Origin of the sequence: Kineococcus rhizosphaerae (assembly GCF_003002055.1) — a bacterium.
GTDB lineage: Bacteria > Actinomycetota > Actinomycetes > Actinomycetales > Kineococcaceae > Kineococcus > Kineococcus rhizosphaerae.
Window position 1 is genome coordinate 1 of the sequence record NZ_PVZF01000004.1, and the last position, 56,711, is coordinate 56,711.

A 56,711-nucleotide genomic window follows, 5' to 3' on the forward strand; every position below is an offset into this window, starting at 1 on the left:
TTCAGCACTGGACCCGGCTCCGCAACCAGCAGCATCGACCCGTCACCTTCACCTGGCAACGCCCCGGGGCACCAACTTCAGCCGCAGATCACTAGGGGTCGACGTCCTGCAGGGGTACCACTTCGCCCACCCGGTCCCGGCGGTCGAGGTGTTCGCCCCCGCGGCGACGGCTCCCGTCCCCGCCTGAGCGCCTCCGGGGTGGCCTGCGCGGTCGGCACCGGGTACCGGATCGTGACCCGGATCCCCTCAGGAAGACCCGCTCGACAGCCGATTGCTAGAAGGTGACGGACACGACGCTCCCCTCCGTCGGCGAGTCCAGCAGGTGGCTCGCCGAGTACGGCCTGCCCGAGGGCGCTCCCGCCGAGCAGCTGCGGGCGGTCACCCGGGTGGCGGCCACCGTGACCGGAGCGGCCTCGGCCGTGGTCAACCTGCTCGACGACTGCTTCCAGCACCAGGTGGGTGAGGTCGGCTTCAGCGGCGGACGGTCCCCGGTGTCGGACTCCATGTGCGCCGTGTCCCTGCGGGACGAGCGGCTGCGGTACCTGCCCGACGCCCGTCTGGAGCCGGCCTTCGCCCGCAACCCCTGGGTCGACGGCCGGCTGGCCAGCGTCGGCCTCTACGCCTCCGCCCCGCTGGTCCTGCCCGACGGGCGGGTGCTGGGCTCCCTGTGCGTCTTCTCCGAGGAGGCCGGGACCCTCGGCCCCGCCCAGCTCGACGCCCTGCGCGACCTGGCCGCGCAGGCGGTGGCGCTGTTCGAGCACGCCCGGCTGGCGCGCGAACGGACCGAGCAGGCCGTCCGCTACCGGCAGGCGCGGGACGAGGCCGAGCGGCGGGGTGCGCTGACGGCCGCCGTGACCGAGACCCTCGACGCCGGCGTCGTCGCCTGCGACGCCGACGGGCACCTCACGCTGTTCAACCCCGCGGCGCGCGCGTTCCACGGCCTGCTGGAGGACCCCACCGTCGCGACCGCCGACTGGGCCGGGACGTACTCGCTGTTCCACGAGGACGGCACGACGCCGCTGGCCGAGCAGGAGATCCCCCTCTTCCGCGCCCTGGTGGACGGCGCCGTGCACGACCAGACCATCGTGATCGCCCCCGCCCACCGCGAGCCGCTCACCGTGCGCTGCGACGGGCGGGCCATGCGCGACTCCGCCGGGCGGCTGCTCGGGGCGGTCGTGGCGATGACCGACGTCACCCAGGCCCGGGCCCAGGCGCGGGCGCTGGCCGAGGCGCGTGACGAGGCCCTGGCCGCCACCCGGGCCAAGACCGCGTTCCTGGCCGCGGCCAGCCACGAGATCCGGACCCCGCTGAACGGGGTGCTGGGGATGCTGGAGGTGCTCTCCCTGGAGTCCCTCACCGAGCGCCAGCACGGGCACGTGCAGGTGGCCCGCGACGCCGGCAACGCCCTCCTGGCCCTGCTCAACGACGTCCTGGACCTGTCCAAGGCCGAGACGGCCGCCGTCGTCCTGGCCGAGGAGGACTTCCGGCCCGGCGACGTCGCCGACGACGTCGTCACCGCCCTGGGCCCGATCGCCCGGCGCAAGGGCCTGGAGCTGCAGGTGCGCACCGGCGCGGCCGAGACCCTGGTGGGCGATCCGCGCCGCCTGCGGCAGGTGCTGATGAACCTCGTCGGCAACGCGATCAAGTTCACCGACCACGGCCGGGTGAGCCTCGACGTCAGCGGCACCCCCGCCGGGGCGGGCACCACCCTGCGCCTGGCCGTGGCCGACACCGGGGCGGGGATGAGCGCCGAGGAGCAGGACCGGCTCTTCGAGCCCTTCACCCAGGGCAGCGCCGGCGAGCGGCACGGCGGCACCGGGCTGGGCCTGGCCCTGAGCCGGCAGATCGTCGAGCTGATGGGGGGCCGCATCGAGGTGGACAGCCACCCCGGTCGCGGGTCCACGTTCACCGTCGTCGTCGACCTGCCCCGGGCCGTCCCGTCGTCCGCGGCCCCGGCGGTCGCGGACGACGACACCCGGAGCCTGCCCGCGCCCGGCGGGCCCGTCACCGGCTCCCGCCCCCGGGTGCTGATCGCGGACGACAACGACATCAACCTCATGGTCGCGGGAGGCCTGTTCGGCGCCGAGGGCGCGGACGTGACGACCGTCGGCGACGGCGACGCGGCCGTGCGCGCCGCCGCCGACGGCGCCTTCGACCTCGTCCTGCTCGACCTGCAGATGCCGGGGACGTCCGGGCTGGGAGCGGTGGCCGCGATCCGCGCGCTGCCGGGCCGCGCCGGCCGCGGCCGCGTCCTGGCCCTCACCGGTGACACGCTCGAGACCACGGCGGCCGCCTGCCGGGCGGCGGGCATGGACGGGGTGCTGGTGAAACCGGTCCGCGGGGCCGACGTGCGGCGGGTGCTCGCCGAACTGGACCGCGAGGGCTGAGACCGGCCCGCCGCGAGCGGTCCACCGGCGGGTCGCCCGCGGTGGGCCGAGGGCTGTCCTGCGGATCGTGAGGGGTGCCTGACACGTCCGGTCATGTCGATGGCCGAGCGCTTGAGTCATGTCGTAAGGCCCCGTCCGGTCGTCGCTTCCTGCGATGGTGAGCTTGTGGAAGATGACGCTGCGCAGGCTCCTCGGACAGTCCGAGGATGGGTCGCCTTAGGAACCAGCAACCTCTTCGGCTACATCGTGACCGTACTGGTACTGCGCATCTGGGTGCCGTGGTCGGATGCGTTTCTATGGGCCCTCGTAGGCATCGGAAGCGTGATGGGTGCAGCCACCTTCAACTACATCGACCGTCGCCGTCGACGGCGTGCGAACTGAGCTGAGGCCTGCAGCTAGCAGCGGACGGAACGTTCGGTCATGGCGTGGTGCGTGCGATGTGGACGTCAGACGACCCGGGCGGTCCTTGCAGTAGGACAGCGCGCCAGTGACCATGGATCATGCGATCGACGATGCGGGAGCTGGGGACAGAGTTGGCGTTCAGCCTGATCCTGGTTCTCATCGCGGAAGCGGTGATCCGTCTGCTCGGATGGGACCGCTTCTGGACCCTCGTCGTGGTCTTCACCATCGGACACGGCACCAGAGCAGGACTGACACGTCGACGGCGCGCGATCCTTGCCCGCGAAGACGAGAGTCGATCCGTGCTGCGTTAGCCGCAGCGTCGCGCATACCCCGCGTGGTTGGCGGAGTGGGCCTACGACCGCCCGATCGGTCAGATCACCGACGCGGCCTCGGTGCACCACGCGCGACGTCACGGTCATCCCGCGATACGGGCGGTCCCGACCGGCCTAGCGACGTCGCGGTCCTGTAGAGGAGCGGGACGCTCGGTCATGGCGATCTGCGCGAAATCCACCTGCAGACGTCGGAGTCGGCGTGACAGCCTCAACCAACTCCGGCCGGCAGGATGAAGCAACCAGGAGGGGTGCATGGACCTGCAACTGCCAGACCACCTCACCGACGACCACCGACGGCTCATCGCCGACCTGGCCGAGCGCAACGACACCGAGCACGGCGACGGTCTGCTCGGTCTGGTCCTTTCCGGCTCCGCCGGCCGGGGCGTGGCCACCGACCGCTCCGACCTCGACGTCTACGTCGTCCTCAGCGACGACGCAGCCCAGCGCCGGTCGGCCACCCGTTCCACCACCATCGACGAGCTGCCGGTGACCTTGACCGACCTGGAACAGGTACCTGCCTTCGGGTCAGGAGGATGGTGGTTCCGCTGGTCCTTCGCTTGGGCCCCGACGCTGCTGGACCGCACCGATGGCCGCATCCCCGCCGCCCTGCACCGCCAGGCCACCTTGACCCCTGATGAGGTTGAGGCCGTCCTGATGGAGCACAGCCGCCTGGACGGCTGGCTCAACTACGTCTATCGGGCGTTGAAGTCCGACCGTGACGGTCGCCGGCTGGAGTGCCGCCTGGATGCGGCGGAGTCGATGCCGTGGCTGCTCGACGTGATCTTCGCCCTCGCCGGACGGGTGCGGCCGTACCACAAGTACCTGCCGTGGGAGCTGCGCGAGCACCCGCTGCCGGACTGGCCCGCCGACGTGCTGCTGCCCTTGCTGCAACGGACCCTGGACGGCGATCCTGCCGCGCTGCGGGAGACCTTCGTGCGCGTCGAAGCCGGGTGCGCGGCCCACGACGCAGCCAGGGGCGATCAACTCACGCGGGAGATCATCGACGGCTGGGGCGACGGGCTCTTACTGATGCGGCCCTGACGACCGCCTGCTCCCCTAGGCCGGAGCACACCGCGCGGTCATCCCGCGGTGCGGGGCAAGTCAGGCCAAAGGTCGCCACTGCCAGGCGCGCTCGATCATGGCGCCGACGAAGGGCGGCTTGGCGTCGACGTAGCGGTCTCGCTCGTGGGCGTGCTCGACGGCGAGGTCCTGCTTGAACGTGGCGTAGCGCAGTGCCTCGTCCGGGTGGGCCCGCAAGTAGTCGCGGAAGACGAGGTACCGGGCCACCAAGGGCGAGGAGGCCGCCACGACGTGCAGGTGGTGGGTCCGCTTACCTGCCCGCAGACGGTGGAAGAACAGGTGCTGCGGGTCGTCCGCGAAGGACTCCGGGACATGCAGGTAGCCGATCCCGCAGAAGGCGGGGACTGCGGTGTGTAGTTGCTCATCGGATACGACGGTCAGCAGGTCGATGGTGGGCTTGGCCGGGAGGCCGGGGACGGCCGTCGAGCCGATGTGCTCGACGGCTTCCAGCGACGGGAGGGCGGCCAGAATCCGTGCCCGCTCGTTGGCGAATGCCTGCGGCCAGGACTCGTCGTAGGCGATGACCTCGACAGTGGCGTCCGGGCGTTCTTCGAGCATCAGCGTGGTCTCCGTCTCGTTGCGGCGACTCTCGAACGTACCCCGTGCCGTCGTCTCCACCTGCCGACCAAGCGCACGGTCATCCGCGACGGCGCGACGTCACGGTCATCCCGCGGTGCGCGCGGTCATCTCGCGAGCCAGGACGTCGTCGACCTCGCGGTCGTGCCGATGAGCAGGACACCGACCAAGCGGGGTGAGGACATCAGCTGGCCGCGGTCAGCGGCTCCCAACGGGCCGCGCCAGCAGCCACGTCGATCACGACCCGACCGAGCGGCTGCGTCGCTGCCTCCACCACGAAGTCCGGTCCACCACGACCGGCATCCGCACCCGGACGCCGGTCCAGGTACGGAGTGAGGGTGAAGACCACCTCACGCGCACCACTGGGCAACGGGTACGGCCCGTAGCTGCCCCGGGAGTACGGCTGCCCCGGCTCACCGGTGATGCTGCCGCCACCGATGTTCCCCGCCTCCTGGACCTCCCGCGGCAGGGGCGGGTTGACCTCGTACTCCACGTCGGCGACCGGGCTGATGAACCACTGACCGGCGTCGGGATCGTCCTCGTGGACCGCCGGGGCGATCTCGTAGTCCAGCGACACCATCTGCCAAGGCCCACCTGCTTGCTCAGGTAGCCGGTTGCCTGCGGCGTCGGGCCAGTGGCCTTCGTCGCGCAGGCCCCGTAGGTGCAGGTGACGACCCGGGACGACCTCACCGCAGTCCACGTCGAAGGCCACCAGCAGCGTGCCCTGCTCGTTATCGCTCATGTCGTGAGCGTCGTGGATCGCCGCGACCGGGCGCATCAGGGAACCCCCTGAGCGCACCCCGGGATCAAGGTCCCCAACCGCACGGTCATCCCGCGGCGCGCGCGTGGTCCGACCGGGCGGCGCCTTGAGTGCGGGCTAGTCTCACTCCCGCACACTGGTGGGCATGCAGGACTGGGGCGGCTACTCGCTCAAAGACGGAGAGCCGGACTACACCCCGGACGATCAGTTCTGGGACGGCACACGCGTGTACTCCCTAACCCACGACGACGTCCGCAAGCGACAGGGCCGACTGCTCCACGAAGCCGAGGTCATGGTCCTGAACCTCCTCGACTGCACTCCCCACAGTCCCCGACTGGGCTCCAAGCACCTGCTCACCCAGTCCCAACGTCGCCAGATCGCCGAGGCCGGAACGGTGCGCTTCGTCGAACCGGAAGGATGCCTGCAGCGCTGGCAGAGCAGCGACGGCACAGTGCTGGCGCTGCTGGTCGGCGAGGTCCGCAGCCCCCGCCTGCACTGACTCCAGCCACCCCATACAGGCGGGGCCAACAGTCACGACGTCACGGTCATCCCGCGGTGCGCGCTCGACGACCCCACGGCCTCGCCGAAGTGCGGGTGATCAAGGTGCTGGACCAGAACGCCGCTCATGTCCGGGACGGCGCCGTCCAACTCCAGACCGGCGGCGCTGGGACCGGCTGCCCATCCAGACGGGCCTGCAACTGCGGCAGCACCACTTCGGCAACGATGTCGATCACCTCCGCAGCGACAGCATCGACACCCACGACCTCGCCGCCATCAACAGCGCTGCCGCCGCCGGCGCCCCCTCCCTCCCCGTCGTCGCAGGCCTGCACGAGCCACCAGTGGTCGTGTCCGTCGGCGACCAGGGAGCCGACCCGCTGCCACCACCCCACCCCCGGAGTGTGCGCGTTGGCGTTGGGCGCATCGCCAATCCACGGTTGCACCACCTGCGCAGCCGCCCACTCCTGGGCACTGGTGAAGGAGACGTTGAGCGTGAAGGCGCAGCGTTGCGCGGTGTTCCACTTGTCGCGCTGGACCCCGATCAAGGCGTAGTGACCGGCGTCATTGGGGAGTCGGAAAGCGTTGCCGGATCCGCGCAGGCCCATCCGCCGCCAGGCCGGGGCTACGTGCGCCTTCATCAGGTGCGCGAACAACGCTTGTGCATCCACCGAGCCATCATCTGATCATCGATTAGGCCCAGCAGGGCTTTTGCGCTCATCGAAGATCCAGGACGCGGCTGGCCACCTGCCTTCACTACCCGGTCGCCGTCCACCGGGTGCCTCCGCGACATCGCGGTCACGGCGCCCGCAGGCAACGTCACGGTCATGCCGCGGGCCGCGTGATGCGGCTTCCCGAGCTGGGACCCTTTTCGGTGACGGTCGGGGCAGGCCGTCCCCACCTTGGACGGAGAGCGAGCAGTGTCCAACTGGTCCTGGATTGAGTACCTAGACCGTCTATCAGACGGCGCCGTCGAGTACACCTACGACGGCTGGGCCAAGGCCAAGGACATGAAGGCGGCCGAGCATCACCAGCTCGTCGAGCTCGAAGAGGAGCACGCCGAACGGGACGTCCACGTGACCGACCGACTGGACGACCTCATCGACGCCCGCGTCTTCCAGTACGGGGCCGACGAGCCCGTCGATCCTGCCAACGGCGCCAGCGGCATCATCCACCGGTACATCCCGATGACGGGTGACGAGCCGCCCGTCGTGCTCATCAGCTGGAGGTGCTGAAGGACGTCTACAGACGTCACGGTCATCCCGCGGTGCGCGCGAAGCGCACGGTCATCCCGCGCTCAGTGCGCTTCCTCCGGTCGGTCAATGCGGCGCAGCGTCCGGATCAACGCGGGGTCCAAAGCAGCCGTCGCGCCCAGCACCTCAACTCCCAGCAGACGCCCGGCGGCGCTGAAGTCGAGAATCACCTCGTACTCCTTCGACCCGGTGTCCACGATGACTTGCTCCCAGGCCAGGTCGGTGCAGTCACCCCGAAGGTTGATGTAGGCCGCGTCAACCTCCGCGTCCCAGGTGCCGTCCATGGCCCTAGCTTGCCGCCACCGACCTTCCGGTCATCCCGCGCACCGCGCCACCGCGGGCAGAGACAGCACCGCTGGGTCGTCCTAGGTATCTCTTCCAGCACGGGGCCCTCACCAGTCGGTAGGCCGCGCTGCCTCAGCCCCCGCTTGTCACGATGGCGTAGATCCCAAAGGCCCACAGCCCCACAAACGCGGGGATGGCGACCTTCAACAGGACACGTCCTCGACGAGACACTGACGCCTCCTGCTCATCACCTCAATGATTCAGCTTGACCTGTCCATCCTGCCTAGACCTCCCGCCATCTCACGCGCGATCAGCCAATCTGCATGACGTCGCGGTCATACCGCGGTGCGCAGGCGCACGGTCATCCCGCGATGTGTGTGATCAGCAGCAGCTGGCGACTTCGCGGTCTTGCCGAGTTGCGCGATGTCCAGCCAGCCCGTGGGCCGAACCGACAGAAGGTCTGGACCGTACGTTGAAGGGGTGTTCAGTCCTTGGGGCAACCTCGTCCTGATCGCCGTCACGGTGGGTCTGATGGCTTTCTGGGTCCGTGATGCTCGACGTCGGCAACGGCGTGGCGAGAAGGGCTGGACCGCCGCCCACAAACTGGGTATCGCCGCGATGGTGCTGCTCGTGCTGAGCCAAGCCCTCTTGCTGATCTGACGTCACGGTCATCCCGCGATCCGAGCGGTCGCGGCTGCCGATGATCTCGCGATCTTGTCGATGTCCGGATGAAAGCCGAGCACGACGATCACCCGCACATCGCCGATGAGCGGTCGAAGCCGCCCGGGCCGGGGAGGCCGGGCGGGGGTTCGCGGTGGTGGCTGGGCAGGTGAAGGAGTTGGCGATGCTGGCGGCGCGGGCGATGGAGGAGATCACCTCCCGGGCGGCGGCGACGCAGTCCGACGCGGTGGCCGCGACCGCGGCGATCTCGCAGCTCTCCGAGGTCACTGCCATACACCCAGGGCCCGGCAAGTACCCGACCGGACTCCTGATCGCTCACGGGGACGTTGATCGCTGCGTTCAGCGCAGGAAGCGCTCCGAGACCGCCAGCATGGTGACGGCGTGACCGGCCCGGTCGAGGAGTTCCGCGAAGGCGGCCCGGTCGGCGTCCACGCCGTCCTGGAACGCCGTCAGGGTCGGCCACCACAGCTGACGGACGCCGAGGAACGGGGCGCCGTCGCTGTGCACCTGCGCGCTCGGCCGGTTCACCGCATGGCGCAGCGCACCGATCCGCAAGCCCAGCTCGGCGTCGTCTGCGCCGGTCCAGTCGGGGTTGCCGTCCTGGTGCACGAACTGCAGGAGGTGGATGCTCGTCGGCCGTTCCAGCACGTCCCACTGCCGATCAGCTGGGGTGAGGGCTCCGATAGCGGGCCGGGAGACGATCACTTCCTCTTCGGTGATGAAGAAGATGACCCTCGACAGGTCTTGGAACAGCGGCTCGTCGGGGCGGATGGTATCGACGAACAGGGGCTCGTCGACCAGCGTGGCGGCGTCGGCCGCGGAGTCGAACGAGGGCATGGCGACCCCGTCGTACTCGTCCTGGCCCGGGCCGAGGCGGTCGGTGTCGAACTGGTGCGCCTGGACGTAGGTGAGCATGCCCGGGATCTGGCGACCCAAGGTGCCGTGCGGGTGGCGCCAGTGGTCGTGGAAGCGCTGGCGGTCGATGTCGGGGCGACGGGGGATGAGGGAGAAGAAGCGGATCACGAAATGTCCTCGGTCGGGTTGATCGGACAGATGCTGGGCAGCGTCAGGGCGGGCGGGGTCCGCTTGTGGGCGCGGTGGTGCATGCACCAGCCGAAGGCTGGGTGGATGACGTCCGGCGCGCCGTAGTCCGGTGGAGCCGTCCAGCCGGGGCTGTTGTCGCGCGGGGCAGTTAGAGGCTCAGGGTCGTCGGAGGGCCGGACAGTGCGGCCTTGGCGCGGCGGGCGAAGTCGTCGGCCACGACCTCGATCTCCCCAGCCGCCAGGCCGTCGAGCACGGTGGTCACGAACTCTCGAGCGCTGATCTTGGGGAAGTCCCATCCCGCGCTCATGTCGGTGTCGACCAGGCCCACGTGGGCGCCTAGGACTTGGGTGCCCTGCTCGGCGAGCTCGACCCGGAAGGCATTGTTGAGGTTCCAGGCGGCGGCCTTGCTCACCGAGTAGGCGGCGTTGCCGGGCACCGCGTACCAGGAGGCGGCGGACAGCACCGTGACGATGGCGCCGCCCCCGTTGCGGCCCAGCGCCGGGGCGAGAGCGCGGGTCACCTGGAGCATGCCGAAGACGTTGGTCTCGACGTCCTGCCGGATGGTGTCGAGGTCTCCGGTGAGCACCGGCGTCACCGTGGCGATACCGGCGTTGTTGATCAGCAGGTCGACATCGGGAGCCGCCTGGACCGCGGCCTGGATGCTGGCGGCATCGGTGACGTCCAACGCGAGCGGTACGGCTGCCTCGACGTCGACAGAGTGGGGATTGCGGGCGGTGGCGTAGACCCGGCGGGCACCGCGGTCCAGCAACTGGCGGGTGAACTCCCGGCCCAGGCCACGGTTGGCGCCAGTGACGAGTGCAGTGGCGTTTTCGATCTCCATGGCACGAACGTAGGATCTGACACACATGTCAATTTCAACTGCCGCACGTGAGACGTGCGTCACGAAGGCGGTGGGTATGCGGATCGGCGAACTGTCTCGGCTGACCGGGGTGAGCCCCAGGTCGCTGCGCTGGTACGGCGAGCAGTCGCTGCTGAGCGAAACGCGCACCAGTGGGGGGCACCGGGAGTACGACGAGGACGCGGTGGAGCGGGTCCGAACCATCCAGGTGCTGTTCGCCGCCGGCGTCCCCGCCCGGCACATGGCGGGGATGCTGCCATGCATCTACACCGGGACGACATGCCCCGCCACGCTCGAGCGGCTGGAGGAGGAGCGGATCCGGCTGCGGGCGCAGGCCGCAGGGCTCGCCGCCACCCTCGAGCGCCTCGATGAGGTGGTCGTGCAGGCACGCGCCCTGCTCACAACGGTCTGAGGCCCGGAGCCGCAACCGTCCATCGTGTCGTCGACGGGGATGCGGCTGTGCACAGTCCCGCTGGTCATCGCCGTGAGCGCGGTTAGCAGACCGGCGCGATCACCCTCCTGCTCCTGCTGGATGAGACCCCCCGCGCCAGCTGCAGGATCAGCCACTCCAGGCCAGTCGAACGCGTTTTACGGTTCCTGGTTTCACTATGGCTTCGCCGGGGTACCTCAAACCTGCGGAAGCCACAGCTCAAGCCACGGCTCAAGCTGCGGCGTCCGTAGGCTGGTCCGCTCAAACAGAGAGGTGGACTGGCTGCACATCGCGATGGGGCGGCTGGGGCACACCCTCAAGGGGTGCGGTCAAGGTCCCCCGTCGCAGGAGCTTGCCCGTCTTACGCCGGTAGCGGGTGGCGCGACCTCCCCTCCACCGGGTCCTTGCTCACTTTCGGGACCCTGTCCGCCGTCGGCGCTGATCAGCGTTGCCCGCTGTCGGTACCGACCAGCACTGCTCGCAGCCGCTGCTCATCGACGCTGCCCACCGCCGCGGAGAAGACGGCGATGTGCAGGTCCGAGTCGCGCGTGGACAACACATCGATGTCGAGACTGACCTGCCCCTAGGGGCGTCGACGACAACGACTCCCCCACCCACCTGCCCCACAACAGCAGGACCGCCCCACAAGCGCGCGAACCGATCGCTCACCCAGCTCAGCTGCTCGATCATCGACGCCAAGTCCACATCGTGCGGATAGCGCGTCAGCGCCCGTTTGAGGTCTGCGACCAAGAACGCGTCGCTGTAGTCGAAGCGCACGGTCATCCCGCGGACCGGCGACTGTCACTCCCGCCAAAGTCGCGTCAAAGAGCGACGCGGTGCCGCGCATGGTCATCCCCCCGCCCGCGCGCTCACCCCGCCGATCTCGCGCATCTGACGATGGCCGCGCAGTACGCGCTGCCATCGCCGAGCCGTTGTCGTAGGCGAGCGGATGAGCAGCGGAAGAGCGAGCGAACCAGCGGAGCGCGACCTCGACACCGACACCCTGACCGAAGACTCGTCAACCGGCGGACTCGTCCAGCAGTCGCAGCGTGTGAGCCGCCTCCTCACGGGCGCGACGCAGTGCGGGGTCGTCCAGCAGCTGCTCCACAGGCGCACGTTGATCGATCGCAGCAGTGATCGAATCCAGGCGTCGCAAGCTGGCGGCCAGGTCGTCGTCAGAACCGACGTCGCCTTTGTCCAATGCGTACGTGAGCCCGCTGTCGTCGAAGATGGAACACAAGCACTCCTCCAGCGACGACATGACGTCATCGCCACCTGAGTTGGTCCACACCCGACGTTGGAAGGCTTCATCGCTGAGTTCAAGCAGTCCCTCTCGGAGCACTTCGATGTTCACTCTCAGCATGGACTCACAGTGCCGTGTGTCTGTGGCGGTCGCTCGAGAACGGAGATCCAGCTCGGCACAGTGCGCGATAGCACTGACCGGCCGAAACGTCCGGTCATCCCGCACTCAGTGCGCGATCGCGCTCCGTACGTCCCGACGTGCCGAGAAGCGGCCGCAGTTGCAGCCTCGAGGGGCACCCTTGCCAGGTGAGGCAAGAGCCAGGACCGAGGGACACGCGGCTGATGCTGCTCGCCCTGGTGCCCGTCGTGGGGGCGGTCGTCCTGATGTTCTTGACCCACGGCGATCCGACAGGCTGGCGAACGGTGGTCCTCTGCCTGCTGGCGGTGGCAGCGGTAGGAGTGCTCCTGGTCGACGACTTCCGGCGACGCCCGGAGCAGGGCTGAACCGCACCGGCCACCACCGCGCGTCACGTGCATCCGGTCATCCCGCGATCCGGGCCGTCGTGAGCAGTCAGTGGTGCCCTCCCCTCGAGGTGAGCACGTTCACGGCCGGGACAGACCGCACCAGCCGGAGAAGCCGATGACGTCGGCGGCCACCTCGACGACGCTGCGCCCGTCGGTGTGGACGCGGTAGGTGCCGGCGGGTGCCCGCTGTTCAAGCAGGGTGGCCATGCTCCGGCTGCGCTCGAGGTGGGCCTGCAGCCCGGAGCCGACCTCGCGAACACCGAGGCGGGTGCGGGTCGTCTCGTCGCTGGCGGTGAGCAGGACACCTGTCACCTCCGCCCGGCCGCCGACGGCGCGGACGATGAGGTCGGGTTCGAGGACGCTGACGGTGTTGACGTAGACGAGGCGGTGGTGGCCGCTGGCGGCGTAGTTCGCCCACAGTGCGGCGAGGTTGGCTTCGGTGAGTCGAGTGCCGGCCGGGTCGTCGTCGGCTTTGGGGTAGGCGGCGTCGAGGTTGTCCCCTTCGACGTGACAGTGCGCGATGCCCAGGGTCTGCAGCTGAGCGGAGACCTCGTAGGCGGTGCTGGTCTTGCCCACACCTGCCCGGCCACCGATGAGCAGCACCTGCACTGCCTCGCCGTTCGCTTCCGCCACGACGCACAGTCGGCCATGGACTGCTGGCGCTGTCCACCACTCCCTGCGGCGAGGACTTCACGGTCATCCCGTGAACCAGGACGTTGAAGGAGTGCGGCAGGTGAGTCCCTGCCAGGGTGCGAGCATGACGCGGCGGCCCCTCAACCCCCTCTTCTGGACCCTGGCCCAGATCGGCTCCCGGGTACGCTCCTCAGCTCCTGCCGGGGTGGAAGACCCACCCCTGCAGCTACCGGACCCCACGACGCTGCGCGTACCGACCCGCCACGGCGACGTCGATGTGCTGGTCCAACGCCCGGCCCAGCCTCAGAGCTGGACGTCGAAGCACCCGCCGGTCGTCGTGCACCTGCACGGCGGTGGGTTCGTCAACCGCAACCCCGCCCAAGACCGCCACATCGCCCGACACCTGGCCGCCCACCTGGGCGCCGTCGTACTCCTGCCGGACTACGACACCGCCCCCACCGTGCACTACCCCGTCGCCGAGGAAGAAGCCGTCGACGTCGTCGACTGGGCCACGGCCGCAGGCGAGGAGCACGGCTGGGACGGGCAGCGTCTGGTCCTGTCCGGGGTCAGCGCCGGCGCCAAGCTGAGCCTCAACACCTGCCAGCAACTGCACCAGGCCGGACGACCACGTCCACTGGCCGCCGTCCTGGTCGTACCGGTGACCGACGCGGTGCGCACCGACCGGACCTCACCCACTGCGCGCCCAGCGATCAGCCCCCTGGTCCAGCGCTTCGTCGGCTGGGCCTACTTCCCCGACACCGCACGACGGCGCGAACCCCTGGCCTCACCGCGACTGGATCCCTCCCTGAGCGAGGCCATGCCCCCCACCTTGGTGCTCACCGCCGAACACGACACCTTGGCCACCGAAGGAGGCGAACTGGCCGACGTGCTGCGCGCCGGCGACGTCGAGGTGGTCCACCACCAGTACCCCGGCGTCGACCACGGCTTCATCGGCGACGACACAGCGTTGGCGACGGTCCGCGATGCCTTGGAACGGATGGTCACGTTCTTTCGGCCCCACCTGGGCGAGCCGGACGCCGGCGAGAACACCACGACCAGGCAGACACCGCCCGCTGCCGCCAGCGACAGCTGAGCAGGAGCCCGTTCTGGCTCGACCCCAAACCAGTCCTCTCGGGACAGGTCAGCCACAGCCCGACAGTGATCACCAAGGGCGACGTCACGCTCACGGCGATGTCGTGGTGTCGACCCGTTCGCCCCTCGAGCACCGTCAGCCGTCGCGCTGTGCAGGAACTCTGCACAGCTCGTCCGATGGCACAGTCATCCCGCTGGTCGCGTGCGTGGGGTCGTGCCGCCGGCCCGATGCCGAGAGCGACCTCGGATCACCCGCTCGGTCGGAAGTCGCTGGCGGGGCTGAGGAACCACAGGACATGCTGCTGCGGTGAAGGACTGGAGCGGGTACCCCCTGCAGCCGGGGGAACCGGAGTACACCGACGACGACCGCTTCTGGGACGGCACCCGCGCCTACCACCTGACCAGCGACCGGCTGTGGAAGCGCGAGAGCGACCTGCTCGGCGCCGCCGACGTCATGGTCTTCAACCTCCTCGACTGCAGCCCCAACCCCCGCGTGGGGTCCAAGCGCGTGGCCACCGACGCCGAGCGGCGCAAGATCGTCACAGCCGGTCTGGTCCGCTTCGTGGACGACGAGGGCGGGTTGCAGCGCTGGGAGAGCGAGGACGGCACGGTGCTCGCCCTGCTCATCGGCGAGCTGCGCAGTCCACGCATCCCCTTCTAGCACCAGCGCTCCGTCGCCACCCGCAGCCGACGATCCGCAGGGCAGGCCCTCGGCGCGGCCGGACCCTCAGGCCCCGACCGGGACCTCGGCCAGCAGGGCGCGGACCGCACCCCGCACCCGCGCCGCCTCCCGCGGCAGCTCCTCGAGCAGGCTCGTCCGCTCGGCGGGCGGCAGGGCGTCGACGCCCTCGACCCGCCGGCACAGCTCCGCCAGCCCCGCCGCTCCCAGGGAGGCGCTGCTGCCCTTGAGCCGGTGCGCCAGCCCGGCCGCGGTGGCGACCTCCTCCACGACCACGTCCGGGGCCGCGTCCACGGCGGCCAGCAGTTCCGCGACCCAGTCGTCGAGCTGGTCGGCGAAGCGCGTGTAGACCTGGGCGAAACCGTCCGGCCCGAGGTCGCGCAGCTCGTCGACCACCTCCGCGTCGAGGACCTCGCCCCCCACCTCGTCCACCGCTTCATCCGCCGCGTCGGCGTCCTGCGTCGCCGCGGAGGGCGGCTCCAGGACGTCCGCGCCGGCCCGGTCCGCGGTGACGGCGGCCAGGGCGGTCCGCAGGACCGCCAGCCGCACCGGCTTGGACAGGAAGTCGTCGGCGCCGGCCGCCGCGAAGGCGGCGCGGTCGCTGGCCAGCACGCTGGCCGTCACCGCGATGACCGCCGGCTGGCGCACCGGCAGGGCCCGGATCTCGGCGGTCGCGGCGGCGCCGCCCATGACGGGCATCTGGGCGTCCATCAGGACGACGTCGTAGTCCCGCGCGCGGACGGCCTCGACCCCGGCCCGGCCGTCGGCCACCCGGTCGCTGCGGTGGCCGAGCTGGCCCAGGTACAGCTGCATCAGCTGGGCGTTGACGTCGTGGTCCTCGACGATCAGCACGCGCAGCCCCGCGCCGGCCGGGGCCTGCGCCACGGGCGCCGGCGCGACGTCGCGCGGTCCCCCCACCGCTGCGGCCGGGGGCGACAGCAGCACCGCGTGGACGGTGCGCAGCAACCGGTCCGGGTGCACCGGCTTGTGCAGGCGGGCGGCGAAGAGACCCTCCGCCGAGGCGGGGACCGTGGCCAGGCTGCTCAGGAGCACGACGGGCAGCGCGGCGGCCCCGGGCAGGGCCCGCACCCGCCGGGCCAGCTCGACGCCGCTCATCACCGGCATGTGCTGGTCGCTCAGGCACAGGTCGAAGACCTCCCCCGCCTCCAGCAGCCGCAGGGCCTGGTGCGGGGAGTCGACGAGGGCGACCGAGGCGCCGGCCCGTCCGAGCTGGTGCTCCAGGATGTCCAGGTTGGTCCGGTTGTCGTCGACGACGAGCACGCGGCGGCCGGCCAGCGAGGTGGGGCGGGCCCCGTCCACCGGCAGCGGCTGCAGGCCCAGGGGGAAGGCGACGGTGAAGGTCGAGCCCACCCCGACCTCGCTGTCCACGGTGATGGCCCCGCCCATGGCCTGGACCAGGCGCTGGCTGATGGCCAGCCCCAGCCCGGAGCCGCCGTAGACGCGCGTCGCGGAGTCGTCGACCTGGCTGAAGGAGCGGAAGATCCGCTGGCGCTGCTCGGCGGGGATGCCGATGCCGGTGTCGCCCACGGCCATCCGCACGCCCAGGCGCCCGTCCGCCCGGACGTCGCCGGAGACCCGGACGATCACGTGGCCGCGGGAGGTGAACTTGATCGCGTTGGCCAGCAGGTTGCTCAGCACCTGACGCACGCGCAGGCTGTCGCCGACGACCTCCTGCCCCTGTCCGGTGCGCAGGTCCACGAGCAGGTCGAGGCCCTTGGCGGCGGCCTGGCCGGTGAAGAGCTGGGCCACGTCGTAGACGAGCGCCTCGAGGTCGAAGGGGGCCTCGTCGAGGTCCAGCTCCCCGGACTCGATCTTGGAGAAGTCCAGCACGTCGTTGATGAGCGTCAGCAGGCTGTCACCGCTGCGCGAGACCGTCTCCAGGTGGCCGCGCTGCTGCTCGGTGAGCTCGGTGGTCAGCAGCAGGTCGGTCAGCCCCAGGACCGCGTTGAGCGGGGTGCGGATCTCGTGGCTCATGGTGGCCAGGAACGCCGTCTTGGCCTGCCCGGCCAGCTCGGCCTCGTCCCGGGCGGCGACCAGCTCCGCCTCGCGCGCGGCGACCAGTTCCCCCCGCGTGCGCAGCGCCTCCCCGAGGGTGTTGACGTCCTCGACCATCGTGCGCAGCTCCAGCGGGCCCGTGGGCACCCCGCGCCGCTCGACGTCGCCGGCGGCCAGGTCGGACAGCTGCTCCCGCAGTCCCTCGAAGGCCGGCCGGAGCTGGCCGTCGACCTGGCGGTCGACCGTCCGCACCCGCAGCGTCGCGGCGGCGGCGACGAGCAGACCCCCCAGGGTTCCGAGCACCAGGACCAGCCGCGTGCGGGCGTCGGCGACCTCTCGCCGGTGGACCAGCGCGCGCTCGAGACCCGCCTCGACCGTGCGGTAGCGGTCGAAGAGGCGCTTGCCCTGCAGCAGCGACACCACCAGGGAGGTGGGGTCGTCCACGGCCGGCTGCACGCGCAGGGTGGGCTCGGCCCACTGCCGGACCCAGTCCTGCTGGGCGGCCTCCACCCGGCGCGTCCAGCCCGCCAGCTCGGGGTCGTCGTGCGCCGCCGCGGTCAGCTGGGCGTTCAGCGCCCGCAGCGAGGAGACCCCGTCCTCGTAGGGGGCGAGGAACGCGCGGTCGCGGGTGACGAGGAAGCCGCGCAGCCCCGTCTCCTGGTTGACCATCGCGACTTCGCTCTCCTGCAAGGTGTTCAGCATCGTCGCCGACCGCGTCACCTCGGGCTGCAGGACGCCCAGGACAGCGAGGTTCGTGGCCACGATCGTCGCGGTGACCACCAGCAGCGCGGCCACGCCGATCCGCACCGGCCGGCGCATCGACGCGCGCACGGTGCGGGGACGGCCCGAGCGGCGGGCCTTCGAGCGGAGTGCCGACCAGTGGAGCACCGACCAGCGGCTGCGCGTCATGCAGGTCGTGTCGGCCGTCGTCCGCACCGCCTTGAGCACGAGGCGCTTCAGGTGGGGACCGCTCCGGCCGATCGACAGAACCGGAACCGGTACCCCCAACGATCGGAGCGCCATGACCCACGTCCTCGTCGTCGACGACGACCCCGTCATCGCCGACCTCGTCGCCTTCCGGCTGGGCCGACTCGGTTTCACCGTCTCGGTCGAGACCGACGGCCAGGCCGGCCTGGCCGCGGCCCGGCAGCTGCGCCCCGACCTCGTGGTCCTGGACTGGATGATGCCGCGGATGAACGGGCTGGAGGTGTGCGCGGCGCTGCGGGCCGACCCCGACGAGCGGCTGGCCCGCACCCCCGTGCTGCTGCTCACGTCCAAGGCGCAGGAGCCCGACCTCGAACGCGGTTTCGCCGCGGGCGCGACCGACTACGTCGTCAAGCCCTTCAGCCCCCGCGAGCTCACCACCCGGGTCACCGCCGTGCTGCGCGTCTCGGCGTGAGCCGGTTCGCCGCGGGCGTCCTCGTCCTCTCGGGCGTCCTGGCCTCCCTGGTGGTCGTGCTGGCGGTCGTCACGGCCGCCGCCCACGTCCTGCGCGCGCGGCACGCGGCGCGCACCGCCCGGCGCCGGGCGGAACTGGTCCCCCTCGTGCACGCCCTGCTGGACGGTGACGACGACCCCGCCGACGACGCCCACGCCGGGTCCTCCTCGCCCGGTGCCGCGGACACCGACCCGCTGCTCGACGACCTGGTGCTGGAACTGCTGCCCCGGCTGCGCGGCGCGGACCAGAAGGCCCTGCAGGACGTCCTCACCGCCCGGGGCGTGGTGGGGCGGGCCGCCGCCCAGCTCACCAGCCGCGAGGCCTGGCGGCGCGGGCGCGCCGCCGAGCTGCTCGGCAACACCGGCAGCAGCCTGTACGTCCCGCGCCTGGTGGCGCTGCTGGCCGACCCGGTCGCCGAGGTGCGCAACGCCGCCGCCCGCGCCCTGGGACGCATCGGGGACACCGCCGCCGTGACGCCGCTGCTCACCGGGTTGCAGCGCCGGCCGGGTCTGCCCCCCGGCATCGTCGGCATGGCGCTGCTCGACCTGGGCACCCCCGCCCTGCCGTTCCTGCGCGAGGCGGTCCGGGGCCCCGCGGTCCCGGTCCGCGCCCTGGCGATCGACCTGCTGGGTCACCACAACGACACCGGCGCCCTCGACGTCCTCCTGCCGGTGCTCGCCGCCGAGGCGGACCCTGCCGCCCTGCGCCTCAGCGCCGCGACCGCCCTGGGCCGCATCGGCTCCCCGCGGGCCACCACCGCCCTCGTCGCGGTGCTGACCTCCTCGGGCCCGTTCGACCTGCGGGTCGCAGCGGCCGAGGCGCTGGGCCGCATCGCCGACCCCGCGGCCTGCGACGCGCTGCTCGTCGGCATGTACGCCCGTCAACCGGCCCTGGCGGTGGCCTGCGCCGAGGCGCTGGCCCGCGTGGGCGGCGCGGGACGGACCCAGCTGAGCGCGCACGCGACGGCTCTGGGCCCGGCCGGTGCCGCGGCCCGCGCGGCGCTCGACACCCTCACCGTCCGCGCTCCCCGGCGCCCCCGCGCGGCGCGGGTCGCGCTGTGAGCGGCGTGGTCGCCGACGTCCTCGGCGCCCTGAACTGGACGGTGCTCGGCTACGTCGTGGTCCTGGACGCCGTCGTGCTGCTGCTCGTGGTCGCCGCCGCGCGCCGCGTCCTGGCCCACCGCCGCTGGAGCGGCACCGAGGGGCACGACCAGCTCTTCGCCAGCCCCCTGACCCCGGCCGTCTCGGTGCTCGTCACCGCGCACGACGAGGAGGCCCGCGTGCTGGACACGCTGGCGGCCGCCCTCGCCCAGCGCTACCCCGCCTTCGAGGTCGTGCTCGTCGACGACGGCAGCACCGACGGCACGTTCGACCTGGTCGCACGGACCTACGGCCTGGTGCCGGTGACGGCCCGGTGGAGCGCGGACCTGCCCGTCGAGGGCGAGGTCCTGTCGGTGCACCGGGCGACGACGGGCGACCCGCTGACCGTCGTCCGCAAGGTCGGCGTCGGCCGGCCCGCCGACGCCGTCAACGCGGCGCTGAACCTGGCCCGCCACCGGCTGGTCTGCACCCTGGACGCCGGCGCGGTCCTGGAACCGGACGCGCTGCTGACGGTGGTCCGGCCGTTCGTCGAGGACCCGCTCGACGTGGTCGCCGCCGGTGGGGTCGTCCGCACGCTCAACGGCTCCCGCCTCGAGCGGGGGTCGGTGCTGGAGCCGGGGCTGCCGAAGCGCTGGCTGGCGCGCGTCCAGGTCCTGGAGCAGCTGCGCTCGGCCCTGCTCAGCCGGGCCGGCCGGACGGGTGCGCACGCCCTGCTGGCCGACTCCGGCGCGTTCGGCCTCTTCCGCCGCGACCTGCTGCTGGAGCTGGGCGGCGTGGACCCGCGCTCGGCGACCGGGACCGCCGACCTCGTGGTCGCCCTGCACGGGCTGCTGCGTCGCACGGGCCGGCCCCACCGGATGGTCTTCGTCCCCGAGCCCGTCTGCTGGACGACGGTGCCCGAGACGTGGGAGGGGCTGGGCCGTCGGCACCGGCGCCGGTCCCAGGGTCTGGGGCAGCTGCTGTGGAAGCACCGGCGGATGATCGCCAACCCGCGCTACGGCGCCGTCGGGGTGCTCACCCTGCCCGCCCTGGTGCTGCTCGAGGTGCTCGGGCCGGCGGTGGAGGTCCTCGGGCTGGTGTCGGTGGCCGTGGCCGCCGCGACCGGCGCGCTGGACCGCGACCTCGCCGTGGTGCTGGCCGGGTTCGCGCTGCTGGTGGGGATCTCGCTGTCCACCACCGTCGTCGCGGTGGAGGAGTTCACCTCCCCCCGGCGCTCCGGACGCCGGGACCTGCCGGCCCTCCTGGTCGCCGGGCTGCTGCGCAACGTCGGCTTCCGCCAGGTGCACGCCTGGTACCGGTTCCAGGGCCTGCTGCTGGCCCTGACCCGTCGCGACGGGCGTGCGGAGCGACGGGGTCTGCGGGCCGAACCCCCGCGGCCGGTGGGCGCGGGGACCGTGCACGGCGGCCACCCGTCGTCGCGTCCGGCGCCCCGCAGGACCTGAGCGGGCGTCCCCCGGGTCAGGGCACGAGGACGACCTTGCCGCCCGCGTGCCCGTCCCGGACGAACTCCAGCGCCTCGCGCACCTGCGCCAGCGGGTACGTCCGCGCCACGGGCAGCGTCAGCTCCCCGCGACCGAGCAGGTCCAGCAGCCCGGAGCGCGCCCGGGCCCGGTACTCCGTGCCGGGGTCGGCGCCCGGGCCGCTGCCGACGAGGCGGATCCCGTCCCCGCCGCGGGCGAAGGCGGCGGCGCTGACGAGGTCGGCGGGGGCGGGCAGCAGGGCGAGGGACACGTCGACGGCCTCGTCCGTGCCGACCGTGTCGAGGGCGACGTCGACCCCCTGCGGCGCGGCGGCCCGGACCCGCTCGAGCAACCCCTCGCCGTAGGCGACGGGCACGATCCCGAGCCTGCGCAGGGCGTCGTGCCGGTGCTCGGCGGCGGTGCCGACGACGATCGCCCCCGTCCGCAGCGCGAGCTGGGCCGCCACCAGGCCGACCGATCCCGCGACGCCGTGCACCAGGACGGTCTGCCCCTCGTGGACGTCGGCGAGGTGCACGAGGTGAGCGGCCGTGGCGCCGACGAGCAGCAGACCGGCGGACTGCTCGAAGGAGGCGCCCGCGGGTTTGGGCAGCACCGCCTCCGCCGGGACGGTGACCGCCGAGGCGTACGCACCCCGCACCGGGTAGGCCACGACCTCGTCGCCGACGGCGAACCCCGCGCCCTGACCCACGGCCGAGACGACGCCGGACAGCTCCGACCCGACGGGCAGCGGCAGCCGCGACCCGTCCCGGCCGAAGTTCCCGGCGACGACCTTCCAGTCGACGGGGTTCACGCCGATCGCCCGGACGTCGACGCTCACCTCCCCCGGACCGGGGGGCGCGACCTCGCGGTCCACGAGTTCGAGGACCTCCGGTCCTCCGAAGGCGGTGGCGAGGACGACGCGAGCGCTCACGCAGGGCGCAAGCCGGGCCGGGCCCCCGGCATTCCCCCGCCCTCCCGGGGGGCAGGACGCGCCGGGAGGTCTCAGCGCCGGCCCCCGGCGGACTCGGCGACCTGCTTGACGTGCGCCGCGCGCCGTCGCAGCAGGCGCCGCAGGTAGGGCGCCAGGACCAGGTGCGCGACGACCGCGCCGAGCGGCCCGGCGGGGGCGGTGACGCTCATCCGGTCGGTCATCCGGGTCCCCCCGGGCAGGGCCGCGAACAGGTGCTCGTGGTGCAGGCTGCGGAACGGGCCGCGGGTCTGCTCGTCGACGAAGCGGTGCGGCCGGTCGTACGCGGTGACGCGGCTGGTCATGCGCCACGGCAGGCCGAGGTGGCGGGCGTGGAAGGTGACCTCGTCCCCGAGCTGCAGGCGGCGCCGGCCGCTGCCGGTGGTGGCGCGTTCGCCGCTGCCGCGCAGGGAGGCGGTGTGCATGTCGACGTCGAGCTCCAGGTCGAAGACCACGCCGGGGTCGGCGGCGACGTCGGTCACCACCTCGATGAGCACGCTCACCGGGGCCGGCCCAGGTCGCGTTCGGCCCAGGCCCCGACGTCCCCGCCCTCCAGGGCGACGGCGAGCAGGTCGGGGAACGCGTCGGGCGTGCAGGCGAACGCGGGGACCCCGAGCTCGGCCAGGGCCGCCGCGTTCGCGGCGTCGTAGGCGGGCGCGCCGGAGTCGGACAGGGCCAGCAGCACCACGACCTGCACCCCCGCCGCGACGAGGGACCCGACGCGGCGCAGCATCTCCTCCTGCACCCCGCCCTCGTAGAGGTCGCTGATGAGCACGAACGTCGTGTCGGCCGGCCGGGTCACGAGGGACTGCCCGTAGGCGATGGCCCGGTTGATGTCGGTGCCGCCGCCGAGCTGGGTCCCGAACAGCACGTCGACGGGGTCGGCGAGCTGGTCGGTGAGGTCGACGACGGCGGTGTCGAACACGACCATCGACGTCTTCAGCGTCGACAGCGACGCCAGGACCGCCCCGAACACCCCCGCGTGCACGACGGACTCGGCCATCGACCCGGACTGGTCGACGAGCAGGACGACGTCGCGGGCGACGCTGCGCTGGCGGCGGGCGTACCCGACGAGGCGTTCGGGCACGACCGTGCGGTGCTCGGGCAGGTAGTGGGCGAGGTTCGCGGCGATGGTCCGCCCGAGGTCGACGTCGCGGGGCCGGGGCCGGCGGGTGCGGTTGGCCCGGTCCAGGGCCCCTGCGACGGCGGTGCGGGTGCGTTGCGCGACACGGCGTTCGATCTCCTCGACGACGGTGCGCACGACCTGGCGCGCCGTGGCCCGCACCTCCGTCGGCATGACGTCGCGCAGGCTCAGGAGGGTGCCGACGAGGTGGACGTCCGGTTCGACGGCCCGCAGGAGCTCGGGTTCGAGCAGCAACCGCTGCAGCCCGAGCCGGTCGACGGCGTCGCGCTGCACGACCTGGACGACCGACGTCGGGAAGTACGTGCGGATGTCGCCGAGCCAGCGCGCGACCCGCGGGGCCGAACCGCCCAGCCCGGCACCGCGCGGGCCGGAGCCGGCGTCGTACAGCTCCCCGAGGGCGCGGTCGACCGTGCGGTCCTCGCCCGCGAGGTCGGCCCCCGCGCCGAGCCCCTCGCCCCCGGCCTCGCCCAGCACCAGCCGCCAGCGGCGGGACCGCTCGGTCACGACGCGCTCCCCAGGAACCGGGCGACGGCGCGCACCGCGGCCTGCGCGGCCGCGGAGGACAGGTCGACGTCCACCGCCGCGCGCGGCGAGGCGTCGCGGGACAGGGCGGCCCCGATCTGCCGCCGCTCCCCCACGGCGAACGTCGAGAACGTCCGGCGGACCAGCGGCAGCACCGCGAGGAACTCCTCGTCCGCCAGCGCCGTGAGCCAGCCGTCGAGCAGGTCCAGCAGGTCGCGGTCGTGGACGAGCAGCACCCCGCCGCCGGACAGGAAACCCTCCACCCACGGCGCCACCTGCGCCGGTGGCCGCGACAGCGCCCGGGACAGCCGGCGCGACGTCTCCCCGGCCGCCAGGGCTCCCGCGTCCTGCAGCAGCCGCACGATCCGCCCCGCCAGCAGCGGGTGCAGGTCGGGGCGGTCGAGGAGGGCGGCGAGCGCCGTGCGCCACCGGGTGAGGAGGTCGGCGTCGGCGAGCAGGTCGACGGCGTCGTCGACGGCGTCGACGCGCCGCTGCACCGCGGCCGCGGCGTCGTCGTCCAGGGAGTTCGTGGCCGGTCCCAGGCCGGTGCACACCCGGACGAGCAGGGCGGTCGTGACCGGTTGCAGCGCAGCGGCTCCCGTCCCGCGGACGTCGCCGTAGCGCAGGGCACGGACCAGCGGGGGGACGGCGTCCATGAGGTGGGCGAGGTCGTGGTCGTGGGCGGCGCGCTCGTCGAGGGCCGCGAGCACCTGCGGCAGCGCGGCGGGCAGGTCGGCGCGCAGGCAGTCCTCGACGGCGGCGGTGACGGCGGGCAGGTCCCCGTCGACGGCGCGGGCGACGACCCGGGTGGTGGCGGCGCCGGCGACGGTCGTGCCCCAGCGGGACGCGGTGACGAGGTCGACGGCGAGCTCGGGACGCCACTGCAGCGCCCAGGGTTCGCGGAAGGTCCCCGTCGAGCGGACCGCCGGGGTGGCGGGGGTCCCCCAGTCGATCCCGAGCAGCCGCAGCCGGTGCAGCAGCACCGACCGGGCGCGGCCGCTGTCCTCGCGCAGGTCGAGGTCGAGCTCGCGCACGGCCGCGTCGGGCTTGAGCCGCACCGCCTTCTGCTGCAGGCGCAGGTCGGCCTCCAGCGGCATCGTCGGCGCGGAGGCGGGGACCTCGCCGAGCAGTTCGCCGACGACGAGCCGGCGGGTCACGACGCCGAGCAGGGTCTCGTTGCCCTCGCAGAGGACGGCGGCGGTCGCCTCGGTGACCTCGGCGAGCCCGGCCAGCGGGCGCCCGCGCAGCACGGCGAGGGTCTCGGCGAGCCGGACGGCCTCGATGACCGAGGCGCTGGAGACGGGCAGGTCCTCCTCGCGCAGGACCCGGGCGACGGCGGTGAGCCAGCGCACGACCGGGGCGTCGGGGGCGGCGAAGAGGTGGTGGTACCAGCCGGGGCTCGTGATGCCGGCGCCGTACCCGGAGGCGGCGGCGAGCCGGCCGTGCGTCCACGGCACCCACGTCAGGGCGACCTTGACCTTCGCGGCGCCCCTGAGCACGGCGGTGTCCTCGGCCACCTTCGGCAGCGGCGCGGTGAGCGCGGGGGCGTGCCAGGCGCCGCACACGACGGCGACCCGCTCGTGCTCCTTGACGGCCCGGCGCAGGACCTGGCGCATGTGGGCCTCGCGGCGGCGCTCGTGGTCGGTCTCAGCCTCGGGTCCGGTGTCCTCGCGCAGCGCCCCCATGGCCTCGGTGAGCCCGTCGAAGACGTCGTCGCCCGCGGGGGACGTCGGCCGGTTCTCGACGAGGTCCTCCCACCAGCGTTCGGGGTCGTCGTACCCGGCGGTCGCGGCGAGGGTCCCGATCGGGTCGAGGCGGGCGCCGCGCAGGGGTTCGTCCTCGTCGGTGCGGGTCAGCAGCTGCGCGGCGGGCAGGTCGCAGAACCGCACGGGAACCCCCCGCTCGCACGCCCAGGTCATCGCCTGCCACTCGGGGGAGAACACCGCGAACGGCCAGAAGACGGCGCGGTCGGGGGCGTCGACCGGGTGCGCGAGCAGCGCGACGGGCGGCTGCATGTCCGCCGCCCCGACGAACTCGACCAGCGCGTCGGCGTCGGCCGGTCCCTCGACGAGGACGACCCCCGGGTCGAACTCCTCCAGCGCCGCCCGCACCGACCGGGCCGAGCCGGGCCCGTGGTGGCGGACCCCGAGGACCCGCACGGTGGGGACCCGGACCGTCACCCGGTGACCTCGCGGCAGGCGCGGTAGAACTCCGCCCAGCCGTCGCGCTCGCGCACGACGGCCTCGAGGTACTCCGTCCACGCCACCCGGTCGGACACGGGGTCGCGCACGACGGCCCCGACGATGCCCGCGGCGACGTCGGCCGGGCGCAGCACGCCGTCGCCGAAGTGCGCGGCGAGGGCGATCCCGGCGGTGACGACGCTGATCGCCTCGGCGGTGGACAGCGTCGCGGTCGGGGACTTCAGGCTCGTGCGGCCGTCGGTGGTCGTCCCGGAGCGCAGTTCCCGGAACACCGTGACGACCCGGCGGATCTCCTCCAGCGCCGCGGGCAGTTCGGGCAGGTCCAGGGAGCGGCCGAGCTGGGTGACCCGGCGGGCCACGATCCCGACCTCCTCCTCGGCGTCGGCGGGCAGGGGCAGGACGACGGTGTTGAACCGGCGGCGCAGGGCGCTGGACAGGTCGTTGACGCCGCGGTCGCGGTCGTTCGCGGTGGCGATGACGGTGAACCCCTTCTGCGCCTGGACCTCGGAGGCGAGTTCGGGGATCGGCAGGGTCTTCTCGGACAGGACGGTGATGAGCGCGTCCTGCACGTCGGCGGGGATGCGGGTGAGTTCCTCGACGCGGGCGACGCGGCCCTCCCGCATGGCCGTCATGACCGGGGAGGGCACCAGGGCCGCGGGCGTGGGGCCCTCGGCGAGCAACCGCGCGTAGTTCCAGCCGTACCGGATGGCCTCCTCGGCCGTCCCCGACGTCCCCTGCACGAGCAGCGTCGAGTCGCCGCTGACGGCGGCCGCGAGGTGCTCACCGACCCACGTCTTCGCCGTCCCGGGGACCCCGAGCAGCAGCAGCGCGCGGTCGGTCGCGAGGGTGGCGACGGCGACCTCGACGAGCCGGCGCGGCCCGACGTACTTGGGGGTGACGACCGTCCCGTCGGGCAGTTCCCCGCCCAGCAGGTACGTGACCACCGCCCACGGCGACAGCTTCCAGTTCGGCGGTCGCTGCCGGTCGTCGGCGCGCGCGAGCGCGGCGAGCTCGTCGGCGAACTGCTGTTCGGCGTGCGGGCGGAGCAGGTCGGTCACGGGGCCTCCAACGGCAGCGACAGGGCGTGGTGGAACTCGCGGCGGACGGTCAGGACCTCCAGGGCCCGGACCGCGAACGCGCGGGCTGCGTCGGTCAGCGCGGGCTGCAGCGCGAAGGCCTCCAGCGCCGCGGACTGCGCCGGCGGCAGCCGGTGCCCGAGCAGGTCGAGGCGCTCGCGGACCCGCACCCCGGCGGAGGCGGGCCAGCTGCGGCGCACGGTGTCCGCGAGCGCCGCCGTCCCCAGTTCCGGGGTCCAGGGCGCGGGGCAGTCGCGCAGCAGCGCCGTGGCGGCCGCGGCGTCGGGGGTCCCGCGGACGAGCAGGTCCGCGACGAGCCGGGCGCGGGTGGCGGGGTCGAGGACGGCGAGGAGTTCGGCCCGCACGTGCTCGGAGGCCGTGGGGACGAGGGCGCGCGCCCACGCCGGGTCCGCCTGGCGCACCGCGGCCTCGGCCCAGGCCTCGCGCAGCACGGGGGCCCAGCCGCCGTCGACCGGGACGGCGAGGACGTCGGCGGCGGACCCTGCGACGAGCGCGGTCCAGTGCCCCAGCGGGGTGGCGGCCACGACCTGCCGCAGCCAGTGCGCCCGGACGCCTTCGCTGCGCGGTTCCACCCCCGGCGCGACCCCGGCCTCGACGACGTCGCGGCGCGCGGCCTCGTCGAGGCCGGCGGGCGGTTCGACGTGGAAACCCGCCGGGCCGTGCTGGACGCAGGCCTGCGCGCGCTGCGCCGTGCGGTGGGCGAACGCGGAGGCGGGCAGCCGGGCCAGCAGCGCCGCGGCCCTGTCGCGGGTGGCGCGGCGGCGGTCGGCGAGGGCGGGTTCGAGCAGGTCCTCGTCCTCGGGCCCCAGCCCCACCGCGAGTTCGGCGACGAACTGCTCGCGCTCCTCGCCGGTGAACCCGGACCAGCTGCCGCGCAACAGGTCGCGCGAGGCGGCCGGGTCCTCGCGCCGCAGCGCGCGCAGGAGGTCGACCCGGTCTCGCGTCGACCCGAACTCCCAGCCGCCGTCCCCGGTCGCCACCCGCGCGGCCTGCGGGCGCCAGTCCTCGCGCTGCGCGGCCAGCCAGCGGCCCCGGTTCCCGAGCACCCCGGCGGCGGCGTCGGCGACGGCGCGGTTCGTCGCGCCGACGTCGAGCAGGGCGGGCAGCGCCTCGGGGGCCACGACCCGCCCGGCGCGGGCGGCGACGTCGAGGAACTCCAGCAGCAGCGGGGAGTCCTTCGTGCGCAGCAGGTCGGCGAGGACCGCGGTGGCGACCGGCCCGGTCACCGGGGCCCGGTCGGGCGCGGCGGGCTCGGGCGCCGCGACCGGGTCCCCCAGGGGGTCGCGGACGCGGCGGGCGACGGCGAGCAGCGCCGCGGCGTCCAGGAGCCGGGCGGGGTCCTGCCCCGCCGGGACCAGCGGGCGCAGGGACCCCGGCAGCAGGGTGTCGTCGAAGGGGCGCCGGGCGGTCCCGAGCAGCGCGGTGGTCACGAGGTCGTCCCAGCTCACAGCGTCACCCACCGCCGGTCGCCGGGCCCGCCCCCCAGGACGCCCGTGGGCCGCAGGCCCCGGTCGCCGAGTTCCCCGGCGACGGTGACGGGGTGCCCCCCGGAGACGGCGAGCAACCGCCACACGTCCGCCCCGCCGACGTCGACGGGCAGGGTCCCGTCCGGACCCGTCAGCGCGAACCCCGGCCCGGCGGCGGCGGGGACGGCGACGGGCACGAGCCCGGAGACGACGACGGGCCAGTGCCGGGTCCACGGGTCGAGGCTCACGGCGCGCTGGAACTCCCCGACGGCGTCGCGGGCGGAGCCGGGGGCGAGGTCGGTCAGGGCGACGGGGGCGGCGTACCGGGTCCCGACGACCGCCCGCAGCTCGGGGGTGCCGGGGTGGAAGTGCAGGTCGGCGTCGACGACCGTGCCGGCGGGCAGGGAGGTGTCGGGCGACTGACCGCTCGGGGTGAACGTGAGCACGAGCGCGGCGTGCCCGGTCCGCCTGCCGCGCAACCAGACCCGTCGCGCGGTGAGGTTGTCGGCGACGACGTCGCGGACCCCCGTGACGGCCCAGTGGTCGCGCAGGGGTTCGCTGGCCAGGACGTCCTCGGCCCGGACGGGGTACCCGACGTGGGCGCGCACGACGGCGGCCTCGTCCTCGGTGAGGTCCTCGAGCCGGGCGTGCGCGGCGACGAGCAGGCGCAGCAGGGCGAGGTCGGTGAGCAGCCGCCCGGTCCAGCCCTCCCCCGAGACGACGGCGCGCGGCAGCCGCCGCAGGGCGGACGCGACCCCGGGGGCCTGCGCGTCGACCATCCGGGCGGCCGTCGCCGCCCCGTAGGCGTACCCGGCCTGCGCGGCCCCGGCCAGCCCGGTGCGGACCTGGTCGGTGAGCCAGACGTCGAGCTCACCCAGCCCGGTACCGACGCGCTCGGCGCGCCGTTCGGAGCGCTTCGCCGCGGCGGCCGGGTCGGGGGTCCGCTCGGCCGGGGCCGGGGTCTCCTTCTTCGCAGCCCGGCCCTCGAGCCACGTCGTCGTGAAGTCGGCCCGCTCGGCGACCGGGACGTCCCCGGCCGACCAGCGCAGCAGCAGCGCGAGCGCGTGCTTGCACGGGAACTTCCGCGAGGGGCACGAGCACTTGTACGCCGGGCCCGTCAGGTCCACCACCGTCTGGTACGGGGTCTTCCCGCTGCCCGCGCACAACCCCCAGACGGCACCGTCGTCGCAGCCGTCGGCGGAGACGGACCCGACCAGCTTGGCGGCGGCGCTCACCGACCCGGCGTCGGGCGCCAGGGCCAGCACGGCGTCTCGGGTCCACACACCGACGACTCTACGGACCGCCTCCGACACCGGTCCCCGGCACGAGGACGCCCCCGCCGGAACGGGTCCGGCGGGGGCGTCGACGTCATCGTCGTGGGGGGCGGCGGGAGCCGGTCACTCCCACTCGATGGTGCCCGGCGGCTTGCTCGTGACGTCGAGCACGACGCGGTTGACCTCGGGCACCTCGTTGGTGATGCGGGTGGAGATCTTCGCCAGGACGTCGTACGGCAGGCGCGTCCAGTCCGCCGTCATGGCGTCCTCCGACGACACCGGGCGCAGCACGACCGGGTGGCCGTAGGTCCGGCCGTCGCCCTGGACCCCGACGCTGCGGACATCGGCCAGGAGCACGACGGGGCACTGCCAGATGTCGCGGTCCAGGCCGGCGGCGGTGAGCTCGGCGCGGGCGATGGCGTCGGCCGCGCGCAGGATCTCCAGGCGCTGCGGGGTGACCGCACCGACGATGCGGATCGCCAGGCCCGGGCCCGGGAACGGCTGGCGGTAGACCATGGCCTCGGGCAGCCCGAGCTGGACGCCGACGGCGCGGACCTCGTCCTTGAACAGCGCGCGCAGCGGTTCGACGAGCTCGAAGGCGAGGTCGTCGGGCAGGCCGCCGACGTTGTGGTGGCTCTTGATGGTCGCCGCGCCGGTGCCGCCGCCGGACTCCACGACGTCCGGGTACAGCGTCCCCTGCACGAGGAACTTGACCTCGTCCGAACCTTCCTTGGCGACCACGTCGCGCGCGGCCTGCTCGAAGACGCGGATGAACTCCCGGCCGATGATCTTGCGCTTCTGCTCGGGGTCGCTGACCCCGTCGAGGGCGTCGGCGAACCGCTGGACGGCGTCGACGACGTGCAGCTTCACGCCCGTCGCGGCGACGAAGTCCTTCTCGACCTGCTCGGCCTCCCCGGCGCGCAGCAGGCCGTGGTCGACGAACACGCACGTGAGCTGGTCGCCGACGGCGCGCTGCACGAGCGCGCCCGCGACGGCGGAGTCCACCCCGCCGGACAGGGCGCAGATGACCTTGCCGTCACCGATCTGCGCGCGGATCCGCGCGACCTGCTCCTCGATGACGTTGCCGGTCGTCCAGTCCGGGTCGATCTTCGCGCCGTGGCGCAGGAAGTTCACCAGCACGTCCTGGCCGTGCTCGGAGTGCTTGACCTCGGGGTGCCACTGCACGCCGTAGAGGCTGCGCTCGTCGTCCTCGAAGGCCGCCACGGGCGTACCGGGCGTGGAGGCGGTGACGCGGAAACCCTCGGGGGCCTGGGACACGCTGTCCCCGTGGGACATCCAGACGTTCTGCGTCGCAGGCTGGTCCTTCAGCAGCGTCGAGCTCGCGCTGTCGGGCAGGTCGGCGGGCGTGCCGCCGTACTCGCGCTGACCCGTCTGCGCGACCTCGCCGCCGAGGGCCTTGGCCATGGCCTGGAAGCCGTAGCAGATGCCCAGGACGGGGACGCCGGCCTCGAACAGCGCCGGGTCGACCTGCGGGGCGCCGTCGGCGTAGACGCTCGACGGGCCACCGGACAGGATCACCGCGGACGGGTCCTTGGCGAGCATGTCCGCGACGGGCATCGTGCTGGGGACGATCTCGGAGAAGGTGTCGGCCTCCCGGACCCGGCGCGCGATGAGCTGCGCGTACTGGGCCCCGTAGTCGACGACGAGCACCGGGCGGTGGGTGCGCTCGGCAGCCACCTCGGCGATCTGGGTCTCGGTGGGGGTCTGCGGCACGTCCGGCGTCACGCACCAAGGGTAGCCGCCGCGCGCGGGCCCCCGGTAAACCACGTGGAACCGGGACCGGAATGCGATTACCGTCGGTGCACGTGCGCTCCCTGCCCCTGAGCGACCCCGGCACCCCCGACGTCACCTCCCCCACCCGGTTCCTGCTGCGCACGGCGGCGCAGCAGTGGCGACCGATGGTGGCCGGAGCCCTCGTCGGCACCGTGTGGTTGCTGTCCCAGGCCGTCCTGCCCGCAGCGATCGGCGAGGCCGTCGACCTCGGCGTCGTCGACGGCGACGCCCGCGCGCTGACCCGCTGGTCGCTGATCGTGCTGGGGCTGGCCGTGGTCACCGCCTGGGCCGCGATCGTGCGGCACCGCTTCGGCGTCACGAACTGGCTCACCGCGTGCTTCCGCACCCTGCAGCAGGTGGGCCGGCACACCTCCCGCGCGGGAACGGCGCTGACGGCGAAGCTGCCCCAGGGCGAGGTGCTCGCCTCCATCGCCTCCGACGGGCCCCGCCTCGCCGACGCGTTCGACGTCACCCAGCGCGCCGTGGCCTCCGTGGCCGCCGTGGTCGTCGTCGCCGTCCTCGTGCTGCGCACCTCGGTGCCCATCGGCCTCGTCATCCTCATCGGCGTCCCCGTCGTCATGGCGATGCTGCTGCTCGTCCTGCGCCCGCTGCAGGAGCGCCAGCGCCTGCACCGCAAGCTGTCCGGCGAGCTGACCTCCATCGGCACCGACACCGTGCGGGGCCTGCGGATCCTGCGCGGCATCGGCGGCGAGGAGGTGTTCCTGGGCCGCTACCGGGCCAAGAGCCAGCAGGTGCGGGCCGCGGGCGTGCGCGTCGCGGTGTGGGAGTCGGCGCTGGAGGCGCTGCAGATCCTCGTCCCCGGCCTGCTCGTGGCCGCCCTCGTGTGGGCCGGCGCCCGCGCCACCGCCCGCGGGGACATCACCCCCGGCGACCTCGTCGCGCTCTACGGCTACGCCGCGTTCCTCACCTCGCCCCTGCGGATGCTCGTGGAGGCCGCCGACAAGTACGTGCGCGCGCTCGTCGCCGCCCGCCGGCTCATCACCCTGCTCGAGGTCCCGCCCGCCGTCACCGACGACGGGACCGCCACGACGCCCGGCGGCGCGCTGGCCGACCCCGACTCCGGGGTCGTCGCGGACGCCGGCGACCTCACCGCGATCGTCTGCGACCCGCCCGAGGACGCGGCCGTCCTGGCCCGCCGGCTCGCCCGGTTCGACGACGACACCCGCGCCACCTTCGGCGGGGTCCGGTTGCGGGACCTGCCCGTGCACGAGGTCCGCACCCGCGTCCTGCTCGCCGAGGACGACGCCCAGCTGTTCAGCGGCACCGTCCGCGAGCAGGTCGACCCCGAGCACCGCCACACCGACGACGAGGTCCTCGCCGCGATGGAGGTCGCCGACGCGCTCGACATCCTCGACCTCGTCGACGGCGGGCTGGCCGGCACCGTCACCGAACGCGGGCGCTCGCTGTCCGGCGGGCAGCGGCAGCGGCTCGCCCTGGCCCGCGTCCTGACCCGCGGACCGGAGGCCCTCGTGCTCGTCGAACCCACCAGCGCCGTCGACGCGCACACCGAGGCGCGGATCACGGGCCGGCTGCGGGCGCAGCGCGCGGGCCGCACCACGGTCGTCGCCACGGCCAGCCCCCTCGTCCTGCCGCAGGTCGACCAGGTCTGCTGGGTGCGCGACGGGCACGTCGTCGCACGCGGCCGGCACGCCGACCTGCTCGCCCACGACGCGGGGTACCGGCGGTTCGTCACCCGCGACGCGGCGGCGGAGCTGCCCGCGCCCCGCGCAGAACTCTCGAAGGGAGCCGCGCAGTGAGCGACGAGCGGCGCGACGGCGCCTGGACGCAGGGAACGCGCCGACGGAGTCGCCGCGCGGTCCCGGAGGAAGGCGCCGTCACCGGCGCCGCGACGGAGCGAACAGGAGGAGCAGCGTGAGCGCCAAGACCCTCCCCGTCGCCGACCGGGCCCAGGTCCTGCTCGACGTGCGGCGCCTGCTGGTCCAGCACCGCGGCCCCGGGCTGCGGATGCTCGGGCTGCACGCCCTCGCCGCGCTGGCCGGGCTGACCGGCCCGTTCCTGCTCGGCAAGCTCGTCGACGACGTCGTCTCCACCGTCCGCGGCGGGTCGACGTTCGCGCAGGCCGCGCACCGCATCGACGTCTACGTGGCGGTCCTCGTCGCGGCCGTCGTGGTCCAGGCCGTCCTCGCGCGGCTGGCCCGCCAGCGCTCCCTCACGCTGGCCGAGGGGGTCTTCGCGCAGTTGCGCGAGGAGTTCCTGACCCGGGCCACGGCGCTGCCGCTGTCCGTCGTCGAGCAGGCCGGCACCGGCGACCTCGTCTCGCGGACGACGAACGACGTCGACGCCCTGAGCTACACCGTGCGCTACGGCGCGCCGGCGATCCTCGTCGCGTTCGTGACGTCGGTCCTGACCGTCGTCGCGGCGGTGTTCTCCGGTCCGCTCGTCGCCCTCGCGATCCTGGCCGGGGTGCCGGGGCTGTTCCTCGCGACGCGGTGGTACCTGCGCCGGGCCCCGCAGGGGTACGCGGCCGAACGCGCCGAGTGGGGCCGGATCTCCACGACGCTGGGCGAGAACGTCGAGAACGTCCGCACGGTCGAGGCCCTGGGCCTGGCCGAGCACCGGATCGGGCTCGTCGACGGGGTCATCGGGGCGACGGTGCGGCGCGAGCGGTACACGTTGTCGCTGCGCACCGTGTGGTTCCCCAGCATCGAGATGTCGTACCTGCTGCCCGTGGTCGTCGCGCTGCTGTGGGGCGGGTTCCTCGTCCGGCACGACCTGCAGACGGTCGGTCAGGTCACGACGGTCGTGCTGTACCTGCGCCAGCTCGTCGGCCCGGTCAACGAACTGCTCGCCTGGTGGGACGAGCTGCAGGTGGGACAGGCCTCCTTCGCGCGCGTCGTGGGCCTGTCGGCCGTGGAACCGGACCGGGTCGCCCTCGACGACGAACCGGTCTCCGACGAGATCCACGCCGACCGCGTGGGGTTCTCCTACACCCCCGGACGCCCTGTGCTGCACGGGGTCTCGCTGGAGCTCGAACCCGGTGAGCGGCTGGCGATCGTCGGCCCGACCGGCGCCGGGAAGTCGACGCTGGGCCGGTTGCTGGCCGGCATCGCCCCGCCCACCGACGGGTCCGTGCAGGTCGGCGGGGCCGAGGTGACGGGGCTGCCGCTGGACGAGCTGCGCTCGCGCATCGCCCTCGTGACCCAGGAGCGGCACGTGTTCGCGGCTTCCCTGCGGGACAACGTCGCGCTCGCGGCGCCGGGGTCCTCCGACGAGCAGGTGCTCGCCGCCCTCGACGCGGTCGACGCCCGCGGCTGGGTGTCGGCCCTGCCCGGGGGGCTGGACACGGGGGTCGGGGAGAACGGGGTGCCGCTGTCGGCGGCGCAGGCGCAGCAGGTGGCCCTGGCCCGCCTCGTGCTGGCCGACCCGCACACCCTCGTCCTGGACGAGGCGACGTCGCTGCTGGACCCGAACGCGGCCCGGCACCTGGAACGCTCGCTCGCCGCGGTCCTGGCGGGGCGCACGACGGTGGCGATCGCCCACCGCCTGCACACCGCCCACGACGCCGACCGGATCGCCGTCGTCGAGGGCGGGCGGATCACCGAGCTCGGCACGCACCACGAGCTCGTCGAGGCGGACGGCTCGTACGCGGGGCTGTGGCGGTCCTGGCACGGGGAGGCCTGAGCCGCTCCCGGCCCCCTCACCCCCGCGCCGGGGGCGGGGGTGCGGACAGCCCCGCGAGTCGCTTACCGTAGGAGGAGTTCACTCTCAGGGCTCCGGGGCGTCAGTGGCGGGGAGGCGCACCCACGACGCTGGAGCCTACCCGTGAGCACCACCACCCCCACCCTCCTGTCGCGCTACGCGCGGCTGCCGCACCTCGCCGGTCGCGCCTACCTGCCCGTGACCGGGCTGGGCCGGCTGCCCATCACGATGGTCCCCCTCGCGGTCCTGGGTCTGGTGACGTCCTCCAGCGGGTCCGTCGCGGTCGGCGGCCTGGCGAGCGCCGCCGCGGCCGTCGGTGAGGCGGTCGGGGTCCCCGTCGTGGGCTGGTTCGCGGACCGCCGCGGGCAGCGGAACGTCCTGCTCACGGTCGTCGCCCTGCACCTGCTGGCCCTCGCCGGGCTCTTCACCGCGCTGGCGGGCGCCGGGACCCCGACCGTGCTCGCGGCGGCCGCCGGGGTCGGGTTCACGCTGCCGTCGGTCAGCGGGTTCTCCCGCGCCCGCTGGCTGCGGATGGCGGAGGACCCGCACGACGTGGCGACGGCCTTCGCGGCCGAGGGCACGATCGACGAGGCGACGTTCATCCTCGGCCCGGCCCTCGTCGGGATCGTCGGGGTGCTGGGGGACCCGGCGGCGGCGCTGCTGACGTCGGCGGGGCTCACGACGGTCTTCGTCACGGCGTTCGCCTGCCACCGCACCCACCGGCGCACCGCTCCCCTGCCCCGCACGGGCCGCGCGGCGGCGGGCCGGGTGCCGTGGGCCGTCGCGGTCCCGGTGCTCGCGATGCTGTGCATGGGCACGGTCTTCGGGGCGACCCAGACGGGGGTGACGGCCGCGGCCGAGGCGATCGGGTCGGCGTCCCTGGGTTCCCTGGTCTACGCGCTGTCGGCGGTGGGTTCGACCGCGACGACGCTGTGCCTGGTCCTGCTGCCGGACCGCTTCACGTTGCGGGCGCGGTGGGCCGTGTGCGGGGCCGGGCTCGCCCTGGGCGCCGTCCTCATGGCGGCGACCGCGCAGCGCCTCGGGACGCTGGCCGCGGCGGTGCTGCTGCTCGGGTTGTTCGTCGGGCCGGCGCTGGTGACGGTGAACACCGTCGCGGCGCGGCTGGCCCCGGCCGGCCGGGGCGCGTTCCTCATGGCCCTGCTGAACTCCGGGGTCGTGCTGGGCGTCGCCACGGGCGCCTCGGCGGGCGGGGCGCTGGCCGAGCACGCCGGGCCGGCGTGGGGTTTCGCCGTCGTCGGGGTGGCCGGGGCGCTGCTCGCCGCGACCGCCCTGGTGGCGCCCGTCAGGCGGTGAGCCCGCCGAAGTCGACGCCCGTCCACTCGACCGAGCGCGCCCACAACCAGGCCGCGTCGGCGGTGTCGTAGGCGGAGGGGTGGGCGGGGACCTGGACGGGGAAACCGCGCCACTCCTGCCGGCCGCCGGGGCCGAAGTACTCCCCGCCGGCGACGTCGGGGTCGCTCGCCGCGCGCAGCAGCGGCCAGGCGCCCTGCGCGGCGGGCTGACCGACCGCGCGCCCGAGCACCCCGGCCAGCGCCTCGCCGAACCGGTTGCCGCCCAGCGGCGTCATCTTCCACAGGTTCGTGTCGGACAGCCCCGGGTGCGCGGCCGTGGACACGATCGGCGCGCCCGCGGCGTCGGCGCGGCGCTGCAGCTCGAACGCGAACAGCAGGTTCGACAGCTTCGACTGCCCGTAGGCCAGCCACTTCTGGTAGCTGCGCTCGGACTGGTAGTTGTCGCGGTCGAGCCGGCCGAACTTGTGGGCGACGCTGGCGACGCTCACGACCCGCGCCCCGTCGCCGGCCAGCAGCGCGGGCAGCAGCAGCCCCGTGAAGGCGAAGTGGCCCAGGTGGTTGGTGCCGACCTGCGTCTCGAACCCGTCCGCGGTCCGGCCGAACGGCGGCACCATGACCCCGGCGTTGTTCACCAGGACGTCGACGCTGGAGCGGCGCTGCAGGACGTCGGCAGCGGCGCGGCGGACGCTCGCGAGGTCGGCGACGTCCAGGCCGACGAGCTCGGCGCTCGCCTCGCGGCCGGAGTCGGCGACCGCCGCGTTCAGCTGCGCGAGCGCGGCCCGCCCTCGTTCGGGGTTGCGGCACGCCAGGAGCACGTCGGCGCCGCGGCGGGCGAACTCCGTGGCGACGTGGAACCCCAGCCCGGAGTTGGCCCCCGTGACCAGGACGGTGCGGCCGGTCTGGTCACCGATCGCGTCGGGGGTCCAGGGCACGGTCGTCGACTGCGGCACGGGGGTCCTCTCGATCCTCAGGCGGGCTGGTACGGGGAGACGACGACCTCGATGCGCTGGAACTCCTTGAGGTCGGAGTACCCCGTCGTGGCCATCGACCGTCGCAACGCGCCCACGAGGTTCGTGGTTCCGTCCGCGGCGCGGCCCGGGCCGTTGAGGATCTCGGCCAGCGGGGCGACGGTGCCGACGCGAACGCGTTCACCGCGCGGCAGGACCGCGTGGTGGGCCTCCGGGCCCCAGTGCCAGCCGCGGCCGGGGGCCTCGGTCGCGCGGGCCAGGGCCGCTCCGAGCATCACGGCGTCGGCCCCGCAGGCGACGGCCTTGACGATGTCGCCGGACGTGCCGACCCCGCCGTCGGCGATGACGTGCACGTACCGGCCCCCGGACTCGTCCATGTAGTCGCGGCGCGCGGCGGCGACGTCGGCGACGGCCGAGGCCATGGGGGCGTGGATCCCGAGCGTGGTGCGCGTGGTGGTGGCCGCGCCCCCGCCGAACCCGACGAGGACCCCCGCTGCGCCCGTGCGCATCAGGTGCAGGGCGGTGGTGTACGTCGCGGCCCCGCCGACGACCACGGGGACGTCGAGCTCGTAGATGAACCGCTTGAGGTTCAGCGGTTCGCTGCTGCCCGAGACGTGCTCGGCCGAGACCGTGGTGCCGCGGATGACGAACAGGTCCACGCCCGCGTCGACGACGACCTTCCAGAACTCCTGCGTGCGCTGCGGCGACAGGGAACCCGCGACGGTCACGCCCGCGGCGCGGACCTCGGCGAGGCGGCGGGTGATCAGCTCGGCCTTGACCGGCTCGGCGTAGATCTCCTGCATGCGCGGGATCGCCACGGCCGGGTCCAGGCTCGCGATCTCGGCCAGCAGGGGCTCCGGGTCCTCGTACCGCGTCCACAGGCCCTCGAGGTCGAGGACGCCGAGGCCACCGAGCCGGCCCAGCGCGACGGCCGTGGCGGGCGAGGCGACGGAGTCCATCGGCGCGCTCATCACGGGGATGTCGAAGTGGTAGGCGTCGATCTGCCACGTCGTGGAGACGTCTTCGGGGTCCCGGGTGCGCCGGCTGGGGACGACGGCGATGTCGTCGAAGCTGTAGGCGCGTCGCCCCCGCTTGCCGCGGCCGATCTCGATCTCAGACACGGCCTCAGGCTACCTGCTGCGAGCCCGCGCCGAGATCGCGCGAGCCCGCAGCCGGGTCGGTCGCAGCCGGTCAGCGGCCGCTGTAGTTCGGTGCCTCGACGGTCATCTGGATGTCGTGCGGGTGCGACTCCTTCAGGCCCGCCGGGGTGATGCGGACGAACCTGCCGCCGGTCTGCAGCTCAGCGACGGTGCGCGCACCGGAGTAGAACATCGACTGCCGCAGCCCGCCGACGAGCTGGTGGGCGACGGCCCCCAGCGGCCCGCGGTAGGGCACCTGGCCCTCGACGCCCTCGGGCACGAAGCGGTCGTCGGAGGCGACGTCGTTCTGGAAGTAGCGGTCCTTGGAGAACGACCGGCCGCCCTGACGGGTCTGCTGGGCCCCCAGGGACCCCATGCCGCGGTAGCTCTTGAACTGCTTGCCGTTGATGAAGACCAGGTCGCCCGGGCTCTCGTCGCAGCCGGCCAGCAACGAGCCGAGCATCACGGTGTCGGCCCCGGCGACGAGCGCCTTGGCGATGTCGCCGGAGTACTGCAGCCCGCCGTCGCCGATCACCGGCACGCCCGCGGGCTTGGCCGCGCGGGAGGCCTCGTGGATGGCGGTGACCTGGGGGACGCCGACCCCGGCCACGACGCGCGTGGTGCAGATCGAGCCCGGGCCGACGCCGACCTTGATGCCGTCCACGCCTGCGTCGACGAGCGCCTGCGCCGCGCCGCGCGTCGCGACGTTGCCGCCGACGACGTCGACGTGCGCGGCGGCGCTGTCGCCCTTGAGCCGGGAGATCATCTCGAGCACGGCCCGGGAGTGCCCGTGCGCCATGTCGACGACGAGCACGTCCACGCCCGCGTCGACGAGGCCCATGGCCCGCTTCCACGCGTCCTCGAAGATGCCGATGGCCGCGGCCACCCGCAGGCGGCCGTCCTCGTCCTTGGTGGCCAGGGGGTACTTCTCGGACTTCTCGTAGTCCTTGACCGTGATCAGGCCGGTCAGCCGGTTGCGCTCGTCGACGATGGGCAGCTTCTCGATCTTGTGCCGCCGCAGCAGCTGCACCGCGTCGTCGGCCGAGATGCCGACCGGGGCCGTGACCAGCGGGGCCTTCGTCATGACCTCGCGCACGGGGCGGGAGAAGTCGGACTCGAAGCGCAGGTCGCGGTTGGTGACGATGCCGACGAGGGTGCCGTCGGCGTCGACCACGGGGGCCCCGGAGATGCGGTAGCGCGCGCACAGCGCGTCCACGTCGGCGAGGGTCGCGTCGGGGGTGGTGGTGACCGGCTGGGTGACCATGCCCGACTCCGACCGCTTCACGAGGTCGACCTGCACGGCCTGCTCCTCGGCGGACAGGTTGCGGTGCAGCACACCGAGACCACCCTGGCGGGCCATCGCGATGGCCATGCGGGACTCGGTGACGGTGTCCATCGCCGAGCTCAGCAGCGGGATCCGCAGACTGACGCGCTTGGACACACGGGTCGACGTGTCGACCTCGGACGGGATGACGTCGGACTCACCGGGAAGCAGCAGGACGTCGTCGTAGGTCAGGCCCACGAAGCCGAAGGGATCGTTCTCGGACGCTTGTCCGTCGGGGATCTGCGCGCTCACCCCCACGATTCTACGAGCCGTCGGCGACCGGGTCCGACGCGTCGGCGGCGGCCGCGTCCGCACCGGGCACCGGGACCGGCCCCGTGCTCGGCGAGGGCTCCACGACGACGGGCAGCGTCGGGGTGACGACCACGACCGGGTCGGTCGCGCCGGGCGCCCCGCCCGTGCCGTCGGTCGGGGCCGAGGTCGCGGTGTCGGTCGGCGTCCCCGTGGCGGTGTCCGTCGGCGTCCCCGTGGCGGTGTCCGTCGGGGTGCCGGTCGGGGTGTCCGTCGCGGTGTCCGTCGGGGTGCCCGTCGCGGTGTCGGTCGGCGTGCCGGTGGCGGTGCCCGTACCGGGGTCGGTCGGGGTGCCGGTGTCCGTGGGCTGGTCCGTCGGGGAGCCCGGCGAACCGGTCGAGCCCGTGGACCCGCCCGGACCCGTCGCGCCGGTGGGTGCGGTGGTGGGCGGGACGACGGGCACCACGGGGACCGTGCCGCCCCTGCCCGGCGTCGTGCCGGCCGACCCCCCGGTCGTCGCGACCGGCGCGGACCCGGATCCAGGAGCCGGGGCCGTCGGCTCCGGGGGCGCCGTCTCCGTCGTGCGCCCCGGCTTCAGCGGCGCGACCCACGAGGGGGCCGAGGGGGACGGGGTGGTGGCCACGTCGGCCAGGCTGGTGCCGCCGGGGGTCACCGGGGCCGTGGCCGGGGCCGTCGCACCGGTCGAGGGGACCGCGAACGCCGACGAGTCGTCCTCGAGCGTGGCGAGGGTCTGGTTGACCTCGTCGACGACGGACGGGTCGACGACGGCGACGACGGAGGAGTCGCCGATCTGACGCTGCAGGTTCTGCAGACGCGCGGTGGCCGCTTCGCTGTCGCCGGAGGCGGCCTCCTTGCGAGCCTGCTTCAGCTCGCGCTGCACGCGTTCGGTCGGGGTGCCGCCGAAGGCGTTGAAGACGGTGTCGGGGAACCAGCCGGGCAGCTGCGCCGCGAACGACGTGGTGCCCCCGTCGGTCTGCTCGCCCAGCGGGCCGGCACCGGTCGCGGCGGCGGCCGCCGTCCCGCCCAGCAGGGCCAGCACCGCGGCGGCCGCGGCGGTGCCCCGGCCCAGGCGCTGCAGGGTGCGGCGCTGGGCCAGCAGGATCCGCGGCGCGGACGGGGCGGGGGCCGTCGCGGCCTCGGCCACGACGGCCTCGAGGCCGGGCAGGTCCACGGGCCGCACGCCCGCGGTCTCGGGGTCGGCGTGCAGCGCGTACGAGTCCAGCAGGCGGGCGACCGCGTCGCGCAGGTCGCTCTCGGTGGACTCGTGCCGCCCGAGCCGGTCCAGGAGGGCGTCGGTGGCCAGGAGGTCGGGCACGGAGAAGGAGTCGTCGTCCACGTCCCCTCCTTCCCGAGCCTGTGCCGAACCGGTCGTCGTCGTGGGGGTCGCGCCGCTCAGACCCCTCAGGTGCCCGCGCCTGCGGCCCCCGCCCCCGTCGGTGCCCCCGTTCACGGCGCCACCTGCAGGGACGTGTCCGCCAGGGCGGTCTTGCGCAGCTTCTGCATGGCCCGGTGCTGGGCCACCCGGACGGCACCGGCCGTCATGTCCAGGGCCCGGCCCGTCTCCTCGGCCGACATCCCGGCCCCCACCCGCAGCGTGATGATCTCGCGCAGCTTGGGCGGCAGGGTGTCCAGCAACCGGCCGACGGTCTCGGCGTCGAACGCGTCGAGCGCGCGCTGCTCGGGTCCGGGTTCGGCCGTGGCGGCGTCGGGGACGTCGTCGGTGGGGACCGGCGCCCGGTAGGAGGCCCGCTGCGCGTCGGCGACCTTGTTGGCCGCGATGCGGTAGACGAACGCCTCGAACGGGCGCCCGGTGTCCTTGTAGCGGGGCAGAGCCGTCAACACGGCGATGCAGACCTCCTGTGCCGCGTCCTCGGCGGCGTGATCAGCTCCGGGCAGTCGCCCGAGCTTGGCTCGGCAGTAACGGTGGACGAGGCGGCGCACCGCTGCCAGGAGGTCGGCGACGGCGCCCTGCTCACCCGACAGGGCACGTGCCGCCAGTTCCTGGAGCCCCCCGGCATCCGTGCTGTTCATCGCTGCCGACCGACCCGGTGTTACACCCGGCTGCGACCGGTTCCCCGCCCGGCCCGGGAGGTCGTCCACGGCCTCGCCGACGAGGTCGTCCACGACGTCGCCCACGACGTCGCCCGCGAGGTCGTCGCCGAGGTCGCCCGCGAGGTCGTCGGCGAGGTCGCCCGCGAGGTCGTCGGCGAGGTCGTCGGCGAGGTCGCCCGCGAGGCCGCCCGCGAGGTCGTCGGCGAGGCCGCCCGCGAGGTCGTCGGCGAGGTCGGACGGGAGACCGGCGCCACGGACCTCGATCTCGGCCGACCCGGCCGAGAACTCCACCCGGGGGACGTCGGGCGCCACGTCGGAGCCGACGGCGGACCCGACGTCCCGGCCGACGCCTGCGCGTCTGCTCTCGGCGTCGGGTCGGCCGCCGGCGTTGTCGACCGACTCGTCGCCCCCGGGGCTCACCTGCCTACCGTACGAGACCCCAGCGGAATCCCACAGCCACCGCCTGAGCGCGGTCGGCGGCCTCGAGCTTGCGGAACAGCCGACGCGCGTGCGTCTTGACCGTGTCCTCGGACAGGAACAGCTCCCGGCCGATCTCCGCGTTGCTGCGCCCGCGGCTCATGCCGACGAGCACCTGCTGCTCGCGCTCGGTGAGCACGGGCGCCCTGCCCGTGAGCACCGCACGCGTGCGGTTGCCGCCACGACGACGGCTGACGTCCTGGAGCGCCTGGAGCACCGCCGTGGCGAGCTCCTCGCGCGAGACGTCCTTCACCACGTACCCGCGAGCGCCGGCCGCGACCGCACGGGCCACACCGTCGCCGTCCTCGGCCATCGTGGCCATGAGGACGTTCGCCTCCGGGTGACGGGCGAGCAGCCGACGGGCCGCCTCCACGCCGCCGATGCCGGGCATCCGGACATCCATGATCACCAGCGAGGGCCGTTCGACGGGCCACCTCTGGAGAGCCTCTTCGCCCGAGCTCGCACCCACGACGCGGGTGACGCCCGGGACGGCGGCCACCATGCGTCGCATGGCCTCACGGGCCAGCGGAAGGTCATCGCAGACCAGTACCGTTGCCACCACAAACCTCTTCCCTGTGTGGGTGGAGCGTGGCCTTCCGTGGCCTCGCTGAGTCGCACGTCGGGTGCGCCACGAAGAGAAGTGTCGGCATGCGGACACCATCACCTGAGCGGATGCGCCCAGTTGGTGGCGCGAAGACCGGACGGCGTGCTAAGGGGGTCTAGAAGGACCGGCCCCGGCGGCTCACGCGGAGACGGCCTCGGCGCACGCGTCGACGGCTTCGGCGAGCGTGCGGACGCGCAGGACGCCCGGCCGCTCGTCGACCCGCTCGTCCCAGCCCTCGCCGAGGAGCACGACCAGGGGCGCGGGACGGACCCTCAGCAGGGCGTCGAGGTCGTGGGCGGCGACGGCCGCCTCGGCACGCTCGGCGTGCAGGAGCAGGGCGGGCGGGCGGACGCGGCGCACGGCGGCGGCGAGCAGGCGGACCGGCACCCCGTCCCCGACGCTGCGGGCCCCCGCGCCGGACCCGGTCAGCGCGGCGGCGGCGGCGAGCAGGACCGGGGTGCGGTCGCGGTCGTCGGCGGTGCCCGCCCCGGCGAGCAGGACGGAGCGTTCGCCGGTCGCGGTGGGCAGCGCGGACAGCGCCCGGGCGACGGCGGCGTGCATGGCCGCGTCGCGGGCGGCCGAGGCCGGGCCGAGGACCTCGTCCCAGGCCCGGGCCACGCCGCGGGTGCGGATCTCGTCGGCGAAGCGGTCGGCGAGGCTGGCCACCGCCCAGTCGGCGGCCTCGTCCGCGACGGCGGGACCGGGGTGCACCTCGGGCCCGGGGCGGGTCTCGGCGTCCTCGGACTCGTCGGGCCGGGACTCCTCGGTGGCCGGGCCGTCGGCCGCGCCGGCCGGCTCGGGGAGCACGGGCGCGAGCCCGGAGGTGGGCCCGGCGATCTGCGCGGCGTCGTTGACGGCGGCCTCGATGACGGCCGTGGGGATGGTGGACACGCTCGCGAGGGCGAACCCCCCGTCCGCGACGGCCGTCGTGGCGGCCAGCTGCGCGGCCTCGGCGGGGGCGACGCCCTCCAGCGTGAGCCGGCGCATCACCACCAGCCGGGCCAGGTCGGAGGAGGAGTAGCGGCGGTGCGCGCCCGCGGTGTGCTCGGAGGGGCCCAGCCCGTAGCGGCGGTCCCACGTGCGCAGCGTCGCGGGGGCGACCCCGAGGCGGCGCGCCACCGCCGCGACGGTCAGCGTCATGCGGGGGGCGGGCGGCGCGGGCACCCGGCCGGCGGCCTGCCCGGCGAGGGACCCGGTGACGTGGCCGGCGGCGGAGGACATGCCCCGAGTCTGGCGAAGGAGGGCCGTTCGCGCCACTCGCCCACCGCGCCGAGGTTGTTCAGGCTTGTCCAGGAGCGGTTCAGCGCTGGTCAGGACGGGCGGGCCGCCGGTCGGGTTGCGCCGGCACAAATGCTCTGCACGTTGTTCACACCTGGTTCAGCAGGTTGTTCACGCGATCGCGCACCGGGCCGGGGACGTCCCGAGGGGTGATCGTGAACAGGTTCGCCCCCGGGGCTTGAACAACTTCTGGCGCGGTTGTACGTTCAGTGTCAGTCAGCAAGATCCCCTCCAGCTCAGGAGCGCACCATGGCCGAGATCTCCCGCCTCCCCGGACCCGTCGCCGACATCTGGGAGTGGCAGCTCGACGGGTCGTGCCGCGAGGCCGACCCGAACCTCTTCTTCCACCCCGAGGGCGAGCGCGGCCCCGCCCGCCGCAACCGCGACGCGGCCGCGCAGGCGATCTGCGGCGGCTGCCCCGTGCTCGAGCAGTGCCGCAAGCACGCCCTGAAGGTCCGCGAGCCCTACGGCGTCTGGGGCGGCCTCACCGAGGACGACCGCGAGGCCATCTACACCTCCGAGCGTCGCCGCGGGCTGCGCGCCGTCAGCTGACAGCCCCGCTCCACCCGCGCGCGGTGTGGTGCGGCGCGCGGACGTGACCAGCGGACGCGGAAGGGCCCGGCTCCCCACGGAGCCGGGCCCTTCGTCGTGCTCAGGCGGAGAGGTCAGTGGCCGTGGCCGTGGCCGTGGCCCGCAGCGGCGGGCTCCTCCTCCTTCTTGTCCACGACGAGGGTGTCGGTGGTCAGGACCATCGACGCGATCGACGCGGCGTTGCGCAGGGCCGAACGGGTGACCTTGACCGGGTCGAGGACACCGCCGGCCAGCAGGTCGACGTACTCGCCGGTCGCCGCGTTCAGGCCGTGACCGGGCTCGAGGGAGCGGACCTTCTCGACGACGACGTAGCCCTCGAGGCCGGCGTTCTCGGCGATCCAGCGCAGCGGCTCGGAGGCCGCCTTGCGGACGAGGGCGACACCGGTCGCCTCGTCGCCGGACTTGCCGAGGTCGTCCTCGAGCACGGAGACGGCGTGCACCAGGGCCGAGCCGCCGCCGGCGACGATGCCCTCCTCGATCGCGGCGCGCGTCGCGGAGACGGCGTCCTCGATGCGGTGCTTCTTCTCCTTGAGCTCGACCTCGGTGTGCGCGCCCACCTTGATGACGACGACGCCGCCGGACAGCTTGGCGAGGCGCTCCTGGAGCTTCTCGCGGTCCCAGTCGGAGTCGGTCCGCTCGACCTCGGCCTTGATCTGGGCGACGCGACCGGCGATGTCGTCGGCCGAGCCGGCGCCGTCGACGATCGTCGTGTCGTCCTTGGTGACCGTGATGCGGCGGGCGGTGCCGAGGACGTCGAGGTCGATCTGGTCGAGCTTGAGGCCGACCTCCTCGGCCACGACCTGCGCGCCGGTCAGGGTCGCGATGTCCTGCAGGATCGCCTTGCGGCGGTCGCCGAAGCCGGGGGCCTTCACCGCGACGGCGTTGAAGGTGCCGCGGATCTTGTTCACGACCAGGGTCGACAGCGCCTCGCCGTCGACGTCCTCGGCGATGATCAGCAGCGGCTTGGCGGCCTTGAGGACCTTCTCCAGCAGCGGCAGCAGGTCCTGCACCGTGGAGATCTTGCCCTGGTGCACGAGGACGTAGGCGTCCTCGAGGACCGCTTCCTGGCGCTCGGCGTCGGTCACGAAGTACGGCGAGATGTAGCCCTTGTCGAACTGCATCCCCTCGGTGAAGTCCAGCTCGAGGGCGGTCGTGGAGGACTCCTCGACCGTGATGACGCCGTCCTTGCCGACCTTGTCGAACGCGTCGGCGAGCAGGTCGCCGACCGTCGCGTCCTGGGCCGAGATCGTCGCGACGTGGGCGATGTCGCCCTTGCCGTCGACGTCGCGGGCCAGCGACAGGAGCTTGTCGTTGACGGCCTCGACGGCCGCGTCGATGCCGCGCTTGAGACCCGAGGGGGCCGCGCCGGCCGCGACGTTGCGCAGGCCTTCCTTGACGAGGGCCTGGGCCAGGACGGTCGCGGTGGTGGTGCCGTCACCGGCGACGTCGTTCGTCTTGGTGGCGACCTCCTTCGCGAGCTGCGCGCCGAGGTTCTCGTACGGGTCGTCGAGCTCGACCTCGCGGGCGATGGTGACGCCGTCGTTCGTGATCGTCGGCGCCCCCCACTTCTTGTCGATGACGACGTTGCGGCCCTTGGGCCCCAGGGTCACCTTGACGGCGTTGGCGAGGGCGTCGACACCGCGCTCGAGGGACTTGCGGGCCTTGTCGTCGAACGAGAGCTGCTTGGCCATGTCTTCTTCCTTCCGTGTCTGCGTGCGCAACGAGGGACGCCCCGGGCACCCGAGATCGGGTGCCCGGGGCGTCAGGACCTCGGGTCGCTTACTTGGCGACCTTGGCGAGGACGTCGCGCGCCGAGAGGATCAGCAGCTCGTCGCCGCCGTACTTGACCTCGGTGCCGCCGTACTTGGAGTAGATGACCTTGTCGCCGACGGCGACGTCGACCGGCACGCGGTTGCCGTTGTCGTCCACGCGACCCGGGCCCACGGCCAGGACCTCGCCCTCCTGGGGCTTCTCCTTGGCGGTGTCCGGGATGACGAGACCGGAAGCGGTCGTCTGCTCCGCGTCGAGCGGCTTGACGACGATGCGGTCCTCGAGCGGAGTGATGGAGACCGACACTGGTGCGGCCCTCCCCTTCTGCTTCAGCGAACTGGCGTACGGGACGGTCGGTGGGGTGGGGAGCGGACGCACGTCGTCGCGGGTGCCGTTCGGCCGCTGCCCCGTTGGCACTCCCCCGTGGGGAGTGCCACCGACGCTGCGCGAGACGTTAGCACTCAGGGCAGGCGAGTGCCAGGTGCGGGGGCCTCCTGGCAGCATCTACCGGGTGAACACCGCGGACGTCGAGGCGCTGCTGTCCCCCGCGGGCCTCGCCCTGCTCGCCGAGCTGGCGGGCACGACCACCGAGGACCCCGTCGCCCTCGCCGCCCGGCTGCGCCGCGAGGGCCACGACCCGGCGCTCGCGGCCCTGGCCACGACCCAGTCGCGGCTGCGGGCGCGCGCGGCCGCGAAGTTCGGCCCCCGCGCCGCGTCGCTGCTGTTCACCGCCGCCGGGGCCGAGCAGGCGACGCGCGCCGTGGTGGCCGCCGAGCACGCGCGCCGGTTCGCCGCGGCCGGGGTGTCCCGGGTCGCCGACCTCGGCTGCGGCGTGGGCGCGGACTCCCTCGCCTTCCTCGACGCGGGGCTGACGGTGCTGCCCGTCGACGCCGACCCGGTGACCGCCGCGGTGGCGACCCACAACCTCGGGGTGCCGGTGCGCTGCGAGGACGTCACCGCCGGGATCGTCGACGAGCTGTCCGGCGGCGAGGGCGCGTGGTTCGACCCCGCCCGGCGCACGTCGGGCGGGCGCCGGGTCTTCGACCCCGAGGCGACCTCCCCGCCCCTGTCGTTCGTGCTCACCACCGCGCAGCGGGTCCCGGCCACGGGCGCCAAGCTCGCGCCGGGCCTGCCCCACGACCTGGTGCCCGTCGGGGCCGAGGCGCAGTGGACGTCGGTCGACGGCGAGGTCGTCGAGTGCGCGCTGTGGTGCGGGCCGCTCGCGCGGCCGGGCGTGGCCCGCAGCGCCCGCGTCGTCCGGTCGGGTTCCGTCGTCGAGCTCGACTCCCGGGACCTGCCGGAGGCCACCGTGGGCGAGGTCGGGAGTTTCCTGCACGAACCCGACGGGGCCGTCATCCGCGCCGGGCTCGTCGGGCGGGTGGCCGCCGACCTCGGCGGCCGGCTCGTCGACGAGACCATCGCCTACGTCACGACGGACTCCGCGGCCTCGTCGGAGTTCGCGCGCTCGTTCCGGGTCCTGGAGGTCATGCCCTTCGGGCTCAAGGCGCTGCGCTCGAGGTTGCGCGCGCTGGACGTCGGGCCGGTGACGGTGAAGAAGCGCGGCACCGCCGTGGACCCCGACCAGTTGCGCCGGCAGCTGGCGCTCAAGGGGTCCCGGGCGGCGACGATCGTGCTGACGCGGTTGCGGGGCAGGCAGAGCGTGCTGGTGGTCGAACCCGTCAGCTGATGCGCGCCCGCAGGACCAGGGCGTCGACGTCGTCGGGCTGGTAGTAGCGGGCCCGGCGGGCGATCTGGGAGAAACCCTCGCTGCGGTAGAGGTTCTGCGCGGGTGAGTTGTCGGCGCGGACCTCCAGCAGCAGGTGCGTGGCCCCCGCCGCCACGGCCTCGGCCCGCAGGGCGCGCAGCAGTCCGCGTCCCGTGCCCCGGCCCTGGTGGTCCCGCGCGACGCCGATCGTCTGGACGTCCGCGTCGGCGCCGTTGACCATCACGCCCCCGTACCCGACGACCTCCTCGCCCTCGAGGGCGACGAGGAAACTCCGGTTGGGCTGGGCCAATTCGCCCCAGAACGACTCCACCGACCACGCCGTGGCGCCGAAGAGGTCGCGTTCGAGGGCGTGCACGTCGGCGACGTGCCACCAGCGCATCTCCTGCAGTTCCACGGGTCCAGGGTAGGTGCGGCCCGGACCGCTGCCCGCGCAGCGCGCACGTCGGGACCCCACCGGGCGCGTCCCGGGGTCCGGAGCGTGCGTTGAGCGCGGGGGGTGGACGGGGTACGGTCGGGACGTGGCGCAGAACTCGTTTACCCGCCCCCGGCTGCCGAGCAGCCGCGGGGGCGCTGCGGTCTGCCGCGAGCCCTGACGCGGGGCCGCCGGCCGGGGGTGTCGACCACCACCCGACCGACGGGAAGGAAACCCCGTGGACCTCTGGCACGCTCTCGACCTCCGTGACCTCACGAACCCCGCGCACGGCCCGCACGCCTTGCAACTCCTGCTCGACGACGTCCTCGCGACCCTGGTGGACGCCTGGGGGTGCGACCTCGACGTCCAGCGCCGCCACCCCGTCGTGGCCGTCGCGGACAACTACGACCACCTCGGGTACGCGCCCGACGCCGTGACCCGCGACGCCCGCTACACGCACTACGTGAGCGGGGCGATGATGCTGCGCAGCCACACGAGCGCGGGGGTTCCCCCCGCCCTGCGGGCGCTCGGGGGAACCCCGCCCCGCGACCTCCTGCTGGCCCTGCCGGGCATGGTGCACCGCCGCGACACCATCGACCGGCTGCACGTCGGGACCCCGCACCAGGTCGACCTGTGGCGGGTCGGCGGGAAACCCCTCCGGGTCGCGGACCTCGAGGAGTTCGTGGGGCTGCTCGTCGGCGCCGTCCTGCCCGGTGCGGCGTGGCGCACCGTCGCGACCGTCCACCCGTACACCGAGCACGGCCTGCAGGTCGACGTCGAGACCCCCGACGGGTGGGTGGAACTGGCCGAGTGCGGGCTGGCCGCCCCGCACGTCCTGCGCGCCGCCGGCCTGGACCCCGCCCGCTGCCACGGCCTGGCCCTGGGGATGGGTCTGGACCGGGCCCTGATGCTGCGCAAGGGGATCGACGACATCCGGGTGCTGCGTTCCGGCGACCGGCGGGTCAGCGCGCAGCTGCAGGACCTGCTGCCGTTCCGGCCGGTGTCGAAGAACCCGCCCGTCCGCCGCGACCTGTCGATCGTCGTCGACGGACCCACCGACGCCGAACTCCTCGGCGACGCCGTGCGCACGGCGCTGGGACCCGACGTCGAGGACCTGGAGACCGTCGAGGTGCTGAGCAGCACGGCGCACGACGACCTGCCGGTCGCGGCCCGGGAACGGCTGGGGATCGCGCCGGGCCAGGTCAACGTCCTCCTGCGCGTCGTGCTGCGCCCGCTGTCCAGGACCCTGACCGACACCGAGGCCAACGTCCTGCGCGACCGCGTCTACGCCGCCGTCCACCGCGGGTCGCGCGCGCAGTGGGCCCGCCCGGGAGGAGTTCCGCGGGGGTGAGGCCGACGGGGACGGCGCGCAGCCGCGTCGTCCCCGGACCGCGGCGGGCTCAGCCCTGCGCCGCCACGGGGCGCGGGACGGGCGTGATCGTGCGGCGGCTGAGGCGCCAGGCCCCGCGGTCGCGGCGCAGGACGTCGTCGTGGCCGACCGCCAGGGTCTGACCGTCCGGCATGAGCATCAGCCCCTTCGAGCGGACCGTCGCCCCGTCGTCCGTCCCGGTGACGACGACGTTGGTCACGAAGTGGGCGAGCGGGGCGCGTCCGGAACGGGCCATCCCCGCGGCCGCCGCGCGGATGCCGTCCCGGCCGCGGAACACCCCCAGACCGGTGGCGCTCATGTCGTACACCGCGTCGGGGGTGAAGACCTCGTCCAGCTCGTCGAACCGGCCGGCGTCGACGGCGTCGGCGAGGCGGGCGAGGGTCTCGTGGATCTGCAGGCGGTCGTCGGGGTTCACGGTCATCACCACTCCAGGTCGGGCCGGCGGAGCGTCGGCGGTACTCAGTACCATACAGTACTGAGACCCACTTGGTACTTGATTCCGGCCAAGGTAGGCTTCCCCCCCGTGGCCCACCCCCCGTCGAACCCCACCTCCCTCGTGGAGCGCAAGCGGCGCCTCGTCCAGCAGCGCATCGTCGACGCCGCCGACGAACTGTTCGCCGAGAAGGGTTTCGAGAACGTCTCGGTGACCGACATCGCCGCGCGCGCCGACGTCGGGCGCACCACGTTCTTCCGCTACTTCGGCGACAAGACGGAGGTCGTCTTCGCCCGCGAGCGCGAGGTCCTCGACGCGGTCGCGGAACTCCTGGCCCGCGGGCCCGGACCCGCCCGCGACGCCACCGAGGCCGTCGAACGGCTGCGCCCCGTGGTGCTCGACGTCTGCGCGCGCGTCACGTCAGACCCCCACGAGCACGAGCGCCACGGCCGGCTCCTCGCCCTGCACCCCGAACTGCAGGCGCGGGACGCGCTCAAGGCGCAGCAGATGGCCGACCTGCTCGCCGACGCCCTCGTGCGCGAGGGCACGGACGAGGCGTCCGCCGTGCTCGCCGCCCAGGTCGCCCTGGCCTGCTACCGGACCGGCCGGCGTCGCGCCGCCACGGCGGGCGCCCTGGTCGAGGAGACGCGGGCCGCCTTCGAGGCCGCCCTCCGGCTCGGCCGCGCCTGAGCCCGATCCGTCCCGGCGTTCAGCGGTCCCCGCGGTCGAGGGCGCGTTCCCCCCGCACGTCGACCAGCAGCTGGTCGGAACTGGTGCGGAACCGCTTGGTGCCCAGCATCATCGCCGCAGCCAGGAACGGCAGGACGCCCAGCGCGGCGATCCCGAGCGCGTCGGAGTCGGTGGCGCTGGCGATCCCCTCCCGCAGGTTCGGGGCGACGAACCCGCCGAGGTTGCCGAGGGAGTTGATGAGGCCGATGCCGGCCGCGGCGGCCGGCCCGGTGAGGAAGGCCGTCGGGAAGGACCAGGTGATGGGGCCGATGCTCAGGAACGACGACACCGCGATCGTGATGAAGAGGATGCCCAGCAGCGCGAACCCGTTGGCGCCGGCCCACGCGGAACCGAAGACGAAGATCCCGGTGCTGACGAACAGCATCGCGCCCCAGGTGCGGCGACGGGCCACGGTCACCGCGTTCTTCCCGACGTAGTAGCACGCGAAGATGCCGACGGTCCACGGGATCGCGGCGATCAGCCCGACCTGCCAGCCGACGTCGCGGCCCACCAGGCTGGACACCTGGTCCGGCAGGTTGAACGTCACCCCGTACACCGCGATCTGCAGGCAGAAGTAGATGACGGTGAAGTACCAGACCCGCCCGTTGCGCATGGCCGCCCACACCCCGCTGGGCCCGTCGCTGCGGCGCAGCTCGTCCTCCCCGGCCATCGCCTCGCGCAGGGCCGTCTTCTGCGGCGCGGACAGGAACGTCGCCTTCTCCGGGGAGTCCACCAGCAGGAAGATCGCGGCCACGCCGGCGATCACGGCCAGCGCGCCCTCCACGGCGAACATCAGCTGCCACCCGGTGACGCCGCCGGCCGAGGCGTTCCCCAGGTCGATGAGGACCCCCGAGAGCGGGGAACCGATGATCTGGGAGAACGGCTGGGCCAGGTAGAAGATGGCGAACAACCGCACGCGGTCGCGGTTGGGGAACCACTCCGAGAGGTACATGATGATGCCGGGGAACAACCCGGCCTCGGTGACTCCGAGCAGGAAGCGCAGGGCGATGAACGACGTCTCGCCCTGCACGAAGGCGAAGGACGCCGACACCAGGCCCCAGGTGATGGCGATGCGGGCCAGCCACAGCTTGGCGCCGAACCGCTGCAGGGCGAGGTTGCTGGGGATCTCGAAGATCGCGTAGCCGATGAAGAACACCCCGGCCCCGAACGCGTACGCGGCGGCGGAGATCCCCCGGTCCACCTCCAGGCCCTCGGTCGCGAACCCCACGTTGGTGCGGTCCAGGAACGCGACCACGTAGAGGATCACGATCATCGGCATCAGGCGCCGGGTCGCGCGGCTGACCGCCGAGGCAAGCACGGTTCCGGACGGTGCGGCCGGCGTCGTCGCTGGCATGGGGACCTCCTCGTCGAGACTTCCCGTTGTAACGATCGACAGGCTACGCCGAGTCGTGCTCGGTCACGCCGTGACGCGTTTGCGCGCTCCCGGCTCCGTCGCGTCGGGACGGCGCAGGTACAGCGGCTCGGGCGGGAGCAGTTCCCAGGTCCCCCGCCCGGCGAGGGCGTCCACGACGAGCTGGGCCAGGGCCGCCCCGTCGACGTCGAAGGGTTCGCGCACCCCGCCGAGCAGGTCGGGGTGCAGCCGCGTGCCCGCGCCCACGACGGGCACGTCGGGGTGCACGTCGGCGGGGGCCACGACGTCGGGACCGGCCGTGCGGCGCACCCCGTGCCCGTCGGCGACGTACCGGGCGGTGTGGACCTCGCGCCGGCGCGCGTCGGTGGCCACGAGGAACTCCCCGCTCAGCCCGGCGGCGACGGCCTGCGCGGCGATCGCGTCCAGGGAGCAGACCCCGTGGACCCGCGCGCCCCAGGCCAGCGCGAGCGTGCGGGCCGTCACCAGGCCCACGCGCAGGCCCGTGTACGGGCCCGGTCCGACGCCGACGGCGACGTCGGTGACGTCGGTGCGCTCGCGCCCGGCCTCGGCCAGCACCGCGGCGACGGTGGGCACGAGGACCTCGTTGTGGCTGCGCGCGGTCCCGGCGCGGGTCGCGGCGAGGACCCGCTCGCCGTCGTGGAGGGCGACGGCCACGCCGTCGGTCGCGGTGTCCAGGGCGAGCAGCAGCACGCGGCGAGTCTAGGCGCGCACCCTCCGGGGACGGCACGTTGTCCGGCGCAGGGCGCCGGCTCCATCCGCGGTCCCGTTCAACGGGACCGCGGAGTCAACGTGCCGGTTCCGACGGGTGGGCCAGGCGCCGGGCGAAGCGGACGGAGGCGGCGAACACGGCGGGGGCGTCGCGGTCGGACGTCAGCTCGTGGAAGCTGTTGGCGTACACCACCTCCGTGACGTCGTCGGAGGAGACGCCCGCGAGGACCAGCTTCGACGACAGCGCGGGGACCACGTGGTCGACGCGCGAGCGCAGCAGGAGCAGCGGCTGGTGGACCAGAGCCAGGTCCTCCCGGGTCCGCCGCCACCCGGAGGACTGCGAGACGAGCGCGCGCAGCGGCGTCCGGTCGTAGGCCAGCACCTCGGCCCCCGGGTCGTTGAGGTCGCCCGCGATGGCGGGCCAGCCGGGCAGGACCCGGCCCAGGGTCGCGACCACGAGCTCCTTCCACGGCGCGAGGCCGACGGCCGGGTTCGCGAGCACCAGGCCGTGCACGCGTCCCGGGCGCAGCTCGGCCAGCCGCAGGGCCAGGCACCCGCCCATGGAGATCCCGGCCACGAGCACGACCTCGTTGCCCAGCCGGTCCAGCGCCGCCCCGGCCGCGCTCAGCCAGTCGTCCCACGTGCTGCGGTCGCAGTCCGCGACCGTCGTCCCGTGCCCGGGCAGCAGCGGGACCTCGACGTCGAACCCCGCGGCGTGGAACTCCTCGGCCCACCCGGCCACGCTCAGCGGGGTCGCGGTGAAGCCGTGCAGCACGAGGACGCCCGTGCGGGGCCGTCCGGCGTGCCGCCGGGAGAAGCCCCGCACCCGCTCGTCGGGAGTGCGCTCGGCGAGCGTCACGAGAACTCGACCCCGTCCCAGCGCGGTCCGACCCCCCGGACCCGGACGCGGCGCGGTTCCACCGGCGCGTCCCCCTCGACGTCGACGGCCCCGTGCGGGCGCAGGAGCTCGATCTCCAGCCGCGGCCCGGCGAGGTCCTCGACGAGCCCGCGGCCCCACTCCACCACCGTGACGGCCTCGTCGGCCGTGGTGTCGAGGTCGAGGTCGTCGACCTCGGCCAGGGACCCGAGGCGGTAGGCGTCCACGTGGACGAGGACGGGCCCGCCCACCAGGGAGGGGTGCTCGCGGGCGATGACGAACGTCGGGGACGTCACGGGACCGCGGACCCCGAGGCCGTCGGCCAGGCCGCGGGTGAACGTCGTCTTGCCGGCGCCGAGGTCGCCCGCGAGGACCACGAGGTCGCCCGCGCGCAGCAACCGGCCGACGCGTTCGCCGAACGCCGCGGTCTCCTGCGGGGTGGCCAGTTCGAGCTCGGTCACCGGGTCCTCCGTCGGGTGCGGTGCGGCAGGGGCACGACGACCTCGTCGGGCACGTGCCCGGCCTCCGTCCCCGCCCGCGACAGCAGGCGTTCGAGCCGGGCGGTGACGACGGACGGGTGCTCGAGCATGAGCAGGTGCCCGGCGCCGCGCACGAGGACGTGCTCGGCGCCCGGGATCGCGTCGGCGATCTCGCGGCCGTGCGCGGCGGGGGTCATGAGGTCGCGCTCGGCGGCCAGGACGAGCACGGGCCGCCCGGACAGCCCCGCGAGCGCCGCGGTCTCGTCGAGGGTGCCGAAGGCGGGCAGCAGGTCGGCGATGACGTCGACGGGGGTGCCGGCCAGCATCCTGGCGGTGAGCCGGACGAGCTCGGGGGCGACGGGACCGGCGAAGTTCCAGTGCCGGACGAGGCGCTGCTCGAGCTCGGCGCCCGCGCGCCGGGACCGTTCGAGGACCTCGTAGCGACCCTCGTCGGTGTTGCGCTGGACGCGTTCGAGGGCGAGTTCGGCCCAGTGCACGAGGTGGTGGCCGAGCAGCGGCAGGCCGTGGTCGACGGCGGCCATCCCCCCGGCGCTCGTCGCGACGAGGGCCACGGCCTGCAGCCGCGGCAGCAGGTCGGGGCGGCGCGCGGCGAGCTCCATGACGGTCATGCCGCCCAGGGAGTGCCCGACGAGGACGAACGGGCCGTCGGGGACCACGGCGTCGAGGACCTGCCCGAGGTCGTCGGCGAGACGGGCCACGGTGACGGGCCCGGCGGGGCCGCGCCCGGAGCGTCCGTGGCCGCGCTGGTCGGGCAGCACGAGCCGGTACCGCCCGCGCAGCGCGAGGCGCTGGAAGTGCCAGGAGTCGGCGGTCAGGGCGTACCCGTGGCAGAAGACGACCGCGGGACCGCCCGGGCGGTCGGGGGCGTCGACCTCGACGTGCAGCCGGGCGCCGTCGTCGGTGACGACGTCCACGGCCTCGCCCGTCAGCGGGTGCAGCTCCTCGCGGCGCACGTCGCGGCGCACGTCGCGGGGGTGCCGGCGCACCCGCAGCGCGGGCCTCACGCGCCCCGCCCCGCCGCCCGGCCCGTGTGCACGCGCGGGACGCGGGAGCCGATGCGGGTGACGATCTCCCAGGAGATGGTCCCGGCCGCCGCGGCCCAGTCGTCGGCCGTGGCCTCCCCCGCCTCGCCCGGGCCGAAGACGACGGCGAGGTCACCGGCCTCGGCGGCGTCGTCGCCGAGGTCGACGACGACCTGGTCCATGCAGACCCGCCCGGCGATGCGCCGCCGGGCCCCGGCGACGAGGACCTCCCCGGAGCGCCGCCCGTCCCACGACGCGTGCCGGGGCACGCCGTCGCCGTAGCCGACGGGCACGAGCCCGAGCGTGGTGTCGGCCTGCGCGGTGTACGTCAGGCCGTAGGAGACGCCGGCGCCGGCCGGGACGCGCCGGACGTGGGCCAGCCGCGCCGCGAGCGTCATGGCCGGGCGCAGCCCGAGCTCGGCGGCCGTGGCCCGTTCGGGGGCGGGGCTGAGCCCGTAGACCGCCAGCCCCGCGCGCACGAGGTCGTAACGGGCCTGCGGGACGAAGAACGCCGCGGCGGAGTTCGCGTGGTGGCGCAGGCCGGGGTCGACGCCGTGCTCGCGGGCGGTCCGCAGCGCGGCCTCGAAGGCCTGCAGCTGGGCGGGCACCGAGGGGTCGCCCGCGACGTCGGCGCTGGCGAAGTGCGCCCAGGTGCCGCGGACGACGACGTCGCCGGCGTCGACGTGCTTGGCGACGGCGTCGAGCAGGGCGGGCCACTCGGCCGGGGAGGCGCCGCCGCGCGACATGCCGGTGTCGACCTCCAGGTGCACGCGGGCGCACCGGCCGGTCGCGCGGGCCGCCGCGACGAGGCTCTCCAGGG

The 56,711-nt window shown here is 74.1% G+C and carries 55 protein-coding genes and 1 pseudogene (1 of these 56 running past the window's edge); 21 read left to right on the forward strand and 35 right to left on the reverse strand.

Going from position 1 to position 56,711, the window contains the following annotated elements:
- Positions 1 to 281 precede the first annotated feature (281 nt).
- The 3 genes from CLV37_RS09110 (at position 282) to CLV37_RS09120 (ending at position 4,162) form a co-directional block, all read left to right on the forward strand.
- Positions 282 to 2,387, forward strand: a complete 2,106-nt coding sequence (locus tag CLV37_RS09110; protein WP_106209482.1) for a hybrid sensor histidine kinase/response regulator — start codon at positions 282 to 284, stop codon at positions 2,385 to 2,387.
- A 533-nt stretch (positions 2,388 to 2,920) separates the two neighbouring features.
- Complete coding sequence (locus CLV37_RS09115; protein WP_170127142.1) at positions 2,921 to 3,100, forward strand: hypothetical protein; 180 nt, start codon at positions 2,921 to 2,923, stop codon at positions 3,098 to 3,100.
- A 273-nt stretch (positions 3,101 to 3,373) separates the two neighbouring features.
- Positions 3,374 to 4,162, forward strand: coding sequence for a nucleotidyltransferase domain-containing protein (locus tag CLV37_RS09120; RefSeq protein ID WP_106209486.1), 789 nt, complete (start codon positions 3,374 to 3,376; stop codon positions 4,160 to 4,162).
- A gap of 60 nt (positions 4,163 to 4,222) precedes the next feature.
- Here CLV37_RS09120 and CLV37_RS09125 read toward each other — a convergent pair whose 3' ends face one another.
- Positions 4,223 to 4,819 (reverse strand): GrpB family protein, encoded by a 597-nt coding sequence (locus CLV37_RS09125; RefSeq protein WP_106209488.1) that lies wholly within the window; start codon positions 4,817 to 4,819, stop codon positions 4,223 to 4,225.
- A 142-nt stretch (positions 4,820 to 4,961) separates the two neighbouring features.
- Positions 4,962 to 5,555, reverse strand: coding sequence for a hypothetical protein (locus tag CLV37_RS09130; RefSeq protein WP_106209490.1), 594 nt, complete (start codon positions 5,553 to 5,555; stop codon positions 4,962 to 4,964).
- A 127-nt stretch (positions 5,556 to 5,682) separates the two neighbouring features.
- Between CLV37_RS09130 and CLV37_RS09135 the strand changes: the two genes are divergently transcribed.
- Positions 5,683 to 6,036, forward strand: a complete 354-nt coding sequence (locus tag CLV37_RS09135; protein ID WP_146149347.1) for a hypothetical protein — start codon at positions 5,683 to 5,685, stop codon at positions 6,034 to 6,036.
- Positions 6,037 to 6,160: 124 nt separating this feature from the next.
- Here CLV37_RS09135 and CLV37_RS09140 read toward each other — a convergent pair whose 3' ends face one another.
- Positions 6,161 to 6,703 (reverse strand): DUF4304 domain-containing protein, encoded by a 543-nt coding sequence (locus CLV37_RS09140; protein WP_106209494.1) that lies wholly within the window; start codon positions 6,701 to 6,703, stop codon positions 6,161 to 6,163.
- A gap of 249 nt (positions 6,704 to 6,952) precedes the next feature.
- Here CLV37_RS09140 and CLV37_RS09145 point away from each other — a divergent pair, with 249 nt between their 5' ends.
- A complete protein-coding gene (locus CLV37_RS09145) occupies positions 6,953 to 7,267 on the forward strand; it encodes a hypothetical protein (RefSeq protein WP_106209496.1) in 315 nt (104 codons plus the stop codon).
- Positions 7,268 to 7,329: 62 nt separating this feature from the next.
- Here the strand turns inward: CLV37_RS09145 and CLV37_RS09150 are convergent, their stop codons facing one another.
- A complete protein-coding gene (locus CLV37_RS09150) occupies positions 7,330 to 7,569 on the reverse strand; it encodes a DUF2283 domain-containing protein (RefSeq protein WP_106209498.1) in 240 nt (79 codons plus the stop codon).
- A 481-nt stretch (positions 7,570 to 8,050) separates the two neighbouring features.
- On the opposite strand from CLV37_RS09150, the gene CLV37_RS09155 reads away from it, so the two are divergent.
- Both CLV37_RS09155 and CLV37_RS28985 read left to right on the forward strand, forming a co-directional pair.
- Entirely contained in the window at positions 8,051 to 8,230 is a 180-nt protein-coding gene (locus CLV37_RS09155; RefSeq protein WP_106209500.1) for a hypothetical protein, read from the forward strand.
- Positions 8,231 to 8,351: 121 nt separating this feature from the next.
- Positions 8,352 to 8,636: pseudogene (locus CLV37_RS28985) on the forward strand (methyl-accepting chemotaxis protein); the annotation flags it as partial.
- On the opposite strand, the gene CLV37_RS09165 reads toward CLV37_RS28985, so the two are convergent.
- Together CLV37_RS09165 and CLV37_RS09170 are read right to left on the reverse strand one after the other, a co-directional pair.
- Positions 8,591 to 9,361: an EthD domain-containing protein gene (locus tag CLV37_RS09165; protein ID WP_211298517.1), complete on the reverse strand. Its 771-nt coding sequence runs from the start codon at positions 9,359 to 9,361 to the stop codon at positions 8,591 to 8,593. The pseudogene CLV37_RS28985 and the gene CLV37_RS09165 sit on opposite strands and share 46 nt — an antisense overlap.
- Before the next feature lie 82 nt (positions 9,362 to 9,443).
- On the reverse strand, positions 9,444 to 10,136 hold the full coding sequence (locus tag CLV37_RS09170) for an SDR family oxidoreductase (RefSeq protein WP_106209506.1): 693 nt from the start codon (positions 10,134 to 10,136) through the stop codon (positions 9,444 to 9,446).
- Positions 10,137 to 10,212: 76 nt separating this feature from the next.
- On the opposite strand from CLV37_RS09170, the gene CLV37_RS09175 reads away from it, so the two are divergent.
- Complete coding sequence (locus CLV37_RS09175; RefSeq protein ID WP_106210106.1) at positions 10,213 to 10,566, forward strand: MerR family transcriptional regulator; 354 nt, start codon at positions 10,213 to 10,215, stop codon at positions 10,564 to 10,566.
- A gap of 426 nt (positions 10,567 to 10,992) precedes the next feature.
- Here CLV37_RS09175 and CLV37_RS29200 read toward each other — a convergent pair whose 3' ends face one another.
- Entirely contained in the window at positions 10,993 to 11,367 is a 375-nt protein-coding gene (locus CLV37_RS29200) for an MmyB family transcriptional regulator (protein ID WP_425433615.1), read from the reverse strand.
- A 235-nt stretch (positions 11,368 to 11,602) separates the two neighbouring features.
- Entirely contained in the window at positions 11,603 to 11,938 is a 336-nt protein-coding gene (locus CLV37_RS09180) for a hypothetical protein (RefSeq protein WP_146149348.1), read from the reverse strand.
- Positions 11,939 to 12,168: 230 nt separating this feature from the next.
- Here CLV37_RS09180 and CLV37_RS27475 point away from each other — a divergent pair, with 230 nt between their 5' ends.
- Positions 12,169 to 12,330, forward strand: coding sequence for a hypothetical protein (locus CLV37_RS27475; protein WP_170127144.1), 162 nt, complete (start codon positions 12,169 to 12,171; stop codon positions 12,328 to 12,330).
- 99 nt (positions 12,331 to 12,429) lie between these two features.
- Here the strand turns inward: CLV37_RS27475 and CLV37_RS09185 are convergent, their stop codons facing one another.
- Complete coding sequence (locus CLV37_RS09185; RefSeq protein ID WP_170127145.1) at positions 12,430 to 12,984, reverse strand: hypothetical protein; 555 nt, start codon at positions 12,982 to 12,984, stop codon at positions 12,430 to 12,432.
- 124 nt (positions 12,985 to 13,108) lie between these two features.
- Here CLV37_RS09185 and CLV37_RS09190 point away from each other — a divergent pair, with 124 nt between their 5' ends.
- Positions 13,109 to 14,077 carry an alpha/beta hydrolase gene (locus CLV37_RS09190; protein ID WP_170127146.1) on the forward strand — a complete coding sequence of 323 codons (969 nt, stop codon included), beginning with the start codon at positions 13,109 to 13,111 and terminating at the stop codon, positions 14,075 to 14,077.
- 306 nt (positions 14,078 to 14,383) lie between these two features.
- A complete protein-coding gene (locus tag CLV37_RS09195) occupies positions 14,384 to 14,737 on the forward strand; it encodes a hypothetical protein (protein ID WP_106209512.1) in 354 nt (117 codons plus the stop codon).
- Positions 14,738 to 14,803: 66 nt separating this feature from the next.
- Here CLV37_RS09195 and CLV37_RS09200 read toward each other — a convergent pair whose 3' ends face one another.
- The gene (locus tag CLV37_RS09200; protein WP_170127147.1) at positions 14,804 to 17,680 is read right to left on the reverse strand and encodes a hybrid sensor histidine kinase/response regulator; all 2,877 of its coding nucleotides are present in this window, start codon (positions 17,678 to 17,680) and stop codon (positions 14,804 to 14,806) included.
- A gap of 112 nt (positions 17,681 to 17,792) precedes the next feature.
- Between CLV37_RS09200 and CLV37_RS09205 the strand changes: the two genes are divergently transcribed.
- The 3 genes from CLV37_RS09205 to CLV37_RS09215 are packed head-to-tail and all read left to right on the forward strand — an operon-like array spanning position 17,793 to position 20,751.
- Positions 17,793 to 18,170 (forward strand): response regulator transcription factor, encoded by a 378-nt coding sequence (locus CLV37_RS09205; RefSeq protein ID WP_106210110.1) that lies wholly within the window; start codon positions 17,793 to 17,795, stop codon positions 18,168 to 18,170.
- Positions 18,167 to 19,270 (forward strand): HEAT repeat domain-containing protein, encoded by a 1,104-nt coding sequence (locus tag CLV37_RS09210; protein ID WP_106209516.1) that lies wholly within the window; start codon positions 18,167 to 18,169, stop codon positions 19,268 to 19,270. The genes CLV37_RS09205 and CLV37_RS09210 overlap by 4 nt, the downstream gene beginning before the upstream one ends.
- Positions 19,267 to 20,751, forward strand: a complete 1,485-nt coding sequence (locus CLV37_RS09215; RefSeq protein ID WP_106209518.1) for a glycosyltransferase family 2 protein — start codon at positions 19,267 to 19,269, stop codon at positions 20,749 to 20,751. Before CLV37_RS09210 ends, CLV37_RS09215 begins: the two co-directional genes overlap by 4 nt.
- 16 nt (positions 20,752 to 20,767) lie before the next feature.
- On the opposite strand, the gene CLV37_RS09220 is transcribed toward CLV37_RS09215, so the two are convergent.
- From CLV37_RS09220 to guaA, 8 genes are all read right to left on the reverse strand, one after another.
- Positions 20,768 to 21,700, reverse strand: coding sequence for a quinone oxidoreductase family protein (locus tag CLV37_RS09220; protein ID WP_106209520.1), 933 nt, complete (start codon positions 21,698 to 21,700; stop codon positions 20,768 to 20,770).
- Positions 21,701 to 21,771: 71 nt separating this feature from the next.
- A complete protein-coding gene (locus CLV37_RS09225; protein WP_245885328.1) occupies positions 21,772 to 22,239 on the reverse strand; it encodes an SRPBCC family protein in 468 nt (155 codons plus the stop codon).
- Complete coding sequence (locus tag CLV37_RS09230; RefSeq protein WP_106209522.1) at positions 22,236 to 23,384, reverse strand: VWA domain-containing protein; 1,149 nt, start codon at positions 23,382 to 23,384, stop codon at positions 22,236 to 22,238. The genes CLV37_RS09225 and CLV37_RS09230 overlap by 4 nt, the downstream gene beginning before the upstream one ends.
- Positions 23,381 to 25,582: a DUF5682 family protein gene (locus tag CLV37_RS09235; RefSeq protein ID WP_106209525.1), complete on the reverse strand. Its 2,202-nt coding sequence runs from the start codon at positions 25,580 to 25,582 to the stop codon at positions 23,381 to 23,383. The genes CLV37_RS09230 and CLV37_RS09235 overlap by 4 nt, the downstream gene beginning before the upstream one ends.
- Positions 25,579 to 26,661: an ATP-binding protein gene (locus tag CLV37_RS09240; RefSeq protein ID WP_106209527.1), complete on the reverse strand. Its 1,083-nt coding sequence runs from the start codon at positions 26,659 to 26,661 to the stop codon at positions 25,579 to 25,581. The genes CLV37_RS09235 and CLV37_RS09240 overlap by 4 nt, the downstream gene beginning before the upstream one ends.
- On the reverse strand, positions 26,658 to 28,148 hold the full coding sequence (locus CLV37_RS09245) for a DUF5691 domain-containing protein (protein ID WP_106209529.1): 1,491 nt from the start codon (positions 28,146 to 28,148) through the stop codon (positions 26,658 to 26,660). The genes CLV37_RS09240 and CLV37_RS09245 overlap by 4 nt, the downstream gene beginning before the upstream one ends.
- Positions 28,145 to 29,449 (reverse strand): SWIM zinc finger family protein, encoded by a 1,305-nt coding sequence (locus CLV37_RS09250; protein ID WP_146149351.1) that lies wholly within the window; start codon positions 29,447 to 29,449, stop codon positions 28,145 to 28,147. The genes CLV37_RS09245 and CLV37_RS09250 overlap by 4 nt, the downstream gene beginning before the upstream one ends.
- A gap of 114 nt (positions 29,450 to 29,563) precedes the next feature.
- Entirely contained in the window at positions 29,564 to 31,138 is a 1,575-nt protein-coding gene (guaA, locus tag CLV37_RS09255; protein WP_211298553.1) for a glutamine-hydrolyzing GMP synthase, read from the reverse strand.
- A 128-nt stretch (positions 31,139 to 31,266) separates the two neighbouring features.
- On the opposite strand from guaA, the gene CLV37_RS09260 reads away from it, so the two are divergent.
- From CLV37_RS09260 to CLV37_RS09270, 3 genes are all read left to right on the forward strand, one after another.
- The gene (locus CLV37_RS09260) at positions 31,267 to 33,012 is read left to right on the forward strand and encodes an ABC transporter ATP-binding protein (RefSeq protein WP_245885330.1); all 1,746 of its coding nucleotides are present in this window, start codon (positions 31,267 to 31,269) and stop codon (positions 33,010 to 33,012) included.
- Between the two features lie 115 nt (positions 33,013 to 33,127).
- Complete coding sequence (locus CLV37_RS09265) at positions 33,128 to 34,897, forward strand: ABC transporter ATP-binding protein (RefSeq protein ID WP_211298519.1); 1,770 nt, start codon at positions 33,128 to 33,130, stop codon at positions 34,895 to 34,897.
- A gap of 141 nt (positions 34,898 to 35,038) precedes the next feature.
- Entirely contained in the window at positions 35,039 to 36,229 is a 1,191-nt protein-coding gene (locus CLV37_RS09270) for an MFS transporter (RefSeq protein WP_106209535.1), read from the forward strand.
- Here CLV37_RS09270 and CLV37_RS09275 read toward each other — a convergent pair.
- The 7 genes from CLV37_RS09275 to CLV37_RS28060 form a co-directional block, all read right to left on the reverse strand.
- A complete protein-coding gene (locus CLV37_RS09275) occupies positions 36,219 to 37,178 on the reverse strand; it encodes an oxidoreductase (RefSeq protein ID WP_245885331.1) in 960 nt (319 codons plus the stop codon). The genes CLV37_RS09270 and CLV37_RS09275 overlap by 11 nt on opposite strands.
- 17 nt (positions 37,179 to 37,195) lie before the next feature.
- Positions 37,196 to 38,317, reverse strand: a complete 1,122-nt coding sequence (locus tag CLV37_RS09280) for a GuaB3 family IMP dehydrogenase-related protein (protein WP_106209537.1) — start codon at positions 38,315 to 38,317, stop codon at positions 37,196 to 37,198.
- 70 nt (positions 38,318 to 38,387) lie between these two features.
- On the reverse strand, positions 38,388 to 39,911 hold the full coding sequence (gene guaB / locus CLV37_RS09285; RefSeq protein WP_245885332.1) for an IMP dehydrogenase: 1,524 nt from the start codon (positions 39,909 to 39,911) through the stop codon (positions 38,388 to 38,390).
- Between the two features lie 10 nt (positions 39,912 to 39,921).
- Positions 39,922 to 41,265 (reverse strand): hypothetical protein, encoded by a 1,344-nt coding sequence (locus CLV37_RS28055; protein WP_106209539.1) that lies wholly within the window; start codon positions 41,263 to 41,265, stop codon positions 39,922 to 39,924.
- 110 nt (positions 41,266 to 41,375) lie between these two features.
- Positions 41,376 to 42,401, reverse strand: a complete 1,026-nt coding sequence (gene shbA, locus CLV37_RS28475) for an RNA polymerase sigma factor ShbA (protein WP_245885333.1) — start codon at positions 42,399 to 42,401, stop codon at positions 41,376 to 41,378.
- A 4-nt stretch (positions 42,402 to 42,405) separates the two neighbouring features.
- Entirely contained in the window at positions 42,406 to 43,017 is a 612-nt protein-coding gene (locus CLV37_RS09300; protein WP_170127148.1) for a response regulator transcription factor, read from the reverse strand.
- Positions 43,018 to 43,200: 183 nt separating this feature from the next.
- Positions 43,201 to 44,283, reverse strand: coding sequence for a MerR family transcriptional regulator (locus CLV37_RS28060; RefSeq protein WP_211298520.1), 1,083 nt, complete (start codon positions 44,281 to 44,283; stop codon positions 43,201 to 43,203).
- A 306-nt stretch (positions 44,284 to 44,589) separates the two neighbouring features.
- On the opposite strand from CLV37_RS28060, the gene CLV37_RS09310 reads away from it, so the two are divergent.
- Positions 44,590 to 44,892 (forward strand): WhiB family transcriptional regulator, encoded by a 303-nt coding sequence (locus CLV37_RS09310; RefSeq protein WP_106209543.1) that lies wholly within the window; start codon positions 44,590 to 44,592, stop codon positions 44,890 to 44,892.
- A gap of 113 nt (positions 44,893 to 45,005) precedes the next feature.
- Here the strand turns inward: CLV37_RS09310 and groL are convergent, their stop codons facing one another.
- Both groL and groES read right to left on the reverse strand, forming a co-directional pair.
- On the reverse strand, positions 45,006 to 46,622 hold the full coding sequence (gene groL / locus CLV37_RS09315) for a chaperonin GroEL (RefSeq protein ID WP_106209545.1): 1,617 nt from the start codon (positions 46,620 to 46,622) through the stop codon (positions 45,006 to 45,008).
- 88 nt (positions 46,623 to 46,710) lie between these two features.
- Positions 46,711 to 47,007, reverse strand: coding sequence for a co-chaperone GroES (gene groES, locus CLV37_RS09320; protein WP_012084928.1), 297 nt, complete (start codon positions 47,005 to 47,007; stop codon positions 46,711 to 46,713).
- A 205-nt stretch (positions 47,008 to 47,212) separates the two neighbouring features.
- Between groES and CLV37_RS09325 the strand changes: the two genes are divergently transcribed.
- Positions 47,213 to 48,388: a class I SAM-dependent methyltransferase gene (locus CLV37_RS09325; RefSeq protein WP_106209548.1), complete on the forward strand. Its 1,176-nt coding sequence runs from the start codon at positions 47,213 to 47,215 to the stop codon at positions 48,386 to 48,388.
- Here the strand turns inward: CLV37_RS09325 and rimI are convergent.
- Positions 48,381 to 48,821, reverse strand: a complete 441-nt coding sequence (gene rimI, locus CLV37_RS09330; protein WP_211298521.1) for a ribosomal protein S18-alanine N-acetyltransferase — start codon at positions 48,819 to 48,821, stop codon at positions 48,381 to 48,383. The genes CLV37_RS09325 and rimI overlap by 8 nt on opposite strands.
- A gap of 256 nt (positions 48,822 to 49,077) precedes the next feature.
- Here rimI and srmL point away from each other — a divergent pair, with 256 nt between their 5' ends.
- Positions 49,078 to 50,190 (forward strand): PheS-related mystery ligase SrmL, encoded by a 1,113-nt coding sequence (gene srmL, locus CLV37_RS09335; protein ID WP_106209550.1) that lies wholly within the window; start codon positions 49,078 to 49,080, stop codon positions 50,188 to 50,190.
- Positions 50,191 to 50,239: 49 nt separating this feature from the next.
- Here srmL and CLV37_RS09340 read toward each other — a convergent pair whose 3' ends face one another.
- The gene (locus CLV37_RS09340) at positions 50,240 to 50,650 is read right to left on the reverse strand and encodes a nuclear transport factor 2 family protein (RefSeq protein ID WP_342762256.1); all 411 of its coding nucleotides are present in this window, start codon (positions 50,648 to 50,650) and stop codon (positions 50,240 to 50,242) included.
- Positions 50,651 to 50,752: 102 nt separating this feature from the next.
- On the opposite strand from CLV37_RS09340, the gene CLV37_RS09345 reads away from it, so the two are divergent.
- Entirely contained in the window at positions 50,753 to 51,352 is a 600-nt protein-coding gene (locus CLV37_RS09345) for a TetR/AcrR family transcriptional regulator (RefSeq protein ID WP_106209552.1), read from the forward strand.
- A gap of 19 nt (positions 51,353 to 51,371) precedes the next feature.
- Here CLV37_RS09345 and CLV37_RS09350 read toward each other — a convergent pair whose 3' ends face one another.
- From CLV37_RS09350 to alr, 6 genes are all read right to left on the reverse strand, one after another.
- Positions 51,372 to 52,745: an MFS transporter gene (locus CLV37_RS09350; RefSeq protein ID WP_106209555.1), complete on the reverse strand. Its 1,374-nt coding sequence runs from the start codon at positions 52,743 to 52,745 to the stop codon at positions 51,372 to 51,374.
- Between the two features lie 63 nt (positions 52,746 to 52,808).
- On the reverse strand, positions 52,809 to 53,474 hold the full coding sequence (gene tsaB, locus CLV37_RS09355) for a tRNA (adenosine(37)-N6)-threonylcarbamoyltransferase complex dimerization subunit type 1 TsaB (RefSeq protein ID WP_106209558.1): 666 nt from the start codon (positions 53,472 to 53,474) through the stop codon (positions 52,809 to 52,811).
- A gap of 94 nt (positions 53,475 to 53,568) precedes the next feature.
- A complete protein-coding gene (locus CLV37_RS09360; RefSeq protein WP_211298522.1) occupies positions 53,569 to 54,351 on the reverse strand; it encodes an alpha/beta hydrolase in 783 nt (260 codons plus the stop codon).
- Positions 54,348 to 54,830 (reverse strand): tRNA (adenosine(37)-N6)-threonylcarbamoyltransferase complex ATPase subunit type 1 TsaE, encoded by a 483-nt coding sequence (gene tsaE / locus CLV37_RS09365; protein ID WP_106209560.1) that lies wholly within the window; start codon positions 54,828 to 54,830, stop codon positions 54,348 to 54,350. The genes CLV37_RS09360 and tsaE overlap by 4 nt, the downstream gene beginning before the upstream one ends.
- Positions 54,827 to 55,873 (reverse strand): alpha/beta fold hydrolase, encoded by a 1,047-nt coding sequence (locus CLV37_RS09370; RefSeq protein WP_170127149.1) that lies wholly within the window; start codon positions 55,871 to 55,873, stop codon positions 54,827 to 54,829. Before CLV37_RS09370 ends, tsaE begins: the two co-directional genes overlap by 4 nt.
- Positions 55,870 to 56,711: the 3' portion of an alanine racemase gene (gene alr / locus CLV37_RS09375; RefSeq protein ID WP_211298523.1), read on the reverse strand. 340 nt of this gene lie beyond the right edge of the window; the window shows 842 of its 1,182 coding nt (coding positions 341-1,182); its start codon lies beyond the right edge, outside the window — the gene reads right to left on this strand; its stop codon occupies positions 55,870 to 55,872. Before alr ends, CLV37_RS09370 begins: the two co-directional genes overlap by 4 nt.

What these genes read in the sequence shown, in the direction of transcription:
- CLV37_RS09120 (WP_106209486.1), top strand. Translation starts at nt 3,374, where the DNA reads ATGGACCTGCAACTGCCAGACCACCTCACCGACGACCACCGACGGCTC.
- CLV37_RS09130 (WP_106209490.1), bottom strand. Translation starts at nt 5,555, where the DNA reads ATGCGCCCGGTCGCGGCGATCCACGACGCTCACGACATGAGCGATAAC.
- CLV37_RS09135 (WP_146149347.1), top strand. Translation starts at nt 5,683, where the DNA reads ATGCAGGACTGGGGCGGCTACTCGCTCAAAGACGGAGAGCCGGACTAC.
- CLV37_RS09150 (WP_106209498.1), bottom strand. Translation starts at nt 7,569, where the DNA reads ATGGACGGCACCTGGGACGCGGAGGTTGACGCGGCCTACATCAACCTT.
- CLV37_RS09170 (WP_106209506.1), bottom strand. Translation starts at nt 10,136, where the DNA reads ATGGAGATCGAAAACGCCACTGCACTCGTCACTGGCGCCAACCGTGGC.
- CLV37_RS09175 (WP_106210106.1), top strand. Translation starts at nt 10,213, where the DNA reads ATGCGGATCGGCGAACTGTCTCGGCTGACCGGGGTGAGCCCCAGGTCG.
- CLV37_RS29200 (WP_425433615.1), bottom strand. Translation starts at nt 11,367, where the DNA reads ATGACCGTGCGCTTCGACTACAGCGACGCGTTCTTGGTCGCAGACCTC.
- CLV37_RS27475 (WP_170127144.1), top strand. Translation starts at nt 12,169, where the DNA reads ATGCTGCTCGCCCTGGTGCCCGTCGTGGGGGCGGTCGTCCTGATGTTC.
- CLV37_RS09190 (WP_170127146.1), top strand. Translation starts at nt 13,109, where the DNA reads ATGACGCGGCGGCCCCTCAACCCCCTCTTCTGGACCCTGGCCCAGATC.
- CLV37_RS09200 (WP_170127147.1), bottom strand. Translation starts at nt 17,680, where the DNA reads ATGACGCGCAGCCGCTGGTCGGTGCTCCACTGGTCGGCACTCCGCTCG.
- CLV37_RS09205 (WP_106210110.1), top strand. Translation starts at nt 17,793, where the DNA reads ATGACCCACGTCCTCGTCGTCGACGACGACCCCGTCATCGCCGACCTC.
- CLV37_RS28060 (WP_211298520.1), bottom strand. Translation starts at nt 44,283, where the DNA reads ATGTCCTCCGCCGCCGGCCACGTCACCGGGTCCCTCGCCGGGCAGGCC.
- CLV37_RS09310 (WP_106209543.1), top strand. Translation starts at nt 44,590, where the DNA reads ATGGCCGAGATCTCCCGCCTCCCCGGACCCGTCGCCGACATCTGGGAG.
- groL (WP_106209545.1), bottom strand. Translation starts at nt 46,622, where the DNA reads ATGGCCAAGCAGCTCTCGTTCGACGACAAGGCCCGCAAGTCCCTCGAG.
- CLV37_RS09340 (WP_342762256.1), bottom strand. Translation starts at nt 50,650, where the DNA reads ATGACCGTGAACCCCGACGACCGCCTGCAGATCCACGAGACCCTCGCC.
- CLV37_RS09350 (WP_106209555.1), bottom strand. Translation starts at nt 52,745, where the DNA reads ATGCCAGCGACGACGCCGGCCGCACCGTCCGGAACCGTGCTTGCCTCG.